This is a genomic window from Propionivibrio sp. (genome assembly GCF_049316945.1).
In the GTDB taxonomy this organism is placed as follows: Bacteria; Pseudomonadota; Gammaproteobacteria; order Burkholderiales; family Rhodocyclaceae; genus Propionivibrio.
Map to the genome: position 1 here is coordinate 1 of NZ_JBMOJE010000034.1, position 41513 is coordinate 41513.

The following is a 41513-nucleotide window of genomic DNA, read 5'->3' on the forward strand; positions in this document are numbered from 1 at the left end:
AATGAAAGCCCTGCCCGTTCCCCTCACCCCCGACCCCTCTCCCAGAGGGCGAGGGGAGGTTCGAGAGTCGCTGGCGCGACTTTCACGTTAAACTGCGCCTCATGCCTGTTTTCCGCCCCTTTTGCCTGTCACTGTTCCTGCTGCTTGCTGCCTGCAGCAGCGAACAGAACGACCCCTATCCGGCCAGCGAACGCGGCAAGAACATCCTCTACTCGGCCTTCACCGAGCGGCCCAAGCACCTTGATCCGGTGCAATCCTACAGCGAAGATGAAATCACCTTTACGGCGCAGATCTACGAGCCGCCGCTGCAATACCACTATCTGAAGCGCCCCTACACGCTGATTCCGTCGACAGCGGTTTCCGTTCCGGTGCCGAGTTACTACGACAGCAAAGGCAAGGCGCTGCCAGCCGATGTGCAGTCCGACCTGATCGCACATAGTGTTTACGAGATTCGCATCCGCCCCGGCATCCGCTTCCAGCCACACCCGGCTTTCGCGCTTGATGAAAGTGGCAAACCTGCCTATGCGGATCTGGACAGTAACAAGCTGCGCGGCATCAATAGCATTGCCGACTTCGCGCACACCGGAACACGCGAACTGGTGGCCGACGACTATATCTACGAGATCAAGCGGCTGGCCCATCCGCGCCTGCATTCGCCGATCTTCGGCATGATGGCCGGGCGTATTGTCGGCCTGAAGGAACTTGGCGAGGCGCTGCACAGTGCGGCGAAAACCCTGCCCGCCGCTGCCTGGCTTGATCTTGACAACTTTCACCTCGACGGCGTGACGCGGGTCGATCGCTATACCTTTCGCATCAAGCTGAGCGGCAAGTATCCGCAGTTTCTCTACTGGCTGGCGATGCCCTTTTTCGCCCCGGTGCCGCGCGAAGTCGACCGCTTCTACGCGCAGCCCGGCATGGCCGGGAAGAACCTGACGCTCGACTGGTATCCGGTCGGAACCGGCCCCTACATGCTGGTCGAGAACAACCCGAACCGGCGCATGGTGCTCGAACGTAACCCCAACTTCCACGGCGAAACCTATCCTTGCGAAGGTGAGGCGGAAGATCGTGACGCTGGCCTGCTGGCCGACTGCGGCAAGCCGCTGCCGCTGATCGACAAGGCCGTTTTTTCGCGTGAAAAGGAAAGCATTCCTTACTGGAACAAGTTTCTGCAAGGCTATTTCGACGCTTCAGGCATTTCCTCCGACAGTTTCGATCAGGCGGTGCGCCTCAACGTCGGTGGCGATGTCCAGCTCTCGGACGAGATGCGTGCCAAGGGCATTCGTCTGCTGACCGGCGTGCGACCCTCGACTTTCTATATGGGTTTCAACATGCTCGATCCGGTGGTTGGCGGTAAGGACGGCGTCGGTCCGGAGCGCAGCAGGAAGTTGCGCCAGGCGCTGTCGATCGCCATCGATCAGGAAGAGTTCGTCTCGATCTTCATGAACGGGCGCGGCATTGCGGCGATGAGCCCATTGCCGCCGGGCATCTTTGGCTACCTTGAAGGCGAAGCGGGAATCAATCCGGTGGTCTACGACTGGGTCGATGGCAAGGCCCGACGCAAGCCGATTGAAACAGCCCGTAAACTGCTCGCCGAAGCCGGCTGGCAGGATGGACGCGACGCCAGGACCGGCGAGCCGCTGGTGCTTAATCTCGACACCACGAGCGGCGGCATGGGTGACAAGTCGCGGCTCGACTGGCTGACGCGCCAGTTCGCCAAGCTCGACATCCAGCTCGTCGTACGCTCGACCGACTTCAACCGTTTCCAGGAAAAGGTACGCAAGGGCGCGGTGCAGCTCTACTACCTCGGCTGGAACGCCGACTATCCCGACCCGGAGAATTTTTTCTTCCTGCTCGCCGGTTCCGAAGGCAAGGTGGCGAAAGCGGGAGAGAATGCCTCGAATTACGTCAATCCGGAATTCGACCGCCTGTTTGCCGAGATGAAGGACATGGAAAGCGACGGCCAGAGCGGCACGCAGCGCTTGTCCATCATCCGCCGCACGAACCGGATTCTGCAGGAGGATGCGCCGTGGATTTTCGGTTTCCACCCGAAGAGCTACACGCTCGGCCATGCCTGGCTGTACAACCGCAAACCGACCGATGTCGGCAACAACATCCTTAAATATCAGCGCATCGACGTTGCCGAGCGAGAAAAGCGACGGCGCGAATGGAACGAGCCGGTGCTCTGGCCGCTGGCGGCAGGCGGGTTGCTGCTAATCTCCGTGATCCTGCCGGCGTTCATCAGCTATCGCCGGCGCGAGCGCGGCACGGCGCGTTGAGAACTTCATGAATAAAAAAGATTTTCACCGCAGAGTCACAGAGGCGCAGAGAAAAGCCTCAGAGAAAACCAAGATTTTCTCTGCGGTACCTCTGCGCCTCTGCGGCTCTGCATTTCCTTCGGTCACCTCTGCGGTAAGTTTTTTCCCCTAGGCATAGGATATATTCGCCCCATGCTTGCCTACCTCCTGCGCCGACTGCTCTACGCCATACCGATCCTGATCGGGGTGAATCTGATTACCTTCGCGCTGTTCTTCGTCGTCAATACGCCGGATGACATGGCGCGCATGCAGCTCGGGGTGAAGCGCGTGACGCCCGAGGCGATAGCCAAGTGGAAGGGCGAACGCGGCTACGACAAACCACTGTTCGTCAATACGCAGGCCGAAGGCGTCGGCGTGCTGACCGATACCATCCTGTTCACCAAGTCGGCACGCATGTTCGTCGGCGATTTCGGGCGCGCCGAGGACGGCCGCGACATCGCCAAGGAAATCACCTCGCGCATGGGGCCTTCGCTGGCTATCGCGTTGCCGACCTTCATCCTCGGATTGTTCGTGACGGTCAGCTTTGCCCTGCTGCTGGTTTTCTTTCGCGCCAGCTATCTCGACTTCTGGGGCGTCGTGCTGTGCGTGGCGATGATGTCGATTTCCGGGCTCTTCTACATCATCGGCGGCCAGTTTCTGATCAGCAAGCTGTGGCGTCTGGTGCCGATCTCGGGCTTCAGCGGCGGTCTGGATGGCTGGAAATTCCTCATCCTGCCGGTGCTGATCGGGGTCATTTCCGGCATCGGTTCGTCGGCGCGCTGGTATCGCACCATTTTCCTTGAGGAGATCAGCAAGGATTACGTGCGCACGGCACGCGCCAAGGGGCTTTCCGAGCTGACCGTGCTCTTCCGCCATGTGCTGCGCAATGCCATGATTCCCATCCTGACCGGCGTCGTCGTCGTCATCCCGCTGCTGTTCATGGGCTCGCTGCTCACCGAATCGTTCTTCGGCATTCCCGGGCTGGGCAGCTACACCATTGACGCCATCAACGCGCAGGATTTCGCGGTGGTGCGCGCCATGGTCTTCATCGGCTCGGTGCTATACATCGTCGGCCTGATTCTTACCGACATTTCCTATACCTTCGTTGATCCACGGATACGGTTTGAGTGAACTGATGAACACTTTAACGTCCACCGCTAAGGCGCTAAGTAGCAAAGGTAACGCAAAGGAGAACGGAGAATGCCTATTGGAATTCAGAGTGGCATCTACCAAGCGCCTTTCTTTGCGTAACCTTCGCGCTCTTTGCGCCTTCGCGGTGGACGTTACTCCGTCGGGATCGCCCAGATGACTTTCCTTCCCGTCATTCTCTGGTCCGACGTGCTGATCTGGCTGCTGGTGGTGGCCGCGCTGGTACTCGGCGTGCTGTCGTTGCGCAATCCGCCGCTGCGTGCGGCTTGGCGGCGGGTCGGGCGCAGCCGTTCGGGGATGGCCGCGGCGACGGTGCTGATCGCCTTCGTGCTGGTCGGCCTGCTCGACTCGATTCATTTCCGGACCCGGCTCGAAACTCGCGATAACGGAAACGCCGGGCAACAGCCGGTGGCCTACGCCATCGAAGTGCTGTCCTTGCTCGATGCCGTGGCGACGCCGCTGCGCATGCGCAACGAGAAAACTTACTCCGAACCGCTGGCGACGCGTGCCTACGCCAAGGAATCGATCGAAGTACGCGATGGCGAAGGCAGGGTTCAGTTGCTGCGCGATTTCCCGCGCCTGAAGCACGGCGGCGCGCATCTGGGCGATAACGATGAGCAGCGCGCTGCCGATGTCGGCCAGCGACTGCTGGCTGCAGGAGCGCTTGCCTGCTTGCTGTGGGGGTGCATTGCCCTGGGATGCACGTATTCATTGGCTCGCAGCGAGGCATGCTCGCTGAGCAAGGCGTGGCGCGGTCTCTGGCGTGGCGATACGGATTTTGCATGGAGTGCGGTGCTGATCACCCTCGGTGCGCTGCTTCTGCTGGTGCTGCCGCTGGCCACGCTGTGCGTCGATTACCACGTCTTCGGCACCGACAAGGTCGGGCAGGATGTGTTTTATCAGGTGCTCAAGAGTATTCGCACGGCGCTGGTGATCGGGCTGGTGACGACGCTGGTCATGCTGCCGCTGTCGATCCTGCTCGGCATTCTGGCTGGCTATTTCCGCGGCTGGGTCGATGACGTGATCCAGTATCTCTACACCACGCTCAGCTCGATTCCCGGCGTGCTGCTGATCGCCGCTGCCGTGCTGATGATGCAGGTAGTCATCGACACCCATCCGCAATGGTTCGCCACCGCCGCCGAACGCGCCGACCTGCGCCTGCTGGCGCTGTGCTTCATTCTCGGCGTAACCAGCTGGACCGGGCTGTGCCGGTTGCTGCGCGGCGAAACGCTGAAGCTGCGCGAGCTCGAATACATCCAGGCCGCGCAAGCCTTTGGCGTCTCCGACCTGCGCATCATCCTGCGCCACATCCTGCCCAACCTGATGCATATCGTGATCATCGCGCTGGTCATGGATTTTTCCAGCCTGGTGCTGGCCGAGGCGGTCCTGTCCTACGTCGGCATCGGCGTCGATCCGACGATGATCAGCTTCGGCACGATGATCAACAACGCGCGCATGGAGCTGGCGCGCGAACCGATGGTCTGGTGGTCGCTGGCCGCTGCTTTCGTCTTCATGTTTGCGCTGGTGCTGGCGGCCAATCTGCTGGCCGACGCGGTGCGCGACGCCTTCGATCCGCGCATGGCGGGTTCGGCATGAGCCGCGACGAAATGATCCTGAGCGTGCGCGGCCTGCGCATGGGCTTTGCCAGCGGTTTCGCCCGCACCCGCCAGGTGCTGGCAGCGGTTGACGGTATCGACTTCGAGTTGCATGGCGGCGAAACCCTGGCGCTGCTCGGCGAATCAGGCTGCGGAAAATCGGCCACCGCGCTCTCGCTGCTTCGCCTGCTGCCGGCGGCGGGGCGCATTCTCGGCGGCGAGGTGCGCTTCGAAGGAAACGATCTGCTGCAGTTGCCGGAATCCGAAATGCGCGCTGTGCGCGGCGGCGGCATGGCCATGATCTTCCAGGAACCGGCGACCAGCCTCAACCCGGTGCTGACTGTCGGTCGGCAGATCGGCGAGGTATTGGAGCGCCATCTCGCCTTGACTGGCAGCGCCGCGCGCGAACGTGCGCTCGAACTGCTCAACGCGGTGGGCATTGCCGACGCTCAGCGCCGTCTCGACGAGTTCCCGTTCCAGCTCTCCGGCGGCATGAAACAGCGCGTGATGATCGCCGTGGCGCTGGCCGGGAATCCACGTTTATTGATCGCCGACGAGCCGACCACCGCGCTCGATGTCACCATTCAGGCGCAGATTCTCGACCTGTTGCGCCGCCTGCAGGCCGAACGCGGCATGGGTATGTTGCTGATCACGCACGACCTCGGCGTCGTCGCGCAAATGGCGCATCGGATTGGCGTCATGTATGCGGGGCAAATCGTCGAGGAAGCGCCGCGTGATGCCTTCTTCGCTGCGCCGCTCCATCCCTACACGCAGAAGCTGTTTGCCGCACTGCCCGACCTGACCCGGCGCGGCGGACGGCTGGAAACGATTGCCGGCCAGGTGCCGGCGCTGTCGGCGATGCCAAACGGCTGCCGCTTTGCCGAACGCTGTCCCCACGCCTGGGCGCGCTGCCGCGACGAGTCGCCGGGCTGGCATGAGGCGGGTGGAGGTCACCGCGTGCGCTGTCATCTACTCGATGAACCCGCCAGGAAAGTCGCCACCACGCCAAACATTGCAGCGCCCACGCCTTTACTCCTCACTCCTCACCCCTCACTCCTCACCGTTGCAAACCTGCTCGTCCACTTCCCGATCCGCCGTGGCGTCTTGCAACGCACCGTTGGCTACGTCAAGGCTGTCGATGGCGTTTCGCTTGATCTGGTGCGCGGCCAGACGCTGGCCCTGGTTGGCGAATCGGGTTGCGGCAAGACCACGGTGGGCAAGGCCATCCTGCAACTGATCAAGCCAACCGGCGGCAGCGTTCAGTTAGAAGGGCGCGAACTGAGTGGCCTCTCGCGCAGCGCATTGCGCCCGTTGCGCCGGCGCATGCAGATGATTTTTCAGGACCCGTTTGCCTCGCTCAACCCGCGCCTTTCGGTCGGCGAGATCATCGGCGAGGGTATGAGCGCGCTCGGCATCAAGTCGCAGGAGTCTGACAATAAAGCGGCCATCACCGCGCTGCTGCAGCAGGTCGGGCTCGATGCGGCGGCGGCTCTGCGTTATCCGCACGAGTTTTCCGGCGGACAGCGGCAGCGTATTGCCATTGCCCGCGTGCTGGCGGTCCAGCCGGAACTGATCGTTTGCGACGAGCCGACCTCGGCGCTCGACGTCTCGGTGCAGGCGCAGATTCTCAACCTGCTCAAGGCACTGCAGGACGATCTCGGGTTGGCCTACCTGTTCATCACCCACAATTTTGCCGTCGTCGAGTATCTGGCGCATGAAGTGGCGGTGATGTACCTCGGCCGCATCGTCGAACGCGGCCGCGTCGATGAAGTGCTGCGTTCGCCGCAGCACCCCTACACCAAGGCGCTGCTCTCTGCCGTGCCCAGCCCGCGCCTGGATGCGCAACCGGAATTCATCCGCCTGGCGGGTGAAATGCCGTCACCGGCCAATCCGCCCGTCGGCTGTCACTTCCATCCGCGTTGTGCGCAGGCCAGCGCGTCCTGCCGTGCGAGCTATCCCGAAATAAGCCAGGTGACGGCGAGCCATACGGTGCACTGCCACCTGTATCGGTAATTGCGCGCTGGCCAGGTTTATAAAGGCTCAGTTCGCCTTGATCTTTGGTAAGCCTCTCAAGCGCCATACTCACCTTCAGGCTAAGAAGCTGGCTGAGAAGATGGGGTGAAAACAGGATGGGAACGCTGATAAGAATCGGGGCTTGGCGAGTGATGATCTACACTCATGACCATGCACCTGCTCATGTGCACTTAGTGGGGCCCGATGGTCGGGCTAAAATTGCGCTGAACTGCCCTGGTGGTCCAGTTGTACTGGTTGAGGCAAGAGGAAGCATTGATGAGGGAACGCCAAGGCGCGCTCTAACTCAAATTGAGCAGGCGCTTTCTACACTCTGCGAAGATTGGAGGTTAATACATGGAACCTGTTGACGAAATGATCGCCCGCGCAATGAAGCGTGGCGAAGAAGCAGCAGTCGTCGAGCCTCGCGCTGTCAGCGTCCGCTTTGACACTGTCCGTAATCGGCTTGTCCTGGAATTCGAAGGGGATGTCGAATTGGCTATTCCTGCCGGCGCACTTGGTTTACCGGCAACAGCCGACCTGTCGGATGTTCGGCTGGAAGGCGGTGGTTTCGATCTTTATTTTCCGTCGATTGATGAAGGTGCTTTTGTGCCTGACTTGGCGCGAGCCGCGATTGAGCATCGATTGGCGGCTTGATAATTCCTTTTTAAGGTTCTCGCATAAACACCGGAAAAATCGAAAAACCGGGCAAAACTGTGGTCCGTCCCTGAGGTTACGTTTAAAAAAACAATGCGAAGCTGACACCTTTGATTTCTACTTTGATTTCTGTTTACCCTGAGCACCGAATGGCGGGTAGTTTAAAATCAACCCGAATGCATGAATCGGAGATAAACCATGTCGCTGCCGGCTGAAGTTAAAATTCTCAGTACCGAGGAATACCTGCGCTGGGAAGCCAGTCAGCCGGGAAAACACGAATATGTCACCGGAGAAGTCTTTGCCATGGGCGGTGCTTCCAGGCGACACGTCACCGTTTCAGGGAACCTGTTGGCAGCCCTCGACGATGCCCTGTCCGGCTCATCATGCCGCGTCTATATGGCTGACATGAAAATTGAGGTCGTCACCAAAAACCGTTTTTTCTATCCTGATGTCTTCGTCACCTGCCATCCGGACGACCATCGCGAAGAACTGGTCATGCACCATCCCGTTCTGGTTGCCGAAGTACTTTCCCCATCTACCGCCGCCTATGACCGTGGCGACAAGTTCATTGCCTACCGAAGCCTGCCGTCCCTGAAGGAATACCTGCTGATCGACCCCGACCAGCAGCAGGTTGAGCTTTTCCGCAAAGGCTCGGACGGACTTTGGGTCTTGCACGATTTCGCTCCCGGCGAAACGGTGCAACTGGCAAGTGTCGAGACTGCAATTTCATGGGGACGCTTGTATCGAAACGTCGATTGAAGGATTTCGGCTGGAGCGGGAATTAGAACCGTGGTCTGACCCCGGTTTCCGTCCCCCCGGTTTCCGGTGCCCTATCACGCAAGCCCTATGCCTTTATGGCTATAGAACAAATCAATCGTAAGTGCTAAGGTTCGAAGCAAATTCCATCGCAAGCGTGACGACTGTTCGGGAAGCCGGTTGACAAGCATTTTCGGTCTCGTGTCTTTTGTTTTACATCCATTTGATTGGCTGGTTTCTTCCCCAAAGAACTATCCGACTGAGGAAAGTCACTCCAACGCTTGTTCATGGTTATTTATTCAAACCTGAAAAAAGCCAGGAACCCAATATGCACGAAGATCCGTTGAGGTAGTAAATTCATGATGATCAAAAGAAAGTTGCAGGCTCTGGCCCTGGTTACGATCGTCGGCCTGAGCTTGATTCAGTTAGCTACGATTACTGGCCTAAATTCCATGCGAGATGCTGAAAATACAGCGCAGCGGCGCGAAGGTTATTCGCTGATGCTCGGCGAAATGAAAGCCAGCGCCGTTTCGACAATCATGTTGGACCCAACGCTCAAGGAAACGCAGGAAGTGTTCGCTGATGCTGAAAAGAACATCCGCGAAATTCAGGGCAAGGTAATCAACATCATTAAACGGCCAGAGATTCGCGACGAGTTCAAGACATTTGTCGTCAAGTGGTCACAATATGCCAAGGACTCCCAGCAACTGATCGCGCTGGCCGCCACCGATATCAAATCGGCCAACGACAGGCTTGTGCCGCTTTACAACAACCAGTTCAAACCATTTCAGAAGGGCCTGGATAAATTCGTGTTGGAGCGGCTGGCCGAGGCCAAGGCCGCACGTGAAGTAGCGGAAAGAATTTCCGTCCGTGTTTATTGGACCAATATCTCGTTGATCATACTCGTTGCAGTTATCAACATCGCGCTGGTATTCAGTATCTCCGCAGGATTGCAGAAGAGCCTGTCTGGCATCCAGCAGAAGATTGCCCGCTTGAGACAGGGCGATCTGACCGAACGGCTGCCTGTCGAGGGAAACGATGAACTGAGCCAGATTGCCTCTGGGGTCAATGATTTCGTAAGCGAGATGCAAAACATTTTGCGTAATCTGCGCGGCAGTGCGAGTGAGGTTTCCGAAGCTGCATCCGAACTTACGAGTACCGCTCGCCAAGTCGCCAGCAACTCTGCGAGCCAGTCGGACTCGGCAGCATCGACTGCAGCTGCCATTGAGCAGATGAGCGTCTGTGTGGCATCTATCGCAGAAACGACCGGCGAAGTACGCCAGCTTTCCAATGCCAGTCTGGAGGACTCACTTAGAGGTAACCAGAGTATCTCGGAATTGCAGCAAGAACTCGCCAAAGTCCAGATTGATGTTGACGCGATAGCGGTGCAAGTGAGGGAATTCGTCAGCGATACCAACGCAATCGCCGGTATGACCAAGCAGATCCGGGGAATTGCCGACCAAACCAACCTGCTGGCGCTGAATGCTGCCATTGAGGCTGCTCGCGCTGGAGAACAAGGCCGTGGCTTTGCTGTCGTGGCAGACGAAGTGCGCAAGCTGGCAGAACATTCTTCCAGGTCGGCGGGGGAGATCGCGGCAGTAACTGAAAACTTGAATGGCAAATCATCGATGGTCGATCGGTCCGTCGAAGGTGGTCTGAAGTCCCTCGCGGCTAGCATCGTAGTCGTGAACAATCTCGCGCAAGTTCTCTCACGCTCCACCCAATCGGTGCAGAACACGAATTCGGGCGTTGATGAGGTGACAGCCTCGGTTCAGGAACAGAAGACGGCAAGCGCCAGCATTGCACGAAATGTCGAAGAAATAGCGCAGATGGCCGAAACTAATCATCTGGCTAGTCTGGACAGTTCCGCTGCCTCGGCCAGGCTGGAGCAGTTGGCAGTTTCCCTAAAGGGGATGGTCGCCGGTTTCAAGGTCTAGGGATATTTGTTTTGAGAAAGAATAGGGGGCGGACTCCCATTGCGCCTGCAACTAGGCGGATCGATGGAGTCTGACCCCTTTGATTCACGTAGTCGTGAACAATCTCGCGCAAGTTCTCTCACGCTCCACCCAATCGGTGCAGAACACGAATTCGGGCGTTGATGAGGTGACAGCCTCGGTTCAGGAACAGAAGACGGCAAGCGCCAGCATTGCACGAAATGTCGAAGAAATAGCGCAGATGGCCGAAACTAATCATCTGGCTAGTCTGGACAGTTCCGCTGCCTCGGCCAGGCTGGAGCAGTTGGCAGTTTCCCTAAAGGGGATGGTCGCCGGTTTCAAGGTCTAGGGATATTTGTTTTGAGAAAGAATAGGGGGCGGACTCCCATTGCGCCTGCAACTAGGCGGATCGATGGAGTCTGACCCCTTTGATTTGTTGGCGCTCACGACACAGTTATTCAAGACGCCTGTCCTGCTTTCCTTTCGGGCCGATCAATGCGCCGGAAAAATATGGGACAAGAATAGGGGGCAAACTCCCATTGTTTTTCCTCTGGGCGCTTCCTTGCAAGAATAGGGGACGGACTCCCATTGTTTTTCCGCTGAAAGCCCCTCGAATTGGCGCTCTGCAACGTTACCATCCTGTGAACCAGGAAAACAGGGGACGTACCACGGTTTCTGTTTTTTTCGGCTCTGAAAGCCGGGATCACTGGCTGGCGAATGGGTTGAGTATTCGAACATCACCGACTAACTCTCCCGTATTCATGTCTTCGCTATAGAGCACGCAACAGCCTGCGGTCTGTGCGCTGGCGAGCACGATCGCATCGTAAAACGCGACACTGCGAATCTGGTGCAAGTCCAGCCCGGCCCGGATGATGGCCGGGGTCACTTGAATGACTTCAAACTGTTCGTACAAATCCTGTTGTGCACGAATGTACTGGGGCGAAAGTTTGAGCTTTTTAAGCGCGACGTTGCAATACTCCTGGAGCACCTGGGTGGATAGCACACCACTCGCGTCTTCGTAAAGCTGCCTGAGAAGTGCAAGTGCCGCTTTCTGCTTCGCGGGTACGTCGCTTGCCTCGGCGTAAATAAGGATGTTGGTGTCGATGAAACTGCGGGTCGCCATACGCTCAACGCTCGTTGGCTTCGTCGCGATTAAAGTGCCAAGTACCCAACTGCGCCTGCGACTGCAAGCAGCGTGCTTCAAACTGTGCCCATTTTTGACCACGGTTGGCACCGCCTGCCAGTTGTTCAAGGTAGTCGCGTACAACTTGATTCAGGCTTTTACCCATTTTCTTGGCCGCTTCACGTGCACGCTGAGCAACTTGTTCGTCTACGGAAAGAGTGATGTTCATGGCTGTCTCCATTGAATGTTGTTACACATATTATGTGCGCACGATTTACCTGTTGTCAAAGAAAAGCCTTGTCCAAAAGGTAAGCGCCTGCCATCGAAGGCGCCAGGCACGGAATCAATTTCGACCCTTGGCCGCAGCGTCGTGCGCGACCGACCGACGCTGCGCTGCCACCTGCATCAAGAATCAGGGGTTCTGAATGGTCAGCGTCTTGCCCGCCGTCAGCGCATTGGGCGAGAGGCGGTTCCAGCGCAGCAGATCGTCCTTGCTGACCTTGAAGCGTTTGGCAATCGAGGCCAGCGTGTCGCCGCGACGAACGGTGTAGTGGGTGATCTTTGGCGCTTTCTGGGGGCTGGGACGCTGTATTGACTTGATCTCCGCCTTGCCGTGCTTGCTTTCGCTCTTTGCCGCAGTCTCGTTCGCGCCAGCTACTGTCAGACGGGTGCCGGCGGCGATCTTGTCATTGCGCAGATGGTTGATTCGCTTCAATTCGGTCACGGTCATGCCGTAGCGCCTGGCGATCACCGGCAGTGTTTCACCCTTGCGCACGGTATGTGTTTGACTGGCTTTCTCAGGCACCGGGTCGGCGGCCGGCAGGCGGGGCTGTTCGGCTAGCGCGTCCATGTCGAGCGGTTCTCCGCCCTCCTGCCCGGCGACCAGCAAGGTTAATCCCGGACTGACCTTGATGCGACCGGTAATGCTGTTTGCTTCCTTCAGATTGGCGACCGTCATGCCGAAGCGCGGAGCGATCTTTTCCAGTTTGTCGCCTGGGCGAACGGTGTAGGACTGCCAGGAGGAAAGCGGCTGGTTGCTGCCTTCATGGGCTTCGAGATTGCTCACGAAGGTATCCATCTTGTCCGCCGGGATGACCATCGTCGACTCGGATTTGATGACCGGCCGGTTGTGCGCCGGGTTGAGCGCAACAAATTCCTTGACCTGCATTCCGGCCAGCCTGGCAGCAACCTTGACGTCGATATTGGAGGTTTTGGTGACGGTACCGAAGTAGGGGCGGTTGGCGATCTTCAGCAGATTGAATTCGGCCACCAGCGCCGGATTGCTGAAAATATTCTTCAACGCCTGCAGCTTGGGAACGTAGTTTTTTGTTTCGCCCGGCATGGTCAGGCTCAGGTAATCGGTAGGCATGCCCAGCGCCCGGTTCTTGTTGACTGCCCGGCCAACGGCGCCTTCGCCCCAGTTGTAGGAGGCCAGCGCCAGATGCCAGTCGCCGTGCATTTCGTAGATCGATTGCAGGTAGTCGAGCGCCGCGTTGGTCGAGGCGACGACGTCGCGCCGGTCATCCTTCCACCAGTTCTGGTCGAGGTTGTAGCGTTTGCCGGTCGATGGAATGAACTGCCACAGGCCGGAAGCCTTGGCGCGTGAGTAGGCCATCGGGTTGAAGGAGCTCTCGACCATCGGCAGCAAGGCAATTTCCATGGGCATGCCACGCTTGTCGAGTTCCTCGACGATGTAGTGCAGGTAGAGGCTGCTGCGCTGGACCATCCGGCGCAGGGACTCGGGACGGTTCATGTACCACTGCTGGTGGTAAAGCACGAGATCGTTGTTGATGTCGGGCATTGAAAAACCGTTGCGCATGCGCTGGAAAAGATCGTCTGTTTCAGAAGTCAGATCGATGGTCTGCAGACCCTGCGGCGAAACGGGGATTTCCACGGACGGAAGGCTGCGGTCGGCACGCACCGAACCCGTTCTTGATCCGGGCGCCCGGAGGTTCGAGTAAGGTTTAAGCGGCTCGGGTTGCGGTTCCTGCGACACGGTGGCGCAGCCTGACAGCAGGAAAACTGCATAAGCGACTATTGAAAATATGAAACGTGGCGTCATCCGTATTTCCTGTGCTGGTCCGCTTCGAGGGCGGGGCGGTAGTCCCACAGTGGCCGAGATTGCCTGATCGAATGTTCCCAATGAAACTGATTGATTATAGCGCAAGCCAGTAGGCACAGCAGGGGTTGCCAGTGTGTTTCGGGACATCGACAGCTACGATTCTGGCGGGCAAAAGCGATAAACCCGGTAGCCAAGCTGATTGGCGCTTGATATACCTCGTTGTATTTAAGTGGTATACGTGGAAGCAGGTAGCATTTTCGGCCGATTTTGACGTGTTCGTTACCTGTCATAAGCCGGCGAACATGAACGATCGCCAGGCAAGCGGGTCAATGGATACGCCGGATGGATCTTCCTCATCACACTAGGCCGGCTAAGATCAGTAGCAGAAAAATGGAAAGCGCCTCATATGAAATCCAAAAAAGTACTACAGATCGTACGCGCCCTCGACTTCGCCGCCTGGGCGCATTCGGCGCAGCGGCGCAAGGGCGGTGAACGTGAGCCCTACGTCAATCACCTGACCGAGGTGGCGCATCTGGTAGCGCAGGCGACCGGTGGCAAGGACGAAAAGTTGATCATCGCCGCGCTGCTGCACGATGTGCTGGAAGATCAGTCGATGCGCGTGACTTACGCGATGCTGGTTGAGAATTTCGGCAAGCGGATAGCGAAGATCGTCCTGGAAGTCACCGACGACAAGTCATTGGAGAAAGCCGAGCGCAAGCGTCTGCAGGTGGAGCATGCGCCGCATCTGTCGCGGCGCGCGAGGATTCTCAAGATCGCCGACAAGGCGGCTAACCTCAATTCGATTCTGGAAACTCCGCCGCGCGACTGGTCGTTGACTCGGCAGCGCGAGTACTTTGCCTGGGCGGCCGAGGTGGTGGCGGGCTGTCGTGGTGTCAATGAATGGATCGAAGCGCTGTTCGACGACCGCTTGAAACAGGGGAAATTCTGATCGGCGCGTTGTGGGGAGTGAATTTTGCCTGACGATTTCCAGCGCTGTGCTGAACTGATCGACCAGGCCGACGGGCTGCTGATTACGGCGGGCGCCGGCATCGGCGTCGATTCCGGGCTGCCGGATTTTCGCGGGCCGCAGGGGTTCTGGGGCGCTTATCCGGCGCTTGGCCGGGCGCGGATTCCCTTCGAGCGAATCGCCAGTCCTTCGGCTTTTACGGCCAACCCGAGGCTGGCCTGGGGCTTTTACGGGCACCGCCTGAATCTTTACCGGGCGACGGTACCGCACGCGGGTTTCCAGATTCTGCGCCGGATCGGCAAACTGATGGCGGAAGGCTGCTTCGTGTTTACCAGCAATGTGGACGGCCAGTTCCATAAGGCCGGTTTCGACACGCAGCGCATCAACGAGTGTCACGGTTCGATTCATCACCTGCAGTGTCTGGCGGGGTGTACGAACGCTATCTGGCCGGCCGATGCGTTTTTTCCCGAGATCGACCAGGAGAATTGCCTGCTGACTTCGGAGTTCCCCGAGTGTCCGCACTGCAAGGGCATTGCCCGCCCGAATATCCTGATGTTCGGCGACTGGGGCTGGCTGGAACAGCGTTCTGCCGCACAGAATCAGCGCATGCAGGCGTGGCTGCGCAGGGTCGAGCGGCTGCTGGTGATCGAGGTCGGCGCCGGCACCAATATTCCGACCGTGCGCTTGATGGGCGAATCGGTGCCGGGCCGGCTGATCCGTATCAACCCGACTGAGCCGGATCTGGGGCTCGCCGAGGGTGTGTCGATGGCCTGCGGCGGGCTGGAGGCGCTGCGCGGGATTGCGGCGGCTGCTCAGTTGCGCAGTTCGGAATAGCCCTGAGAGGTTGTGAAAAATTCATTTCAGCCTGATTTTCTCGCTCGTCACCCCGGCGAAGGCCGGGGTCCAGCTCGTCTATCTAATTGTTTTCATGGATATCAGATGAACGAACTGGATTCCGGCTTTCGCCGGAATGAGCGCAAAGCCTGGCCTCGGGCCACGGTCATGGATGATTGCGCCAATTAATTCACAGACTCTGAGAGGCAATGAATACGGGCGTCTTGAGACAGCATGCCGTGCAAGCCCGTGTTTATCGACCTCTTGCGGCATGCCACCTGCAGATCGCCTATTCACGCGCCTTGCAGGGCGACCATCCTATTTCACGACATTCTCAATGTGCTCGATCATCAACTGCGGCGTCTGCACGCCGTTGTAGTCGTTGATCGCCAGCCGGTAGGCGGCGCGGATGGTGTTGCCGGGGCTTACGCTGAAATTGAACTGGATCGCGTCGATCCGCAACTCGCCTTTGCGCAGGCGCATCTTGAGGTGCTTTTCCTTGAGTATGCGCTGGCTTTCGACGATGAATTCATCCTCGAACAGCGGGGCCGGGAAGCCTTGCCCCCAGACTTCTCTTTCCAGCAGGCGAACCGTGTCGATCGAAAAATAACCGGATTCAAGTCGGCCATCGGTTTCCAGCGTGCGCGTGAGGTCGGCCGGCGACAGCAGTTCATCGGCGATCTGCACGAACAATTCGCGGAACCGCGTGAAGTCGGCCTCCAGGATCGTTACGCCGGCGGCCATGGCGTGGCCGCCAAAGCGCAACAGCAGGCCGGGTGCGCGTCGGGAAACGAGATCGAGCGCATCCTTCAGATGCAGGCCGGGGATCGAGCGGCCGGAGCCCTTGATTTCGGTGCCGTTGGCTTTCGTCTCGCCACGCGCGAAGGCGAACACCGGACGGTGCCGCCTTTCCTTGATGCGCGAGGCGACGATGCCGACAACGCCCTGATGCCAATCCGGGTCGAACAGCGCAATGCCCGCGCCATCGCTGGTCTCCAGCGTTTCGAGGTGGATCAGCGCCTGCTCCTGCATGCCCGATTCGATATCCTTGCGTTCGCGGTTCAGCGCGTCGAGTTGCTGCGCGATGTTCAGGGCGCGGGCTTCGTCATCGGTAATCAAACATTCGATGCCGAGCGACATGTCGGCCAGTCGTCCGGCGGCATTCAGGCGCGGACCAACGATGAAACCGAGGTCGACACTCGTGGCCTTGGCCGGGTCGCGTCCGGCGGCGCGGAAAATGGCGCGCAGACCAGGCGTCAGCTTGCCCTCGCGCATGCGTTTCAAACCCTGATTGACGAGAATGCGGTTGTTGTTGTCGAGCTTGACGACGTCGGCCACCGAGCCGAGCGCCACCAGGTCGAGCAGCGCGCCGAGGTTCGGTTCCTTGTGGCCCGCATTTCCTTCCACTTCTTGGGCAAACCAGCCGCGCAAGCGCAGTTCGGCGCGCAGGGCGAGCATCACGTAGAACATGACGCCAACGCCGGCGATGCACTTGCTCGGGAACGCGCAGCCCGGCTGGTTGGGATTGACGATGCAGTCGGCCGCCGGCAGTTCATCGGCCGGCAGGTGGTGGTCGGTGATCAGCGTGGCGATGCCCAGTTCGTTGGCGCGCGCCACGCCTTCCAGGCTGGCGATGCCGTTGTCCACGGTGACGATGAGGTCGGGCGTCAATGTGGCGGCGAGATCGACGATTTCCGGCGTCAGTCCGTAGCCGTAGGTGAAGCGGTTGGGTACCAGATAGTCGATCACCGCTCCCGAGTCACCGGCCAGCGCGCGCAGTGCGCGGATGCCGACAGCACAGGCGGTGGCGCCGTCGCAGTCGTAATCGGCGACGATGAGGATTTTCGCCTGCGCTTCGATGGCGTCGGCGAGCAGGATGGCGGCCTCGGCGGCGTTGGTCAGCAGCGCCGGTGGCAGCAGCGATTTGAGTTCGTAGTCGAGTTCGCTACGCGTCTGGATGCCGCGCGAAGCGTAGATGCGGGCGAGCAGCGGATGAAGCCCCTGCTGTTCGAGTTGCCATTGAATGCGCGGTGGTACGCGACGAGCTTTCAACTGAGTCATATGTTGCCTTTTGCCAAATTCTGCGCGACGGTGACCAGCGTTTGCGGGCGGCGCCACAGCTTCCATTGGTCGCTGCGTCGGCTTTCCCAGGCCAGCGCAGCGTAGGCGGTCGACGCTTCGAGACGCAATTGCCTGATCTTGCCCGTTGCCAGCGCCGAGCGTAGCGGGGCGAACCAGCGGCTTTCCAGTGAGGTCAACGTGGTTCGATAGGCGTCGCCGTTTTCGTACTGCACTGCTCCGAGCAGGTCTTCGAGCACAATCAGATGGCTGGTCTCTGGCGCCGCATGTTCGAGCAGCACAGATAAATCAAGCGGCAGCGGATGCGTCGGCACACCGGCTGCGCGGGCCAGCCCGAGCGCCAGCGGATTGGTGCTCCACACCCCGTCAAAGCCGGATTCGCTGCGCTCTGGCAAGGTGCCGGCGCCCCACAGCCACAGACTGTTGATCGGTAGGCGGCCTGTGTTCTGGCGCTTCTGGTTGATGGCGTGCGCGTGCAGCAGCATCTGTGCTTCGTTGAGCAGCTTGCGCAGTTCCTTTGTTTTTGCGGTTTCGGGCAACAGTCGTTCGATACTGCGCCCGGCGACAGCGGAAAGTGGTGGCACATCGAAATTGGCCAGCGATGAGGCATCCAGCGCTCCGTTAACGGCAACTTGCAGATACCAGCGCTCGGCAGTCGCCACATGAAAGCGGCCAAGATCGGCAAGATGGGTGTTCAGTGCCTCGGCCAGCGCTTGCGCTTCGTCCAGCGCAATGCCGAAACTGCCGCTGTCAGCAAGAATCAGGCGCTCCTGATGGAAACGCAGATGCACCGGGTCGCTGCATAACCAGCAGGAAGCACCGACCTCAACCGGTGTATTCGCTTCGCCCAAGAGGCGGAAGGCGGCATAGGGCGCGCCTTCCGGCAGACCGAATGCGTCGCTCAGCGTGGCTTCCAGTGACTGCGGCGGGCGCCGGGTAAGCCGGCTGCGGGCGAGCAGGGTGTTCAGCGCCGGGCAGGCCAGGCCACCAAAGGTATCGCTGTCGTCAGGTTCCGGCCAGATGAGTTCAGGGACGAGGAGGGTTAGCTGCATGTGGCCTTGGTGTGGTGGGCAACAGAGAAGTTTCGGGAAAAAGTGTACCATAGCCGCTTTCCCGCTCCGGCCCTGCCTGCAAACAATAACGATATGACGATATGAGCACTAGCCCCTGATGGCCCTACCTTACGAACTGCTGATCGGCCTTCGCTATACGCGGGCCAAACGGCGCAATCAATTTGTTTCCTTCATTTCGATGATCTCGATGCTCGGCATTGCGCTGGGCGTCGCGGCGTTGATCGTCGTGCTTTCTGTAATGAACGGATTTCAGACCGAGCTGCGCGGGCGCATTCTGGCCGTTGTCTCGCATGTGCAGATCACCGGAGCCAGCGGCGAGATGGCCGACTGGCAGCATGTCGCTGAACAGTCGTCCAGACAGCCGGGGGTGCTGGCGACGGCCCCTTTCGTGCAGGCGCAAGGGATGCTGTCCTACGGGCAGTCGGTGCGTGGTGCGATGGTGCGCGGCATCCTTCCCGATTTCGAAGACAAGGTGGTCGACTTCCGGACGCACATGAAGGAAGGCAGCCTTGATTCACTGGTGCCGGAGTCCTTCAACATCGTGCTCGGTAGCGAACTGGCGCGTGCACTTGGCGTTTTCGTCGGCGACAAGGTGACGGTCATCGCTCCGCAGGGCGTGGTGACGCCGGCTGGTGTCGTGCCGCGCCTGAAAACCTTCACCGTTACCGGCCTGTTCGAGGTCGGCATGTTCGAGTACGACAGCGGGCTGGCGTTGATCCGCATGGAGGACGCGCAACGCCTCTATCGCATGGAAGACCGTGTTTCCGGCGTGCGCCTGAAGCTCGACGATCTGTTCAAGGCACCGCTCATTGCCCGGCAACTGGCCAACCGGCTGGATACTGCCGCCTACATCAGCGACTGGACCAAGAGCCATGCCAACTTCTTCCGCGCCGTGCAGATCGAGAAGAACATGATGTTCATCATCCTTTCGCTGATCGTCGCCGTGGCCGCCTTCAACATCGTTTCAACGCTGGTCATGGCGGTGACCGACAAGCAGGCCGACATTGCCATCCTGCGCACGCTGGGCGCCAGCCCCGGCAGCGTCATGGCCATCTTTATGGTGCAAGGCGCGCTGATCGGCTTTATCGGGCTCGGTCTGGGCATTGCCGGCGGCGTGGCGCTGGCGCTCAATATCGATGTGGTGGTGCCGTTCATCGAACGCCTGCTCGGCACCCAGTTCATGTCCAAGGAGGTCTATTACATCTCCAACCTGCCGTCCGAATTGCAGTGGAAGGATGTGACGACCATCACCAGCGTGTCCTTCGTGCTGTCGCTGGTGGCGACGATTTACCCGAGCTGGCGCGCCTCGCGCGTCAATCCGGCGGAGGCCCTGCGCTATGAATGATTTGATTGACGCCAGGAAAATCGTGCTGGCCTGCCAGGGACTGAGCAAGATTTACCGTCAAGGCACCGGCGAAGCCGGCGAAGTGCGGGTGCTGATCGGTGTCGAGATGGAAATTGTCGCCGGAGAGCGGGTCGCCGTGGTCGGCGCTTCCGGTTCCGGCAAGAGCACGCTGCTGCATCTGCTGGGCGGGCTGGATTCGGCTAGCGCCGGAAAAATCCAGTTGATGGGGCACGATCTTTCCGAGATCAGCGACGCCGAGCGCGGCGTCATGCGCAACCGCCATCTCGGATTCGTCTATCAGTTCCACCATCTGCTGCCTGAATTTACCGCGCTGGAAAACGTCGCCATGCCGCTGTACATAAGGCGCATGCCGAAAGCCGAGGCCGAGGAGCGGGCGGCGGCTGTGCTCGCCGATGTCGGCCTGTCACACCGGCTCGATCACCGGCCGTCGGAGCTTTCCGGCGGCGAGCGACAACGGGCAGCGATTGCCCGTGCGCTGGTCACCGAACCGGCCTGCGTGCTGGCTGACGAACCGACCGGCAATCTCGACCGGCAAACGGCCGAAGGCGTGTTCGAACTGATGCTGGCGCTCAATCGTTCGCGGCAGACCAGTTTCGTGATCGTTACCCACGACCCGGCGCTGGCCGGGCGCGCGGACCGGATTCTGACGTTGCGCGATGGATCGTTCTTGGGTCAGGGAAACTGAAACGAAACGCTTTCAGCACAGACTTATCGAAAGGAAAATGCGGTATCAGGATTTTGTGATTGATGATTTGCATTGCAGCGCACAATGCCTCAGGCGTGGAGCTTTCGGAAAAACTGATCGTCTCGATTCGGCCATTATGCGGACGGAGGCGAAATTGCCATGAAGCAGACGTTCATGCCTTCTTGTTGTATGCTATTGCGCTATATTGCAGAGTGCCGGTTTGCGCGGTCAGTTAATACTGTATAAAAACATCAACAAACGACGCAAAGCCAGTGATAGAGAGGCTTTCCATTCGCCAAATGACTCCAGGCCAGGGAGCAGGCGCCATCGTTATGCAGCAAAATTGCTCCCGATAACAAAGTTCGACCCCATGAAGTTGCTTGGGACTGTCCGTTGACAGACTCATTTATGGTAGCTACAGTAAAGCATGCATATCGAGTTCGATCCGGCCAAGGACGTGGCAAACCAAACGAAACACGGTGTATCGCTGTCAGTGGCAGGTGAACTCGACTGGGAAGCTGCGCTGGTATGGATTGATGACCGGTTCGAGTATGGTGAGACGCGAATGATCGCGCTCGCTCCGAAAACCGAAATCCTGTACTACGTGGCGTTTGTAGACCGTGGTGAAGCGCGAAGAGTCATCAGTCTGCGCCGTGCCAATCGTCGTGAGGTAAAGCACTATGTCGAAAATGTTTAAGCGTCCCACTATTCTTATGCCGACCGCAGAAGAGGACAAAGCCATTACGGCGGCCGCCAGAAGTGATCCTGATGCACAACCACTTACGCCATTGCAACTAAAGTCCATGGTACCAATTCAGGCATTGCGTGGCCGACCAAAATCCGAACACAAGAAATTGCTAGTGTCAGTGCGCTACAGCCAAGAGGTCGTGGAGTTCTTCAAATCCACCGGTGAAGGCTGGCAATCACGAATGGATGGAGTTCTTCGTCAGTACGTAGCACGTCATTCCCGTAGCGCGTGAGAATGGGGTCGAACCCATCATTCCACCGGACGCTGCGCGATAAAGCCGCGCATCGCCGGTGAACTCAAACGTTGGGCATTCTAGAAATTTGGGCGCATGGAAGACGCAAAGACCATCAGTGAGCTGAAAAGTCTTGGGCAAAAATCCCAAGAAATGCTCGCCTGCGCCGGCATCACAACCATCGCTCAATTGAGAGATCTTGGGTCTGTCGAGGCGTTCGTGCGTACCAAGCGAGCGGTCCCCGGGATAAGCCTTAATCTGCTCTGGGCGCTTGAGTCCGCGCTCTCCGGTGAGCCGTGGCAGGAAGTTTCCAGGCGCCATCGAACCAGCCTGTTGCTAGCGGTCGATGAGCGTGAGAAGAATGCCAACAATTCGTTGCAGGCGCGACGGCCCTGACGGGCCGCGGCCTGAACTCAAACGTTGGGCATCACGGGCAGCGTACTGACATTTCAGTCGAGGTTGCAACCGGGTATCTGTACGGATACAATTAACTGCATGAACACCTTTCACCGCTCAGATGAATTTGACGCTTGGCTTGCGGCACTGAAGGACAAGATAGGCCGTGCTCGCATAGCTCTTCGCATCCGATCTGCCGAGCATGGCAACTTCGGAGACTGCGAACCAGTCGGCGAGGGCGTTTCTGAAATGCGTATTCATTTCGGTCCTGGCTATCGCGTCTATTTCACCCGTCGCGGTGAGGTGCTCTATCTGCTTCTGTTGGGCGGCGACAAGTCCTCGCAGAAGCGCGACATAAAACGCGCCATTGAGATGGCGCGGGCTTTGGATAAGGAGTGAACCATGGCCAAATTTCCCCCATTCGATGCTGCCGACTATCTCGACGACGAAGAAACCATATCGGAATACATCACTGCTGCGCTTGAAGATTCCAACCCCGATGTGTTTTTAACCGCTGTGCGAGATGTGGCTCGCGCTCGTGGCATGGCACAACTCGCCAAAGATGCCGGTCTTGGGCGCGAAAGCCTCTACAAAGCGCTTACGCCCGGCGCAAAGCCCCGCTACGACACAATGCTCAAACTTCTTCATGCGCTCGGTGTAAAGCTCTCCGCTTCTCCCGTCCGCTCATGAGTTGCTTGTCAGTCGATAATGCGATGCCCAACCCTGCTGTCGAGGGGACGCGCCGCGATAAAGCCGCTTCGCGCCCCTCACCTTGAACGTTATGCCCCACGTGAAGAGCAGTAGCACGAGTCAGTCCGTAGCGAGTAAACTGATCGCATGGAGGTAATCATGGACACCTATCTCGTCAGCCGTAACCCGGAAATAATGAACGGGGCGCTTTGCTTCACGGGCACCCGCGTACTCGTCAAGAACCTGTTCGACTACCTTGAGGGTGCATCCTCCCTCGAAGAGTTTCTCGAAGATTTTCCCTCGGTATCGCGGGAAAAGGCTGTAGCCGTACTCGAGGCGGCAAGAGAGCGCCTTTCCGCCGATGCGCCTGCTGCTTGACGAGTCGGTACCGGTCAAGTTTCGCCGCGCGTTGCCGAATCACGACGTCCGAACGGTCGTCGAGATGGGCTGGTCTGGGGTAAACAACGGCAAACTGCCAGCGCTTGAGCGAGCACTCTCATCGATGAAGCCACAATCCTGCACACTGGTGTCCGGTGTGGCATAACCCTACTGCCGAGGGGACGCGCCGCGATAAAGCGCGGCGCGCCCCTGAATTCAGACGTTGGCGCTCTGGTGCCGAGATGGCTTACCAAACGGTCTTCGATATCACATCTGCCGGCTACAAGAGCTGGTCTTTCCCCGCCTTTGGGCTCATTTTTATCGCCGCCGGTGTCGTTCTCTTTCTGCACAGAAAGGCTCTTCCCGGCTGGTGGCGTACTCGTCCTCGAGCCAGCAGTGCATTTGCCTATTTTTTTCTTGGCTTCGCCGTACTGTGGACACTCGTGTCGTTCGGTTCCACGTATGCCGACTACAGGTGTATCGCTACTGCTGTTGAAGAAGGCTCCGCCAAGGTGGTTGAAGGGCCAGTGACAGATTTCAAACCAATGCCGGTTTCTGGCCACACGATGGAGCGCTTCTGCGTTCAGCAAACGTGCTTTGAATACTCCGACTTTGTTGTTACGGGGGGCTTCAACAATACTTCCTCCCACGGCGGCCCGATCCGAGAAGGCTTGCCGGTCCGGGTTAGCTATGTTGGTAACTCAATTGCCAAGCTGGAGGTCGCACAGTGACCTCGACCGCTAACCCCCGATCCAGGGGACACCCGAGAAGCTGCGTTTCTCGGTCCCCTTGCTTTGGCTACGATGACTGTGCTGTAACCCGCATGGATAGGCGATCTACAGGCCATGTGCCTGAAGAGGCCCGTGCTTATTGGCTCTCATGGCTATGGCGTTGTAGAACGCCATTTGGTGCGGCTTCCAGAGGTTGGTGTGTCTATACACCCACCTGGCGCAGGCTGTGCAATGTCTCCCGGGCTGTTTCAAATTCAAACAGCTTGATCTGCCGCCCGAGTTCCTCGCCGGGAAGCCCCAGCGCTGCGGCATGATCAGCGAACAACTGGATGGCGGCGGTGTCGCTGTTCACCAGCAGCGAGTCGAGTTCATCAAGCACCGCACTCAGCGTTTCCTGATCAACTGGCTTGATGCTTGTCGGCGGGAGCGCGGCTGACGGGTGGGGCAGGGCGGCGGCCAGGGCCAGCAGTTCGGCGCTGATGGTATCCATTTCATGGCGGATATCGTGGTCACCAAGGCTCCCTTTTTGGCTGGTTCGCAACATGCTTTCCAGGCTGCTTGCCAATGCTGACAAGTGATCGGCCCCCAGCATGGCGGCCGTGCCCTTGAGGGTGTGCGCCAGGCGCAGGGCTGTGGCTTGATCGCCAGCGGACAGGCTGGCGGCGATCCGGGTCATGTCATCGGCGTGCGACTCGACAAAATGACCGAGGAGAACCAGGTACTTGGCGGCATTTCCGAGCAAAACGGCCAGGCCGCGCGCCACATTCAGTCCCGGCACACTGGCAAGTCGTTCCAGGGCGGTATCAACCGCATCCGGGAGCTTCACAGGGAGGGCGTGGCCGGGCTTCTCGCCTGCGCTATCTGGCATACTCGCCGGCGCATTCGCCGGGTCAAAGGCCAATCTCGCCGGCAGCCATTTGAACAGGGCGGCATAGAGCAGGCCTGGTTCCACCGGCTTGGCGACAAAGTCGTTCATGCCCGCGGCTGCGCAAGCACGGCGGCTTTCGGTGAAAGCATTGGCCGTCATCGCCAGGATCGGTTTGCTCTCCCACCCGGGCAGGGCGCGGATGGCGCGCGTGGCTTCCAGTCCGTCCATATTGGGCATCTGCATGTCCATCAGGATCAGATCGTAGGCTCGGATTTGCACTTTATCCAGCGCTTCGCGGCCATCGGCCGCGGTGTCTACCGTCAGGCCCACGCCATGCAGCATTTCGAGGGCTACTTCGCGGTTAATCGGGTTGTCTTCGGCCAGCAGAATCCGGGCGTCGCCATGGTGCAGGCGCAATTGGCTCTCGGCATGGGTGGTCTCCAAGGTCCGCGACAGCGTTGGCAGGATGCCGCCAGCCAACGGGAGACTGGCGCGCTGGCCGCGTTGCAGGCGAACGGTGAACCAGAAGGTGCTGCCTGTTCGCGGCGTGCTGAGAGCGCCGGCTTCGCCACCCATCAGTTGCGCCAGTCGCCGGGTGATCGCCAGCCCGAGGCCGGTGCCGCCGTACCGGCGCGTGGTTGAAGTGTCGGCCTGCTCGAAGTCCTGAAACAGCCGGATCATGTGCTCGGGTTCGATGCCGATGCCAGTATCCATGACAGCGAAACGCACCAGCAAATCGTCACCGCTGTCTTCCAGAACCCTGGCGCTCAGGGTGATGGAGCCTGTTTCGGTGAATTTGATGGCGTTGCCGGCATAGTTGAGCAGCGCCTGGCGCAATCGAGTCGGGTCGCCGCGCAGCCACAGGGGCGCCGGATCGCTGTCGAGCTCGATGGAGAGCCCTTTGTCGCGCGCCGATTCGCCGATGATCGAAGCGACATTATCGAGAATCGCGGAGAGGTGAAAGTCGGCGCTTTCCAGTTGCAAGCGGCCGGCGTCGATCTTGGACAGGTCGAGGATGTCGTTGATGATCGACAGCAGGTGCCGGCCGGCGCTGTCGATCTTGTCCAGCCGCCCGGCCTGATCCGGCGTTGGCCCGGCGCGCCGCAACAGGTGGGTCAAACCGATGATGGCGTTCATCGGCGTGCGGATCTCGTGGCTCATGTTGGCAAGGAAGGCGGTCTTCGCCGCGTTGGCGGCGTCGGCCTGCTGCCGTGCCGTGTCAAGTTCAGCCGTTCGGCTGTGCACCAGTTCTTCCAGATGGTGCCGATAGAGATCGAGTTCCTGGCCGGTGCGCTTCTTTTCGGTGATGTCTTCCTTGACCGCTACGAAATGGCTGATCGCCCCGTCGGGCTGGCGTAGCGGCGCGATGATGGCGAATTCAACGTATTCGCTGCCGTCTTTCTTGCGGTTGGTGAATTCACCCTTCCAGGGCAGGCCTAGGGACAAGGTCTTCCACATGGCGGCGTAGGTTTCAGGCGGCGTCTTGCCCGAATGCAGAATGCGCGGGTTCTTGCCGATCGTTTCGTCCCGGCTGTAGCCGGTAGTCTTCATGAAGGCCTGGTTGACGTACTCGATGCGCCGATCGACGCTGGTGATGATGATGCTTTCCGGGCTTTGCTCAAGCGCTTGCGAAAGCTTGCGCAACTGCTTTTCGTTGGTATTTCGCTCGGCCTCGCGGGCAATGTTGTCAATCGCAAAGCTTACTTTCGCTGCCAGTTCAATCAGCAGTTTGCGGATGTCTTCATCGAAGGCATTCACCTCGGTCGCGTAAAGGGTGAAAGCGCCCACCGCCACGCCATTCTGCTGCACCGGCAGCGCTGCCGATGCGGCCCAGCCGGCGCGAGCGCCGCGTTCATGCCACGGTGCGGTGAGCGGGTCGTTGAGGAAATCCTGGCACCAGAATGGCTGGTTTTTGCGAATGGCGGTGGAGGTGGGGCCCTGGCCAAGCGGATCATTGGCATCCATTGAAATCCGGATGTCTTCCAGATATCCGTCGTCATCGCCAAAGCTGGCGACCGGCGTAACGGGCAGGCTTTCCGCATCGACCAGCCCGATCCAGGCCATCCTGAGGCCGCCGGATTGTACGGTGATACGGCATACGCTCTGAAACAGTTCGTCCTTGTTGGCGCAGCGCACGACTGCTTCGTTGCACTGGCTGAGAGCCGCGTAAAACTGACTGACGCGCTGGACTTTGGCTTCGGCTTTTTTACGCTCGGTGATGTCGCGCGAGATGCCGAAGATCCCGATGTCACGACCGTCCTCATCGCGCAGCGGCCCCTTGGTGGCGAGGAAGGTGCGTTCTCCATCGCTGGTGGAGAGCGTTTCCTCGTAGGTATTGATCCGGTTCTCGGCGATCGCGCGGCGGTCGTTGGCGCGGATCATGGCGGCCTGCGCCGGCGGGAAAAGTGCCGTGTCATCGCAGCCCAGCGCCTGTTCGGCCGTCTTGCCGATGATCCGGGCTGTTTCACGATTGAACAGCAGGTAGCGGCCCTCCATATCCTTGGCGAAAATGGCGTCAGTGGAACTGTCGGCAATGACGTCGAGCAGTTGTTTGGTGCGCGTTTTTTCCTTCTGCGCTTCAAGTTCGCGCAGCGAGACGGTCCGTGCCTGGTCAAGCAGGCGCCGCATCAGGCCATAGAGCAGCAAGGAGGTGACGGCGACAAACAGCCAGCCCTTGATCGTGCTGGCCAGGGTGATCCGCGCCGGATCGCTGAATAGCCACGCCACGACATTGTCGGAAAGCAGTATCCAGAGGCTGGCAAAGGCGGCATAGACAACAACCAGCCCCAGTGCGGAGCCGGTCGTCCGGTTGTCGCTGGCCACTGCTGGCGGACTGGTTTTTACTGGGGTCACGGCTGGTTTTTCATCAGCTGTCTGGTCGCTGGCAATCCGCCGGCGTCGAAGTAGCGCTCGGCGATGGCAACGAAATCGCCAAAGCCGGCAAGGAATGCATCGGTGGCGTCGGGGTCGAAGTGCTTGCCGCGCCCGGCGGCAATGATGACGCGGGCTTCGGCGCTGGACAGCGCTTGCTTGTACACGCGTGCCGAGATCAGCGCGTCGAACACATCGGCCAGGGCCATCAGGCGCGCGGAAACGGGAATGGCGTCGCCGGCCAGGCCGTCCGGATAGCCGCTGCCATCCCATTTTTCGTGGTGCCAATGGGCGATTTCCTTGGCCGCAGAGAGAAACGGCAGCGGCATCTCGATGTCCCACTCGGCCTGCTCGATGGCGTCGCTGCCCAGTTTGGCATGAGTCTTCATGATGGCCATTTCGTCCGGCGTGAGTTTGCCGGGTTTGAGCAGGACGTGATCGGGAATGCCGACCTTGCCGATGTCGTGCAGCGGCGCCGAACGAGCCAGCAGGTCGATGTAGCGCTCACTCAAGGTAGCGGCGAAGCGCGGATGCTGGCGCAGCCCGAACGCCAGTCGCTGTACATAGCCCTGGGTGCGCATGATGTGGTTGCCGGTTTCCGGGTCGCGTGTTTCGGCCAGATGCGCCAGCGCCCGGATGCTGACGCGCTGGGTGAGATCGTTTTCGGTCATGCGCCGGGCAACTTCGGCTTCTAGCGCGACGTTCTGGCTTCTCAATCCGTCACGCGCCTGCTTGGCTTCGAGCTGGGTACGCACGCGTGCCAGCACCACGGCGGGGGCGATCGGCTTGGTAATATAATCGGCTGCGCCGAGTTTCAGGCCGCGCTCCTCGTCGCCGGCATCGGCCAGGGCGGTGAGAAAAACAACCGGGATGTCGAACGTGGCGAGGTTATCGCGCAGCCGGTCCAGTACCCCGTAGCCATCGATGCCGGGCATCATCACGTCGAGCAGGATCAGGTCGGGCTTGGTCTGGCCGTTTGCCACGCGCAAGCAGCCTTCACCGGAAGTCGCCGCCAATACCCGATACAGCGGCCGCAGCAGTTCACTCAGTACATGCAGGTTTTCGGACGAGTCGTCGACGATCAGGATGACGGGAATGACTTTGATGGGCATGCGTTCTTCGCGATTTATCATTTGCTGATGAGTGTAAGCTCATTTGCCCGGCAGTTACGGAATCGGCCGGTTTTTTCGTCGGCGTTGCCAAGGGCAACCGTGAAATGACCTTCCTCGACTGATCCTTAAAACCTCAGTCCATCCACGAAAATCACGAAAGACACGAACAAAATCAATAGCTTGATGTTTTTTCTTTATTCACCTTTTGGGCGGCCATCTTAAGCTTATTATCTCCTTGATTCTTTTTGTGCTTTTGGTGTTTTTCGTGGACGAACTGCTTTTTCTAGGCTGATCTCACCCCAACTTCAGAAACGCCTCGAAGCCATCGAGCGGCAAGGGCCGGCTGAAAAAATATCCCTGGTAGGCAAGGCAGCCCAGGCTGGCCAGAAAATCCTTCTGCGCGGCAGTTTCCACCCCCTCGGCGATGACTGTCAGTCCGAGGCTGTGCCCCAAAGTGACAACGGTGCGGGCAATCGCCGCATCCTTCGGATCAGTGAGCAGGTCACTGACAAAGGACTGGTCGATCTTCAGTTGATCGAGCGGCAAGCGCTTAAGGTAGGAGAGCGATGAATAGCCGGTACCGAAATCGTCAAGCGAGAAACCCACGCCTCGGGCTTTCAGGGCATTCATTTTGAGGATGATGTCTTCTGCATTCTCCAGCAGCAGACTCTCGGTCAGCTCCAGCTTGAGCTTGTCCGGCCGGGCTCCGGTGTGCTCAATGGCGGCCAGCACCAGTTCGACAAAGTTCGGCAAGCTGAACTGCCGGGCGCTGACATTCACCGCCAGGGTGAGGTGCGCCTTGTCCGGCTGGCTCGCCCAGGCAGCGAGTTGGGCGCAGGCGGTTTCCAGTACCCAGTAACCCAAAGGCAGGATCAGCCCGGTGTCTTCGGTCAAGGGGATGAACTCGCCTGGATAGACCAGGCCACGTTCGGGGTGCTGCCAGCGCACCAGCGCCTCGGCACCGGTCACCCGGCCGGAGGCATCGACCTGTGCCTGGTAGTAGAGAAGGAACTGGACTTCTTCAAGGGCCTTGCGCAAATCAAGCTCAAGGGCGGCCCGTGCCTTGACGGCGGCCTGCATCTCCGGGTCAAAAAAGCGCAGGGTGTTGCGCCCGGCCGACTTGGCCTGGTACATGGCGGTGTCGGCACGCTTGACCAGTTCATCGACCGAGATGGTGTGATCGCGAAACAGGGTGATGCCGATGCTCGACGTGCACTGGTGGCTGCACTTGCGCGGCTCCTCCCCGTTCAGGGTGACATCGAGCAGGTAAGGCTGACCGAGACTGGTGAGGATTTTGGCGGCTACGCCTTCGGCCTGTACCGCCGCCTGTTTGCCTTCTTCGAGGCCTTCGAGGATGACCACGAATTCATCGCCGCCCAGACGGGCGACCGTATCGTCGGCGCGGATGCAGGATTCCAGGCGACATGCCGCCTCGACCAGAAGCCGATCGCCGACCGCGTGGCCCAGCGTGTCATTGAGCGTCTTGAAGTTGTCCAGGTCGATCAGCATCAAGGCGCCCTGCCGATTGCGCCGAGCGCAGCCAATCAGCGCCTGTTCCAGGCGGTCAAGCATCAATCTGCGGTTGGGCAACTGGGTCAGATGGTCGTAGAAGGCCAGATGCTCGATTTTGTCGGCGGCCGCCTTGCGCTCGGTAATGTCGGTGAAGGTGCCGACAAAATGCGTGACCCTTCCGTCCTCCCCTTTGACGGCGGTGACAGAAAGCCACTCCGGATAGGCTTCGCCGTTCTTGCGCCGGTTCCAGATTTCGCCCTGCCAGGACCCCGTATTCACGATGCTCTCCCACATCGCCGCGTAAAATGCCGTGTCCTGGCGGCCGGAGTTGCGCAGTCGCGGATTCTGGCCAACCACCTCTTCTGCGCTGTAGCCGGTAATTCGGGTAAAGGCCTTGTTGACGCGCAGGATTGCACCGTTGGTGTCGGTGATGGTCATGCCCTCCTGGGATTCGAAGGCCGTGGCGGCGACACGCAGGTCTGTTTCGATCTGCTTGCGTTCAGTGATGTCGTTGAACAGCGCTACCCGCCGGTGAACCGTGCCGCTTTCGTCAAAAATGGTATTGATCGTCAACCGCTCAGGATAAATCTCGCCGTTCTTGCGGCGGTTCCAGATTTCTCCGCACCAGACACCGGTGTCCTTGAGCGACTGCCACATGGATTGATAGAACGCCTCGTCATGCCGCCCGGAATTAAGGATCCCCGGAGTCTGGCCAATGGCTTCGCTTGCGCTGTACCCGGTGAGCAAGGTGAAGGCCGGATTGACGTCAAGAATCACGTTGTTGGCATCGGTGACGACCATCGCTTCGCTGCTGTTTTCATAGACCGAGGCGGCCAATCGCTTCGACTCCTCGGCCATCTTGAGTTGCTGACGCGCGAACAGTTCGGCCAGGGTGACCGACAGCATTCGCGCGGCATCGACTTCCGGTTCGGACCAGGGCGCAGATTCGCCGCGCTGCGTTTGTACCCAGAGTTCAAAGGAGCGACGCGGCTCCAGTTTGGGCCCGCGCTCGTCCTCGACCAGATACTTCGCCGCCTCTCCTGCCCAGGGAATGGAACGAACAACCTCCTCGCGGAACCACAGCAGGAACTGCTCCGCGCTGTCGTCGAGACTGATCGCCAGGAGGCCCGAGGCAATTCCCGAAAAACTCGCGGCCGGCGGATACTCGACGGCCAGAGCGTGGGTTGCAAAAATCATGCTGCCGGCCAGGCGGGGACGTAACCAAGCGAGCAGCGACTCGATCTGCGTGACGTTCGGGATGGTGCCGATAGGTACTGCAAGCTTGCCGGTGGCGATGACGGCTCCGCTGGCGTGAACCAGGCCGAGGACTTCCTGCTGCAAATCCTGCGCCAGAATCGATGCGCCGGGTGCGTCCTGGACCAGGCCGACCAGCCGGGGAAGGAGGTCGCGCACCATGGCGTAGTAGCGACTGCTCTCGACGAAGGCGATGGCGGCAAGCCGGGTAGCCACCGTTTTTGCCACAAGTTCCATGCTTTGCCGCAAATTGGGCGGTAATTGCCTGGGCTGTTCATGGTGGCAGGCGATGAGCCCCCACAGCCGCCCGTTCTGCAACAGCGATACCGTCAGGGTGGCGCGAACGCCAAGGTTGCGGAGATACTCCAGATGGATGGGCGACATGCTGCGCAGCACCGAGAACGACAGGTCGAGCGACAGATCAGGCGGCTGGAACAGGGGAATGACCGGCGCATCCCGATCGACAAGAATCCGCACCAGATTCTTTGTATAAAGCTCCCGTGCCGGAGGCGGAATGTCGGAGGCCGGGAAATGATTGCCCATGAACGACGTCATCCCGCCCTTCAGGCTCTCGGCAATGATCTGGCCGTTCCACTGGTTGTCGAACTGATAAACCATCACCCGGTCGTAGCCGGTCAGCTTCTGCACCTGGTCGGAGATAACGGCAGCGTAGGCTTCGATCCCGGTTACGTCGGCGAGCAAGGCGTTCAGCAGGGTGTTCGTCGAGTCGAAGTCAATCGGGCGAGCGAGTTCGGGGATTGCGTTGCCGGCCTCGATTTCGACGATCAGCATGTCGCTCGCGTAGTGCGCCTGCGCCTGGTGCTCAACCAGTGCTTCACCGTGCTTTAACCTGAGCGCCAGCGACAGCGGCTGCTTCCCGGTGATTTGCAGCGCGAGGATAGCGGCCCACGCCTCCTCCCCAAAAATCCGCGCGGCTGGCTGGTTAAGTGCCTCAGTTGCCGAAATGCCGAGAATTTCTTGCAGATTGCCGCTGGCCACCCGAATAGTGGAATGCTTGTCTGTGGCAAGCAATACCCCGTGGTTCTGTATCGCGCCGATGAATTGAATCGGTTCGCTCTCGCAGCGCTTGAGTGCTTCGGCAAGCGCACTAGAGTTTTCGGCCAGCATTTACTTCTCCAATCCGGAAATTCCCGACTGATGCTTAGCCTTCGGTCAAGGAATGCATACACAAGTCAAATAAGGTGCCATTCTACATCACGTACCTTTCAGTCTTTCGGTGAAGTATTGCTTCTCCCGGGACCGATACTTGGCTTGATCGCCTTTGCTGTCGATTTTGTTTACTATGCGCCATTGCATTTTCGCCTCCTCCAGTTCGCTGGTTTCTGTTTTCGGTATCGATGGCGGCCAGGCCGACTCGTCTGCTGGCCCATGCTGCCGAGGTTGATCTTCCGGGGACGGCGCCTGAGAGGTTGTGAAAATATCAATAATCCACCGCAGAGCCGCAAAGACGCAGAGAAAACGCAGAGTAACCCCATTGTTTTTAAAGGTTTTCTCTGCGAAACCTCTGCGCCTTTGCGGCTCTGCGGTGGGTGTTCAGGCATTTTTTCACACCCTCTGAACTTTGTGACCTGGCAATAGAGAGAAAAATCATGAATGTTCGGGAATCGGCTTCGTCTCAGTCCGAACGCGGCATGTTGCTGCTGGCTTTGTCCATGCTGGTGCTACTGACCCTGGTGGCCATCTTCTTGCGGCCGATGACGCCGATCGATGAGACGCGCTATGTCGGCGTGGCCTGGGAAATGTGGCTGCGCGGCGACTTCCTGGTGCCGTTCAAAAATGGTGCGCCCTACAGCCACAAGCCACCGCTGATGATCTGGATGTTCCAGGCCGGCTGGGCCGTTTTCGGTGTCAACGAATGGTGGCCGCGCCTGGTTTCCCCCCTGGTTTCTGCCGCTAACCTGCTGCTCACCCTGGCCCTTGCCAGGCGGCTCTGGCCAGGCCGGGTCAAGGTCGGTGGTCCGGCGGTTCTGGTGCTGGCCAGTTGCCTGTTGTGGACCTTCTTTTCCACCGCGGCCATGTTCGACATCCTCCTCGCCTTGTTCACGCTGATCGGCATGCACGGCACGCTGATCGCTGCAGAGGGGAATGGCAAACGCGGGTTTGCTCTGCTCGGACTGGCCATCGGCCTCGGCGTCCTGACCAAGGGGCCGGTCATTCTGCTGCATGTCTTGCCGGCCGCGCTGCTTGCGCCGTGGTGGAATCCCGGGTTGCGCTGGTCGCACTGGTTCGGTGGAATCCTTGTCGCGATCCTGCTGGGTGCCGCCATAGCCTTGTCCTGGGCCATTCCGGCGGGCCTGGCGGGCGGTGAAGAGTACCGCCAGGCCATTTTCTTCGGGCAAACGGTCAACCGCATGGTCGAATCCTTTGCCCACCGCCGACCGCTGTGGTGGTATTTGCCGCTGCTGCCGCTGCTGTTTTTCCCCTGGCTCTTGTGGCCGGGTCTGTGGCGCGCCCTGAGCCATTACGTCCGTCGGGAACTCGATCGCGGCGGACGTTTCTGCCTGGCCTGGATGCTGCCAGTCCTGGTCGCGTTTTCCTTCATCAGCGGCAAGCAGCCACATTATCTGATTCCCCTGTTCCCGGCGTTTGCCCTGCTTGCCGCTCGGGCCATGGCCAAAGAGCAGCAGATGAAGGGGCTTTGGCTACCGTCTCTGGGCGTGCTGGCGCTGGGAATTGTGCTGCTGGCGATGGCTAGGGGCTGGATAGGCTCTCCGCTGGGTGGTGTCGAGTTGCCCGAGGCGTGGCCGGGGTTGCTGCTGATGTTGGCGGCTGTGGGGTTTTATCTGCTGGGCCGGCGTCTTGCCAAGCCCCTTGCCCAACTCGCCGCGTTGGGTGCTGCCGTCTCTGCGCTTCTGCAACTGGCACTGATTGGCCCGGTCTATCCGGCCTACGATGTCCACCCGATGGCCATGGCTATCAAACAGGCTCAGGACAGCGGTCACCTTGTGGCCCACCATGGGGAATATCACGACCAATACCATTTCGCCGGGCGTTTGCAGGCACCGCTAATTCTCATTGACGACAATGAAGCGCTCAAAACCTGGCTGAGCGAACACCCGGAAGGCAATGTCGTGCTTTATCCTAAAGACATCAAGCGCCTGGAGGGAATCAGGGTGATCGCCTCCCAGCGCTATCTTGGCGGCGCGGTGGCCCTGCTCGACGCGCAATCGGCCTTGACTGTGCTGGCGACGCCAAAAGTGCTTGATTAGCCGTCTGGATCGAGGCGGCTTCGACGGATCTGATTTAACCTAGAAAAGGCAGTTGACCACAGCGAACACAGCGAACACGGCGAACACGGCGAACACGGCGAACACGGCGAACACGGCGAAAAAACAATGACTTACACTGTTTTCATGCTTCACCCTTTGGGTGAGCGGTTAAATCCTGAAAAACTGTGGCTTTTCGCTGTGCTCGCCGTGTCGCCGTGGTATGAACTGAGGTTTTTAGGTTTAACTACGACCTGGAATCCGTGAGGTTTTCAGGGGCGGTGGATTTGGTTTCCTATGAGCCTATTAATTCTCGCTTTCGCCTGCGGCATCGCCCTCCTGCAAGTGCAGGGCGCGTTGCCCGGCGTTCATGCCATGGGCGCGCTGTGTGCGCTGGCGCTTGCCGGTCTTCTCCTGGCTACAAGGTACAAGCACTGGGCGTTCCGCCTGCTTTCGCTCGCCTGCTGTGCGCTGTTTGGCTTTGTCTGGGCGGGATGGATGGCGCAGTTGCGGCTGGCCGAGCAACTGCCCGAGGCGTGGGAGGTCAAGGAAATCCAGGTCACCGGCATCATCGCTTCGCTGCCGCAGCGCTTCGAGCGAGGGGAGCGTTTCGAGTTCGACGTCGAATCGGTGCACACAACGGGCGCCACCGTTCCCGGCCGGATCATGTTGTCCTGGTATCACAGTTGGGATGATCTGGCCGACACGGATGAGGCGGTAGAAGCCAAAGCGGTTCGTCCGGGCGAGCGCTGGCGCTTTACGGTTCGCCTCAAACGGCCGCACGGCAACGCCAACGAGTTCGCTTTTGATTACGAAGCCTGGCTGCTTGAGCGCAACATCCGGGCCACCGGCACCATCCGTTCACGTTCCGAAACGCAACGCCTTGATGCCTTCGTGCCGCGTCCCGCTTACGCAGTGGAGCGTCTGCGCGATGTCATCCGCAGCCGCTTTCTGGCGGCGCTGCCCGATGCGCCCTATCTCGGGGTGCTGATTGCGCTGACGGTCGGTGATCAGCGATCGATTCCCAATGCCCAGTGGAAAGTCTTCAATCGTACTGGGATTACGCATCTCGTCAGTATTTCAGGGCTCCACGTGACGATGGTTGCCGCCATGTTCGCGGCGTTGCTCAACTGGCTGTGGCGGCGCAGCGAGCGGCTGATGCTGCGTCTGCCGGCACAGAAGGCGGCGGTGCTGGCTGGCTGGCTGGCGGCCTTCAGCTACGCGCTGCTGGCCGGTTTCGAGGTGCCGGCCCAGCGCACGCTGTACATGCTGAGCGTGGTGGCGCTGGCGCTGTGGTCGGGGCGCAACCTTGGCGTCAGCCGCACGCTCTTGCTCGCCTTGCTGGTGGTGCTGGTGCTTGATCCGTGGGCGGTGCTGGCGACCGGTTTCTGGCTTTCCTTCGGTGCCGTGGGGCTTCTCCTTTTTGTTGGCACCTCGCGTATCGGTGAGCGGAGTGGTGAGAAAAGCGGTGAGAAAAGCGGTGAGAAAAGCGGTGAGAAAAGCGGTGAGAAAAGCGGGAGGCCCGGGTGGCAATCGACCCTGGCCCAGTGGGGCGCGACGCAATGGGCGGTGACGGTCGGCAGCCTGCCGCTGCTGCTGCTCTTCTTCCAGCAATTCTCGCTGGTCTCGCCGCTGGCCAATGCGCTGGCGATTCCTTACGTCAGTTTCATCATCACCCCGCTGGCTCTGCTTTTCGCCGTGCTGCCGTGGCCGCCGCTGCTGTTTTTCGATCACTGGCTGATGGCGCAGTTGATGTGGTTGCTCGAATGGCTGGCCGATTGGCCGATGTGGCAGCAAGCCTCGCCGCCGCTGTGGGCCTCGCTGGTGGCCATTGCCGGCGTGCTCTGGCTGCTCTTGCCGCGCGGCTTTCCGGCGCGCTGGCTCGGGCTGTGCCTGCTCCTGCCGGCGCTCTTCTGGCCGCCGCCGCGTCCGGCGCTCGGCGAGGCGTGGGTCGATGTGCTCGATGTCGGGCAGGGCATGGCGGTGGTCGTACGCACCGCCGGGCACGCCCTGCTTTACGATAGCGGCCCGCTCTACAGTGCCGATGCGAACGCCGGGCAGCGCGTCGTGGTGCCGTATCTGCGTGCCGCCGGTGTCGTACAACTCGATACGCTGGTGGTCTCGCATCGCGACAAGGATCACTCCGGGGGCGTGACGGCGATTCAGGAGTCATTGCCGATTGCCCGCCTCCTGTCGTCGATTCCCGATCTCGGTGGCGAGGCGTGTATCGCCGGGCAGCGTTGGGAATGGGACGGCGTGCACTTTTCGATCCTGCACCCGGATGCCGGCGATTACCAGACGAAGTCAAAGAAATCGAACAACATGAGCTGCGTGCTGCGCATTACCAATGACGCCGGCAGCGTCCTGCTTACGGCCGATATCGAGGCCGACGACGAGCAGGCGTTGATCGTCCGTGCGCCCTTGTTGCTGAGCAACGATGTGCTGCTGGTGCCGCACCATGGCGGCAGCCGCTCATCGACAGCGGAATTCATCGCTGCCGTCGGCGCGCGCGAGGTGGTCTTTTCAGCCGGCTACCGGAATATTTTCAACCATCCGCGCCCCGATGTCCTCGAACGCTACGCCGCCAGCCGTCAATGGCGCACCGACCGCGACGGTGCCATGCGCATTGTCCTGGCCAGGACGACAGATGTCTCGGCCTGGCGGCGGGAGCGGCAGCGCTACTGGCATGGCCAGTGATGCTAAGCTGGCACAGGGTTCAAGAATCCACCGCAAAGGCGCAAAGAAACAAAAAAGGTTTCGCAAAGAAGAACAAACCCCAGCGAATCCTGGGCTTCCTTTGCGTAATCTTTGCACCTTTGCGTCTTTGCGGTGGATGTTCTGGTTGAAAATTAAATCGCACCGAGGAGGAAATATTCATGACTGACAAGACCGCCCCCGCCCAACGCCAGAGCAACGTTCGCTGCACCTCGCCGTCCGGTTTGCATCGCATGGCTTATTACGAATGGGGCGAGCGCGACAATCCGAAGGTGCTCATCTGCGTGCATGGGCTGTCGCGCAATGGGCGCGACTTTGACGATCTGGCGCGTGTTTTGGCCAGCGACTACCGAGTGATCTGCCCCGACGTGGTCGGGCGCGGACGCAGCGACTGGCTGCGCGATCCGCTCGCTTACGGAATCCGGCAGGACGTGGCCGACATGATGGTGTTGATCGCCCGTCTTGACGTGGAATCCGTGCATTGGCTTGGCACCTCGATGGGCGGGCTGATCGGCATGGTGCTGGCCAGTCTCGAAGGCACACCGATCAAGCGGCTGTTGCTGAACGATGTCGGGCCGGTGGTTTCCCCCGAGTCGATCAAGCGCATTGGCGACTACATCGGTCGTGCGCCGAAGTTCGCCAACCTGGCTGACGCCGAAAGATACATCCGTCTGGTCAGCGCGCCCTTTGGTCCGCTGACCGATGCGCAGTGGCGCCATCTCACCGAATCCAGCCTGCGCCAGACCGCCGACGGGCGTCTTGAAATGAGCTACGACCCGGGCATCGCCGAGTCTTTCCGCCGGACCATGGCGGCTGGTGAAATCGACCTGTGGCCGATCTATGAGCGCATCTCCTGCCCGACGCTGGTCGTGCGCGGCGCCGAATCCGACTTGCTCACGGTGGAAACGATACAGGCAATGGCTGTACGCGGTCCGTGTCCGCGCATCGTAGAAGTGCCGGGGGTCGGCCATGCGCCGATGTTCATGGATGATGTGCAGATCGGCATTGTGCGTGATTTCTTTCTTGCGGATTGAACTGTTGTCGTTTCCAGGTGAGCAAGCCATTTCTTTGCTTTCGTCGCGAGGCATTGGCTGCAAGGCTTGTGAATAGGCTATCCTGGCGATGTATGCTCGGTGACCCGCATGGATATTGACCTGCATGGCAGCCAGTCTGAAGATGACCGTCCTGCCTGCCCTGCAGGGCTGTTTGAAAACTGGTACTGCTTTTTTCTCTTCGTTCTGAAATCTTGCCTTTGACTTCGGAGCAAGCCGCGAGGATACTTGCCCACACCCTCCGTAGGCTTGATTGATTGTTCTAGTGAATAAATCCTTGTCCGTGATGTCTTTGCGCTGCTTTGTGCGGCCGTTCAATTCGCTAGTCGCACTAATCTACAAGCGGCCCGGCATGAAGGCGGTAGTCTCTTCCGGCGAATTGCCCGTGAGCGGAGGTGACCAACCCGGCAGGGTTGCCCGGGCCGCAGAACAGCCCGCTACAGCGCTGGTGGATCAACTGCTCGACAAGGCCGTGCTCAATGATAGCGAGCGCATCAATGCGGCGATTCTGGTCTGCCTTCCGCATTCGATTATTGCAACAGACATCAATGGACTGATCACGGTATTCAGCCCGGGCGCCGAAAACATGCTCGGCTATGCGGCTGAAGAAATGGTCGGAAAACAGACGCTCTTGCTGATTCACGATAGCGAGGAAGTTCGTTCCCGTTCTCAGGAACTGGCCAGGGAAAAGGGCTTTGTCATCGAACCGGATTTCGATGTGTTCACCCTCAGGACAAAGCTGAGTGGCCTGCCCGATGAGCGCGAATGGACCTATCTCTGCAAGGACGGCAGCCGCCTTGACGTGCTGCTGGTGACCACCACTCTGCGCAACGACCTTGGCGAAATCGACGGCTACCTAGGCGTGGCAACGGACATTACCGGGCGAAAAATTGCCGAGGCCGAAATTACGCGCATGGCGTACCACGACCAGCTTACCCGGCTTCCCAATCGTCGGCTTTTGCACGACCGGATGCAGGTGGCGATTGCGCAGGCGCGGCGCGAGACCACTCGCCTGGCGCTGATGTTGATTGACCTCGACAAATTCAAACCGGTCAACGATAACCTCGGCCATGCAGTCGGTGATCTCTTGCTGCGAGCGGTTGCCGAACGTATGCAGGCGTGTTTGCGCGAGTCGGATACCCTGGCGCGTATTGGCGGTGACGAGTTCGTCGTGCTCTTGCCCGGTATCGAAACGCAACAGGATGCCCTCGGCGTTGCGGAAAAAATCCGCCTTGCGCTCAACGAGCCTTTTGAGCTTGAGGGAGGCTACAAGTTGTCCATTGCGTGCAGCATTGGCATTGCCCTGTATCCCGACCACGGCAGAGACGAAAAGCGCTTGTTGAAGATCGCCGATGATGCGATGTATGCCGCGAAGGAACTTGGCCGCAACCGGGTGCAACTGTTCACTGGTGTCATGGCTAGCGGAACCAGGAATGCGACAGGTTCAGGCGAGTCGCCAATTGCACGCCTGATCTGGCGCAAGGCCTACAAGTGCGGCGAGGCGTCGATTGATCAGGAGCACCTCGAGCTTTTTGATCGAGCCAATACACTGATCAATTCCGCCATTGACGGCAAGGAGACCCAGGCGGAATTTCTCATGGCGTTTGATGATCTGATCAACTGTGTGGCCAATCATTTCGCCAACGAGGAAGCCGTTCTGGCGCGCTTCCACTACACCGGTCTTGACGATCATGTCTTGAAGCACCAAAGGCTGGTCGGGCGCGTCCTGGAACTGCGCGACCAGGCCGTCGCCGGGGAATTGACATTGGGCAACCTGGTGTCTTTCCTGGTGCAGGACGTGGTGGTCAAACACATGCTTGAAGAGGACGTCAAGTTTTTCCCGCTCTTGAGAAAAAGTGCTGAATCACGTCCCGCCGGATTCGACCAACTAAGCGAATGAACACGGATAATCTGGCATCGGGCGTCGAGGGTAGCCCGGGTAGCTCCGGTAACAACTCTCCGCTCATTCACTGGGTTGAAACTGACGAATCCCGTGCTGCCCGCTGGCGCTCCGAGGCCGGTGTCCAGCCACCCGGGCGGGTGCAGGTGGCCGACGACACGCTGACCGCCGATGTGGCCTACCGTCTGGCCTGCGAGGGCACGGCCCTGCTCTGGCGAAGTGATTTCCAGAATGGACGGCAGTTGTTGCAGGCCATGGCGCGGCGCTTCGACCGCAAGCTGCACAAGCCGCATACGGTCGTGCATGCGCCCTCCGAAGCCTTTAATCATCATCGCATGGTGCAGGCGCAGCGCGCCCGAACGCTCGGCATGCTGCTGATTCCTTTTGAAGCCGATCACCTCATCCCCCTGCGCCGCGCGCCCGACGTGCAAGACGCCTGTACTGAAGCCTATGGCCCGGCCGACGCGCCGTATGTGGCCTCGTTGCGCGAACTGCTCGGCCTGATCGGCGCGCATGAGTGGCGCAAGAAGGGCGTCGAAATTCCCGCGCTCAAAGCGCGGATTCATCCACATTACGGCGTGTTTTCGCCGGTGCGCGGGGAGTACGTCGCACTGGCGGCTGATGCCCCGTTGCCCGAACTGCTTTCATCCAGCAGCCTGGCGTTCGATATCGGCACCGGAACCGGGGTTCTCGCTGCGGTACTGGCCAGGCGCGGCGTGGCGCGAGTCGTGGCCACCGACCAGGATGGCCGTGCGCTGGATTGTGCCCGCGAGAATATCGCACGGCTCGGCTTGAGCGGGCAGGTTGAGGTGGTGCACGCCGATCTCTTCCCGCCCGGACGCGCTCCGCTTGTCGTCTGCAACCCGCCCTGGGTGCCGGCGCGGCCGAGTTCGCCGCTCGAAAACGCCATCTATGACACGGATAGCCGCATGCTGCGTGGCTTTCTCGCTGGTCTGGCCGAGCATCTGGAACCGGGTGGCGAAGGCTGGCTGATCCTCTCCGATCTGGCCGAGCATCTCGATTTGCGCTCGCGCAGCGAGTTGCTGGCGCTTGTCGATCAGGCCGGTTTGCAGGTGCTGGGCCGAGTGGATGTGCGCCCGACTCATCCGCGTTCGTCCGACCCGACCGACCCGCTGTACGCCGCGCGCGCGGCGGAAGTGACTTCGCTGTGGCGGCTCGGAGTAAACGGGTAAGGAACGCCTACGAAATAACTTCCCCTTTTCCAACATTCGAATCGGGAAGG

The 41513-nt window shown here is 59.7% G+C and carries 34 protein-coding genes; 26 read left to right on the forward strand and 8 right to left on the reverse strand.

The window, feature by feature from the left end; all coding sequences use genetic code 11:
- Positions 1–101 precede the first annotated feature (101 nt).
- The 9 genes from ACOYNV_RS09840 (at position 102) to ACOYNV_RS09880 (ending at position 10744) form a co-directional block, all read left to right on the forward strand.
- Complete coding sequence (locus ACOYNV_RS09840) at positions 102–2276, forward strand: ABC transporter substrate-binding protein (protein ID WP_422899591.1); 2175 nt, start codon at positions 102–104, stop codon at positions 2274–2276.
- Positions 2277–2447: 171 nt separating this feature from the next.
- Positions 2448–3425 (forward strand): ABC transporter permease, encoded by a 978-nt coding sequence (locus tag ACOYNV_RS09845; RefSeq protein WP_422899592.1) that lies wholly within the window; start codon positions 2448–2450, stop codon positions 3423–3425.
- Positions 3426–3599: 174 nt separating this feature from the next.
- The gene (locus ACOYNV_RS09850) at positions 3600–5039 is read left to right on the forward strand and encodes an ABC transporter permease (RefSeq protein ID WP_422899593.1); all 1440 of its coding nucleotides are present in this window, start codon (positions 3600–3602) and stop codon (positions 5037–5039) included.
- Positions 5036–7051 (forward strand): dipeptide ABC transporter ATP-binding protein, encoded by a 2016-nt coding sequence (locus ACOYNV_RS09855; protein ID WP_422899594.1) that lies wholly within the window; start codon positions 5036–5038, stop codon positions 7049–7051. Before ACOYNV_RS09850 ends, ACOYNV_RS09855 begins: the two co-directional genes overlap by 4 nt.
- A gap of 152 nt (positions 7052–7203) precedes the next feature.
- On the forward strand, positions 7204–7419 hold the full coding sequence (locus ACOYNV_RS09860) for a DUF4160 domain-containing protein (RefSeq protein WP_422899623.1): 216 nt from the start codon (positions 7204–7206) through the stop codon (positions 7417–7419).
- Complete coding sequence (locus tag ACOYNV_RS09865) at positions 7406–7705, forward strand: hypothetical protein (protein ID WP_422899595.1); 300 nt, start codon at positions 7406–7408, stop codon at positions 7703–7705. The genes ACOYNV_RS09860 and ACOYNV_RS09865 overlap by 14 nt, the downstream gene beginning before the upstream one ends.
- 198 nt (positions 7706–7903) lie before the next feature.
- A complete protein-coding gene (locus ACOYNV_RS09870; RefSeq protein ID WP_422899596.1) occupies positions 7904–8464 on the forward strand; it encodes a Uma2 family endonuclease in 561 nt (186 codons plus the stop codon).
- A gap of 356 nt (positions 8465–8820) precedes the next feature.
- On the forward strand, positions 8821–10398 hold the full coding sequence (locus ACOYNV_RS09875; protein ID WP_422899597.1) for a methyl-accepting chemotaxis protein: 1578 nt from the start codon (positions 8821–8823) through the stop codon (positions 10396–10398).
- Between the two features lie 79 nt (positions 10399–10477).
- Positions 10478–10744: a hypothetical protein gene (locus ACOYNV_RS09880; protein ID WP_422899598.1), complete on the forward strand. Its 267-nt coding sequence runs from the start codon at positions 10478–10480 to the stop codon at positions 10742–10744.
- Positions 10745–11098: 354 nt separating this feature from the next.
- Here ACOYNV_RS09880 and ACOYNV_RS09885 read toward each other — a convergent pair whose 3' ends face one another.
- The 3 genes from ACOYNV_RS09885 to ACOYNV_RS09895 all read right to left on the reverse strand — a co-directional run bounded on the left by ACOYNV_RS09885 (position 11099) and on the right by ACOYNV_RS09895 (position 13580).
- Positions 11099–11518, reverse strand: a complete 420-nt coding sequence (locus ACOYNV_RS09885; RefSeq protein ID WP_422899599.1) for a PIN domain-containing protein — start codon at positions 11516–11518, stop codon at positions 11099–11101.
- Between the two features lie 4 nt (positions 11519–11522).
- Positions 11523–11747 carry a DUF6364 family protein gene (locus tag ACOYNV_RS09890; protein WP_422899600.1) on the reverse strand — a complete coding sequence of 75 codons (225 nt, stop codon included), beginning with the start codon at positions 11745–11747 and terminating at the stop codon, positions 11523–11525.
- A gap of 183 nt (positions 11748–11930) precedes the next feature.
- Positions 11931–13580, reverse strand: a complete 1650-nt coding sequence (locus ACOYNV_RS09895; protein ID WP_422899601.1) for a LysM peptidoglycan-binding domain-containing protein — start codon at positions 13578–13580, stop codon at positions 11931–11933.
- Between the two features lie 406 nt (positions 13581–13986).
- Between ACOYNV_RS09895 and ACOYNV_RS09900 the strand changes: the two genes are divergently transcribed.
- Positions 13987–14529 (forward strand): HD domain-containing protein, encoded by a 543-nt coding sequence (locus tag ACOYNV_RS09900; protein ID WP_422899602.1) that lies wholly within the window; start codon positions 13987–13989, stop codon positions 14527–14529.
- A 24-nt stretch (positions 14530–14553) separates the two neighbouring features.
- A complete protein-coding gene (locus tag ACOYNV_RS09905; RefSeq protein ID WP_422899603.1) occupies positions 14554–15381 on the forward strand; it encodes an SIR2 family NAD-dependent protein deacylase in 828 nt (275 codons plus the stop codon).
- A 318-nt stretch (positions 15382–15699) separates the two neighbouring features.
- On the opposite strand, the gene recJ is transcribed toward ACOYNV_RS09905, so the two are convergent.
- Both recJ and ACOYNV_RS09915 read right to left on the reverse strand, forming a co-directional pair.
- The gene (gene recJ, locus ACOYNV_RS09910; protein ID WP_422899604.1) at positions 15700–17442 is read right to left on the reverse strand and encodes a single-stranded-DNA-specific exonuclease RecJ; all 1743 of its coding nucleotides are present in this window, start codon (positions 17440–17442) and stop codon (positions 15700–15702) included.
- Positions 17439–18512 (reverse strand): hypothetical protein, encoded by a 1074-nt coding sequence (locus ACOYNV_RS09915; RefSeq protein WP_422899605.1) that lies wholly within the window; start codon positions 18510–18512, stop codon positions 17439–17441. Before ACOYNV_RS09915 ends, recJ begins: the two co-directional genes overlap by 4 nt.
- Before the next feature lie 118 nt (positions 18513–18630).
- Here ACOYNV_RS09915 and ACOYNV_RS09920 point away from each other — a divergent pair, with 118 nt between their 5' ends.
- From ACOYNV_RS09920 to ACOYNV_RS09965, 10 genes are all read left to right on the forward strand, one after another.
- Positions 18631–19878, forward strand: a complete 1248-nt coding sequence (locus tag ACOYNV_RS09920; RefSeq protein ID WP_422899606.1) for a lipoprotein-releasing ABC transporter permease subunit — start codon at positions 18631–18633, stop codon at positions 19876–19878.
- Positions 19871–20584 carry a lipoprotein-releasing ABC transporter ATP-binding protein LolD gene (gene lolD / locus ACOYNV_RS09925; RefSeq protein ID WP_422899607.1) on the forward strand — a complete coding sequence of 238 codons (714 nt, stop codon included), beginning with the start codon at positions 19871–19873 and terminating at the stop codon, positions 20582–20584. Before ACOYNV_RS09920 ends, lolD begins: the two co-directional genes overlap by 8 nt.
- Before the next feature lie 427 nt (positions 20585–21011).
- Entirely contained in the window at positions 21012–21281 is a 270-nt protein-coding gene (locus ACOYNV_RS09930) for a BrnT family toxin (RefSeq protein ID WP_422899608.1), read from the forward strand.
- A 16-nt stretch (positions 21282–21297) separates the two neighbouring features.
- Positions 21298–21564: a BrnA antitoxin family protein gene (locus tag ACOYNV_RS09935; protein WP_422899624.1), complete on the forward strand. Its 267-nt coding sequence runs from the start codon at positions 21298–21300 to the stop codon at positions 21562–21564.
- A 96-nt stretch (positions 21565–21660) separates the two neighbouring features.
- On the forward strand, positions 21661–21960 hold the full coding sequence (locus tag ACOYNV_RS09940; protein WP_422899609.1) for a TfoX/Sxy family protein: 300 nt from the start codon (positions 21661–21663) through the stop codon (positions 21958–21960).
- 99 nt (positions 21961–22059) lie between these two features.
- Positions 22060–22359, forward strand: coding sequence for a type II toxin-antitoxin system RelE/ParE family toxin (locus ACOYNV_RS09945; RefSeq protein ID WP_422899610.1), 300 nt, complete (start codon positions 22060–22062; stop codon positions 22357–22359).
- Between the two features lie 3 nt (positions 22360–22362).
- Positions 22363–22650, forward strand: a complete 288-nt coding sequence (locus tag ACOYNV_RS09950; protein WP_422899611.1) for an addiction module antidote protein — start codon at positions 22363–22365, stop codon at positions 22648–22650.
- 159 nt (positions 22651–22809) lie between these two features.
- Entirely contained in the window at positions 22810–23028 is a 219-nt protein-coding gene (locus tag ACOYNV_RS09955) for a DUF433 domain-containing protein (RefSeq protein ID WP_422899612.1), read from the forward strand.
- On the forward strand, positions 23012–23194 hold the full coding sequence (locus ACOYNV_RS09960; protein WP_422899613.1) for a hypothetical protein: 183 nt from the start codon (positions 23012–23014) through the stop codon (positions 23192–23194). The genes ACOYNV_RS09955 and ACOYNV_RS09960 overlap by 17 nt, the downstream gene beginning before the upstream one ends.
- A gap of 76 nt (positions 23195–23270) precedes the next feature.
- On the forward strand, positions 23271–23759 hold the full coding sequence (locus ACOYNV_RS09965; RefSeq protein ID WP_422899614.1) for a hypothetical protein: 489 nt from the start codon (positions 23271–23273) through the stop codon (positions 23757–23759).
- Between the two features lie 202 nt (positions 23760–23961).
- Here ACOYNV_RS09965 and ACOYNV_RS09970 read toward each other — a convergent pair whose 3' ends face one another.
- The 3 genes from ACOYNV_RS09970 to ACOYNV_RS09980 form a co-directional block, all read right to left on the reverse strand.
- Positions 23962–27480: a PAS domain S-box protein gene (locus ACOYNV_RS09970; RefSeq protein ID WP_422899615.1), complete on the reverse strand. Its 3519-nt coding sequence runs from the start codon at positions 27478–27480 to the stop codon at positions 23962–23964.
- The gene (locus ACOYNV_RS09975) at positions 27477–28610 is read right to left on the reverse strand and encodes a response regulator (RefSeq protein WP_422899616.1); all 1134 of its coding nucleotides are present in this window, start codon (positions 28608–28610) and stop codon (positions 27477–27479) included. Before ACOYNV_RS09975 ends, ACOYNV_RS09970 begins: the two co-directional genes overlap by 4 nt.
- Before the next feature lie 294 nt (positions 28611–28904).
- A complete protein-coding gene (locus tag ACOYNV_RS09980; protein ID WP_422899617.1) occupies positions 28905–32504 on the reverse strand; it encodes an EAL domain-containing protein in 3600 nt (1199 codons plus the stop codon).
- 482 nt (positions 32505–32986) lie between these two features.
- Between ACOYNV_RS09980 and ACOYNV_RS09985 the strand changes: the two genes are divergently transcribed.
- From ACOYNV_RS09985 to ACOYNV_RS10005, 5 genes are all read left to right on the forward strand, one after another.
- A complete protein-coding gene (locus ACOYNV_RS09985) occupies positions 32987–34606 on the forward strand; it encodes an ArnT family glycosyltransferase (RefSeq protein WP_422899618.1) in 1620 nt (539 codons plus the stop codon).
- A gap of 294 nt (positions 34607–34900) precedes the next feature.
- Positions 34901–37300: a DNA internalization-related competence protein ComEC/Rec2 gene (locus ACOYNV_RS09990; protein WP_422899619.1), complete on the forward strand. Its 2400-nt coding sequence runs from the start codon at positions 34901–34903 to the stop codon at positions 37298–37300.
- 179 nt (positions 37301–37479) lie between these two features.
- Positions 37480–38352, forward strand: a complete 873-nt coding sequence (locus ACOYNV_RS09995) for an alpha/beta fold hydrolase (protein WP_422899620.1) — start codon at positions 37480–37482, stop codon at positions 38350–38352.
- Between the two features lie 283 nt (positions 38353–38635).
- Positions 38636–40270, forward strand: coding sequence for a diguanylate cyclase domain-containing protein (locus ACOYNV_RS10000; protein WP_422899621.1), 1635 nt, complete (start codon positions 38636–38638; stop codon positions 40268–40270).
- A complete protein-coding gene (locus tag ACOYNV_RS10005) occupies positions 40267–41463 on the forward strand; it encodes a methyltransferase (RefSeq protein WP_422899622.1) in 1197 nt (398 codons plus the stop codon). The genes ACOYNV_RS10000 and ACOYNV_RS10005 overlap by 4 nt, the downstream gene beginning before the upstream one ends.
- Positions 41464–41513 lie beyond the last annotated feature (50 nt).

Excerpts from the sequence above, each read along its gene's own strand:
- ACOYNV_RS09855 (WP_422899594.1), top strand. The coding sequence starts at position 5,036 with ATGAGCCGCGACGAAATGATCCTGAGCGTGCGCGGCCTGCGCATGGGC.
- ACOYNV_RS09995 (WP_422899620.1), top strand. The coding sequence starts at position 37,480 with ATGACTGACAAGACCGCCCCCGCCCAACGCCAGAGCAACGTTCGCTGC.
- ACOYNV_RS09915 (WP_422899605.1), bottom strand. The coding sequence starts at position 18,512 with ATGCAGCTAACCCTCCTCGTCCCTGAACTCATCTGGCCGGAACCTGAC.
- ACOYNV_RS09920 (WP_422899606.1), top strand. The coding sequence starts at position 18,631 with ATGGCCCTACCTTACGAACTGCTGATCGGCCTTCGCTATACGCGGGCC.
- ACOYNV_RS09960 (WP_422899613.1), top strand. The coding sequence starts at position 23,012 with ATGCGCCTGCTGCTTGACGAGTCGGTACCGGTCAAGTTTCGCCGCGCG.
- ACOYNV_RS09950 (WP_422899611.1), top strand. The coding sequence starts at position 22,363 with ATGGCCAAATTTCCCCCATTCGATGCTGCCGACTATCTCGACGACGAA.
- ACOYNV_RS09860 (WP_422899623.1), top strand. The coding sequence starts at position 7,204 with ATGATCTACACTCATGACCATGCACCTGCTCATGTGCACTTAGTGGGG.
- ACOYNV_RS09955 (WP_422899612.1), top strand. The coding sequence starts at position 22,810 with ATGGACACCTATCTCGTCAGCCGTAACCCGGAAATAATGAACGGGGCG.
- ACOYNV_RS10005 (WP_422899622.1), top strand. The coding sequence starts at position 40,267 with ATGAACACGGATAATCTGGCATCGGGCGTCGAGGGTAGCCCGGGTAGC.
- ACOYNV_RS09865 (WP_422899595.1), top strand. The coding sequence starts at position 7,406 with ATGGAACCTGTTGACGAAATGATCGCCCGCGCAATGAAGCGTGGCGAA.
- ACOYNV_RS09895 (WP_422899601.1), bottom strand. The coding sequence starts at position 13,580 with ATGACGCCACGTTTCATATTTTCAATAGTCGCTTATGCAGTTTTCCTG.
- ACOYNV_RS09900 (WP_422899602.1), top strand. The coding sequence starts at position 13,987 with ATGAAATCCAAAAAAGTACTACAGATCGTACGCGCCCTCGACTTCGCC.
- ACOYNV_RS09980 (WP_422899617.1), bottom strand. The coding sequence starts at position 32,504 with ATGCTGGCCGAAAACTCTAGTGCGCTTGCCGAAGCACTCAAGCGCTGC.
- ACOYNV_RS09965 (WP_422899614.1), top strand. The coding sequence starts at position 23,271 with ATGGCTTACCAAACGGTCTTCGATATCACATCTGCCGGCTACAAGAGC.
- ACOYNV_RS09885 (WP_422899599.1), bottom strand. The coding sequence starts at position 11,518 with ATGGCGACCCGCAGTTTCATCGACACCAACATCCTTATTTACGCCGAG.
- ACOYNV_RS09975 (WP_422899616.1), bottom strand. The coding sequence starts at position 28,610 with ATGCCCATCAAAGTCATTCCCGTCATCCTGATCGTCGACGACTCGTCC.
- recJ (WP_422899604.1), bottom strand. The coding sequence starts at position 17,442 with ATGACTCAGTTGAAAGCTCGTCGCGTACCACCGCGCATTCAATGGCAA.
- ACOYNV_RS09935 (WP_422899624.1), top strand. The coding sequence starts at position 21,298 with ATGCCGACCGCAGAAGAGGACAAAGCCATTACGGCGGCCGCCAGAAGT.
- ACOYNV_RS09945 (WP_422899610.1), top strand. The coding sequence starts at position 22,060 with ATGAACACCTTTCACCGCTCAGATGAATTTGACGCTTGGCTTGCGGCA.
- ACOYNV_RS09845 (WP_422899592.1), top strand. The coding sequence starts at position 2,448 with ATGCTTGCCTACCTCCTGCGCCGACTGCTCTACGCCATACCGATCCTG.
- ACOYNV_RS09890 (WP_422899600.1), bottom strand. The coding sequence starts at position 11,747 with ATGAACATCACTCTTTCCGTAGACGAACAAGTTGCTCAGCGTGCACGT.
- ACOYNV_RS09990 (WP_422899619.1), top strand. The coding sequence starts at position 34,901 with ATGAGCCTATTAATTCTCGCTTTCGCCTGCGGCATCGCCCTCCTGCAA.
- ACOYNV_RS09870 (WP_422899596.1), top strand. The coding sequence starts at position 7,904 with ATGTCGCTGCCGGCTGAAGTTAAAATTCTCAGTACCGAGGAATACCTG.
- ACOYNV_RS09940 (WP_422899609.1), top strand. The coding sequence starts at position 21,661 with ATGGAAGACGCAAAGACCATCAGTGAGCTGAAAAGTCTTGGGCAAAAA.
- ACOYNV_RS09875 (WP_422899597.1), top strand. The coding sequence starts at position 8,821 with ATGATGATCAAAAGAAAGTTGCAGGCTCTGGCCCTGGTTACGATCGTC.
- ACOYNV_RS09930 (WP_422899608.1), top strand. The coding sequence starts at position 21,012 with ATGCATATCGAGTTCGATCCGGCCAAGGACGTGGCAAACCAAACGAAA.
- ACOYNV_RS09850 (WP_422899593.1), top strand. The coding sequence starts at position 3,600 with ATGACTTTCCTTCCCGTCATTCTCTGGTCCGACGTGCTGATCTGGCTG.
- ACOYNV_RS09840 (WP_422899591.1), top strand. The coding sequence starts at position 102 with ATGCCTGTTTTCCGCCCCTTTTGCCTGTCACTGTTCCTGCTGCTTGCT.
- lolD (WP_422899607.1), top strand. The coding sequence starts at position 19,871 with ATGAATGATTTGATTGACGCCAGGAAAATCGTGCTGGCCTGCCAGGGA.
- ACOYNV_RS09985 (WP_422899618.1), top strand. The coding sequence starts at position 32,987 with ATGAATGTTCGGGAATCGGCTTCGTCTCAGTCCGAACGCGGCATGTTG.